44 protein-coding genes and 4 pseudogenes (2 of these 48 running past the window's edge) are annotated in these 57,671 nt (G+C 60.2%); 24 read left to right on the forward strand and 24 right to left on the reverse strand.

Annotation, left to right across the window (positions count from 1 at the left end; all coding sequences use genetic code 11):
* On the reverse strand, positions 1-1,171 hold the 5' portion of the coding sequence (locus ACZZ0K_RS22705) for an ATP-binding protein (protein ID WP_016770645.1). 143 nt of this gene lie to the left of the window's left edge; only the first 1,171 of its 1,314 coding nucleotides appear in the window; it begins with the start codon at positions 1,169-1,171; its stop codon lies off the left edge, out of view.
* 114 nt (positions 1,172-1,285) lie between these two features.
* Positions 1,286-2,026, reverse strand: a complete 741-nt coding sequence (ompR, locus tag ACZZ0K_RS22710) for an osmolarity response regulator transcription factor OmpR (protein ID WP_016772186.1) — start codon at positions 2,024-2,026, stop codon at positions 1,286-1,288.
* Between the two features lie 358 nt (positions 2,027-2,384).
* On the opposite strand from ompR, the gene ACZZ0K_RS22715 reads away from it, so the two are divergent.
* The 7 genes from ACZZ0K_RS22715 (at position 2,385) to tauD (ending at position 10,856) form a co-directional block, all read left to right on the forward strand.
* Positions 2,385-4,709 carry a Tex family protein gene (locus ACZZ0K_RS22715; RefSeq protein WP_258707451.1) on the forward strand — a complete coding sequence of 775 codons (2,325 nt, stop codon included), beginning with the start codon at positions 2,385-2,387 and terminating at the stop codon, positions 4,707-4,709.
* Positions 4,709-5,092: a PaaI family thioesterase gene (locus ACZZ0K_RS22720; RefSeq protein WP_052512482.1), complete on the forward strand. Its 384-nt coding sequence runs from the start codon at positions 4,709-4,711 to the stop codon at positions 5,090-5,092. Before ACZZ0K_RS22715 ends, ACZZ0K_RS22720 begins: the two co-directional genes overlap by 1 nt.
* A gap of 247 nt (positions 5,093-5,339) precedes the next feature.
* Complete coding sequence (gene gshA / locus ACZZ0K_RS22725) at positions 5,340-6,923, forward strand: glutamate--cysteine ligase (protein WP_252879240.1); 1,584 nt, start codon at positions 5,340-5,342, stop codon at positions 6,921-6,923.
* Positions 6,924-7,251: 328 nt separating this feature from the next.
* Complete coding sequence (gene tauA / locus ACZZ0K_RS22730) at positions 7,252-8,229, forward strand: taurine ABC transporter substrate-binding protein (RefSeq protein ID WP_258707450.1); 978 nt, start codon at positions 7,252-7,254, stop codon at positions 8,227-8,229.
* A gap of 15 nt (positions 8,230-8,244) precedes the next feature.
* Positions 8,245-9,039, forward strand: coding sequence for a taurine ABC transporter ATP-binding subunit (gene tauB, locus ACZZ0K_RS22735; RefSeq protein ID WP_041477476.1), 795 nt, complete (start codon positions 8,245-8,247; stop codon positions 9,037-9,039).
* Positions 9,036-9,869: a taurine ABC transporter permease TauC gene (gene tauC / locus ACZZ0K_RS22740; RefSeq protein WP_258707449.1), complete on the forward strand. Its 834-nt coding sequence runs from the start codon at positions 9,036-9,038 to the stop codon at positions 9,867-9,869. The genes tauB and tauC overlap by 4 nt, the downstream gene beginning before the upstream one ends.
* A 144-nt stretch (positions 9,870-10,013) precedes the next feature.
* A complete protein-coding gene (gene tauD, locus ACZZ0K_RS22745; protein WP_150741781.1) occupies positions 10,014-10,856 on the forward strand; it encodes a taurine dioxygenase in 843 nt (280 codons plus the stop codon).
* Between the two features lie 198 nt (positions 10,857-11,054).
* Here the strand turns inward: tauD and mgrA are convergent, their stop codons facing one another.
* The 3 genes from mgrA to ACZZ0K_RS22760 all read right to left on the reverse strand — a co-directional run bounded on the left by mgrA (position 11,055) and on the right by ACZZ0K_RS22760 (position 15,832).
* On the reverse strand, positions 11,055-12,092 hold the full coding sequence (gene mgrA / locus ACZZ0K_RS22750; protein ID WP_258707448.1) for an L-glyceraldehyde 3-phosphate reductase: 1,038 nt from the start codon (positions 12,090-12,092) through the stop codon (positions 11,055-11,057).
* Between the two features lie 193 nt (positions 12,093-12,285).
* Positions 12,286-13,605, reverse strand: a complete 1,320-nt coding sequence (locus ACZZ0K_RS22755) for an LLM class flavin-dependent oxidoreductase (RefSeq protein WP_056787075.1) — start codon at positions 13,603-13,605, stop codon at positions 12,286-12,288.
* 1 nt (position 13,606) lies between these two features.
* A complete protein-coding gene (locus ACZZ0K_RS22760) occupies positions 13,607-15,832 on the reverse strand; it encodes a TonB-dependent receptor (RefSeq protein WP_258707447.1) in 2,226 nt (741 codons plus the stop codon).
* Between the two features lie 203 nt (positions 15,833-16,035).
* Here ACZZ0K_RS22760 and ACZZ0K_RS22765 point away from each other — a divergent pair, with 203 nt between their 5' ends.
* Positions 16,036-17,073 (forward strand): LacI family DNA-binding transcriptional regulator, encoded by a 1,038-nt coding sequence (locus ACZZ0K_RS22765; RefSeq protein WP_252879235.1) that lies wholly within the window; start codon positions 16,036-16,038, stop codon positions 17,071-17,073.
* Between the two features lie 38 nt (positions 17,074-17,111).
* Here ACZZ0K_RS22765 and ACZZ0K_RS22770 read toward each other — a convergent pair whose 3' ends face one another.
* The 4 genes from ACZZ0K_RS22770 to epsC all read right to left on the reverse strand — a co-directional run bounded on the left by ACZZ0K_RS22770 (position 17,112) and on the right by epsC (position 21,121).
* Positions 17,112-17,513, reverse strand: a complete 402-nt coding sequence (locus ACZZ0K_RS22770) for a type II toxin-antitoxin system HicB family antitoxin (protein WP_039756416.1) — start codon at positions 17,511-17,513, stop codon at positions 17,112-17,114.
* Positions 17,488-17,712, reverse strand: a complete 225-nt coding sequence (locus ACZZ0K_RS22775) for a hypothetical protein (RefSeq protein WP_252879234.1) — start codon at positions 17,710-17,712, stop codon at positions 17,488-17,490. Before ACZZ0K_RS22775 ends, ACZZ0K_RS22770 begins: the two co-directional genes overlap by 26 nt.
* A 48-nt stretch (positions 17,713-17,760) precedes the next feature.
* Positions 17,761-19,722 (reverse strand): choline transporter BetT, encoded by a 1,962-nt coding sequence (gene betT, locus ACZZ0K_RS22780; RefSeq protein WP_167333564.1) that lies wholly within the window; start codon positions 19,720-19,722, stop codon positions 17,761-17,763.
* A 472-nt stretch (positions 19,723-20,194) separates the two neighbouring features.
* The gene (gene epsC / locus ACZZ0K_RS22785; protein ID WP_024011175.1) at positions 20,195-21,121 is read right to left on the reverse strand and encodes a serine O-acetyltransferase EpsC; all 927 of its coding nucleotides are present in this window, start codon (positions 21,119-21,121) and stop codon (positions 20,195-20,197) included.
* A 190-nt stretch (positions 21,122-21,311) separates the two neighbouring features.
* Here epsC and ACZZ0K_RS22790 point away from each other — a divergent pair.
* The 11 genes and pseudogenes from ACZZ0K_RS22790 to ACZZ0K_RS22840 all read left to right on the forward strand — a co-directional run bounded on the left by ACZZ0K_RS22790 (position 21,312) and on the right by ACZZ0K_RS22840 (position 32,801).
* Positions 21,312-22,303 (forward strand): annotated as a pseudogene (locus ACZZ0K_RS22790) (D-cysteine desulfhydrase).
* Between the two features lie 282 nt (positions 22,304-22,585).
* The gene (tcyJ, locus tag ACZZ0K_RS22795; RefSeq protein ID WP_016772199.1) at positions 22,586-23,386 is read left to right on the forward strand and encodes a cystine ABC transporter substrate-binding protein; all 801 of its coding nucleotides are present in this window, start codon (positions 22,586-22,588) and stop codon (positions 23,384-23,386) included.
* A complete protein-coding gene (gene tcyL, locus ACZZ0K_RS22800) occupies positions 23,386-24,051 on the forward strand; it encodes a cystine ABC transporter permease (protein WP_016772200.1) in 666 nt (221 codons plus the stop codon). The genes tcyJ and tcyL overlap by 1 nt, the downstream gene beginning before the upstream one ends.
* 4 nt (positions 24,052-24,055) lie before the next feature.
* On the forward strand, positions 24,056-24,805 hold the full coding sequence (gene tcyN / locus ACZZ0K_RS22805; protein WP_076565047.1) for an L-cystine ABC transporter ATP-binding protein TcyN: 750 nt from the start codon (positions 24,056-24,058) through the stop codon (positions 24,803-24,805).
* A 462-nt stretch (positions 24,806-25,267) separates the two neighbouring features.
* Entirely contained in the window at positions 25,268-26,032 is a 765-nt protein-coding gene (locus ACZZ0K_RS22810; protein ID WP_236168232.1) for a hypothetical protein, read from the forward strand.
* A gap of 263 nt (positions 26,033-26,295) precedes the next feature.
* Positions 26,296-27,537 (forward strand): SfnB family sulfur acquisition oxidoreductase, encoded by a 1,242-nt coding sequence (locus ACZZ0K_RS22815; RefSeq protein ID WP_258707445.1) that lies wholly within the window; start codon positions 26,296-26,298, stop codon positions 27,535-27,537.
* 27 nt (positions 27,538-27,564) lie between these two features.
* Positions 27,565-28,758 (forward strand): SfnB family sulfur acquisition oxidoreductase, encoded by a 1,194-nt coding sequence (locus tag ACZZ0K_RS22820; RefSeq protein ID WP_095181110.1) that lies wholly within the window; start codon positions 27,565-27,567, stop codon positions 28,756-28,758.
* Positions 28,758-30,149 (forward strand): LLM class flavin-dependent oxidoreductase, encoded by a 1,392-nt coding sequence (locus ACZZ0K_RS22825; protein ID WP_463559394.1) that lies wholly within the window; start codon positions 28,758-28,760, stop codon positions 30,147-30,149. The genes ACZZ0K_RS22820 and ACZZ0K_RS22825 overlap by 1 nt, the downstream gene beginning before the upstream one ends.
* 85 nt (positions 30,150-30,234) lie before the next feature.
* Entirely contained in the window at positions 30,235-31,044 is an 810-nt protein-coding gene (locus tag ACZZ0K_RS22830; RefSeq protein WP_252882994.1) for a MetQ/NlpA family ABC transporter substrate-binding protein, read from the forward strand.
* Positions 31,045-31,046: 2 nt separating this feature from the next.
* Positions 31,047-32,168 (forward strand): methionine ABC transporter ATP-binding protein, encoded by a 1,122-nt coding sequence (locus ACZZ0K_RS22835; RefSeq protein ID WP_236168237.1) that lies wholly within the window; start codon positions 31,047-31,049, stop codon positions 32,166-32,168.
* Positions 32,158-32,801: pseudogene (locus tag ACZZ0K_RS22840) on the forward strand (methionine ABC transporter permease). Before ACZZ0K_RS22835 ends, ACZZ0K_RS22840 begins: the two are co-directional and overlap by 11 nt.
* Positions 32,802-32,878: 77 nt before the next feature.
* Here the strand turns inward: ACZZ0K_RS22840 and ACZZ0K_RS22845 are convergent.
* Entirely contained in the window at positions 32,879-35,686 is a 2,808-nt protein-coding gene (locus ACZZ0K_RS22845) for an RHS repeat domain-containing protein (protein WP_258707444.1), read from the reverse strand.
* Positions 35,687-36,143: 457 nt separating this feature from the next.
* Here ACZZ0K_RS22845 and ACZZ0K_RS22850 point away from each other — a divergent pair, with 457 nt between their 5' ends.
* A complete protein-coding gene (locus ACZZ0K_RS22850; protein ID WP_041477463.1) occupies positions 36,144-36,500 on the forward strand; it encodes a DUF6124 family protein in 357 nt (118 codons plus the stop codon).
* 105 nt (positions 36,501-36,605) lie between these two features.
* Complete coding sequence (locus ACZZ0K_RS22855; RefSeq protein WP_150741791.1) at positions 36,606-37,235, forward strand: class I SAM-dependent methyltransferase; 630 nt, start codon at positions 36,606-36,608, stop codon at positions 37,233-37,235.
* Between the two features lie 97 nt (positions 37,236-37,332).
* Here ACZZ0K_RS22855 and ACZZ0K_RS22860 read toward each other — a convergent pair whose 3' ends face one another.
* From ACZZ0K_RS22860 to ACZZ0K_RS22870, 3 genes are read right to left on the reverse strand one after another with little or no spacing between them, the layout of a single operon-like run.
* Positions 37,333-40,386, reverse strand: coding sequence for an efflux RND transporter permease subunit (locus ACZZ0K_RS22860; RefSeq protein ID WP_150741792.1), 3,054 nt, complete (start codon positions 40,384-40,386; stop codon positions 37,333-37,335).
* Positions 40,383-41,447 (reverse strand): efflux RND transporter periplasmic adaptor subunit, encoded by a 1,065-nt coding sequence (locus tag ACZZ0K_RS22865; RefSeq protein WP_041477460.1) that lies wholly within the window; start codon positions 41,445-41,447, stop codon positions 40,383-40,385. Before ACZZ0K_RS22865 ends, ACZZ0K_RS22860 begins: the two co-directional genes overlap by 4 nt.
* Complete coding sequence (locus tag ACZZ0K_RS22870) at positions 41,444-42,547, reverse strand: efflux RND transporter periplasmic adaptor subunit (protein ID WP_258707443.1); 1,104 nt, start codon at positions 42,545-42,547, stop codon at positions 41,444-41,446. The genes ACZZ0K_RS22865 and ACZZ0K_RS22870 overlap by 4 nt, the downstream gene beginning before the upstream one ends.
* 146 nt (positions 42,548-42,693) lie before the next feature.
* Between ACZZ0K_RS22870 and ACZZ0K_RS22875 the strand changes: the two are divergent.
* Positions 42,694-43,853: pseudogene (locus ACZZ0K_RS22875) on the forward strand (AAA family ATPase).
* Positions 43,854-43,971: 118 nt separating this feature from the next.
* On the opposite strand, the gene ACZZ0K_RS22880 reads toward ACZZ0K_RS22875, so the two are convergent.
* The 11 genes and pseudogenes from ACZZ0K_RS22880 to ACZZ0K_RS22930 all read right to left on the reverse strand — a co-directional run bounded on the left by ACZZ0K_RS22880 (position 43,972) and on the right by ACZZ0K_RS22930 (position 55,280).
* Positions 43,972-44,841 carry a transporter substrate-binding domain-containing protein gene (locus tag ACZZ0K_RS22880; RefSeq protein WP_258707442.1) on the reverse strand — a complete coding sequence of 290 codons (870 nt, stop codon included), beginning with the start codon at positions 44,839-44,841 and terminating at the stop codon, positions 43,972-43,974.
* The gene (locus ACZZ0K_RS22885) at positions 44,838-45,620 is read right to left on the reverse strand and encodes an amino acid ABC transporter ATP-binding protein (protein ID WP_256811116.1); all 783 of its coding nucleotides are present in this window, start codon (positions 45,618-45,620) and stop codon (positions 44,838-44,840) included. The genes ACZZ0K_RS22880 and ACZZ0K_RS22885 overlap by 4 nt, the downstream gene beginning before the upstream one ends.
* Complete coding sequence (locus ACZZ0K_RS22890; RefSeq protein ID WP_256811114.1) at positions 45,617-46,276, reverse strand: amino acid ABC transporter permease; 660 nt, start codon at positions 46,274-46,276, stop codon at positions 45,617-45,619. The genes ACZZ0K_RS22885 and ACZZ0K_RS22890 overlap by 4 nt, the downstream gene beginning before the upstream one ends.
* Complete coding sequence (locus ACZZ0K_RS22895; protein WP_256811112.1) at positions 46,257-46,922, reverse strand: amino acid ABC transporter permease; 666 nt, start codon at positions 46,920-46,922, stop codon at positions 46,257-46,259. Before ACZZ0K_RS22895 ends, ACZZ0K_RS22890 begins: the two co-directional genes overlap by 20 nt.
* Positions 46,923-47,559: 637 nt before the next feature.
* A complete protein-coding gene (locus ACZZ0K_RS22900; RefSeq protein ID WP_016772222.1) occupies positions 47,560-48,357 on the reverse strand; it encodes a MetQ/NlpA family ABC transporter substrate-binding protein in 798 nt (265 codons plus the stop codon).
* A gap of 255 nt (positions 48,358-48,612) precedes the next feature.
* Positions 48,613-49,531, reverse strand: a pseudogene (locus ACZZ0K_RS22905) (sigma 54-interacting transcriptional regulator).
* A gap of 51 nt (positions 49,532-49,582) precedes the next feature.
* Positions 49,583-50,164: an alpha/beta hydrolase gene (locus ACZZ0K_RS22910; RefSeq protein ID WP_041477456.1), complete on the reverse strand. Its 582-nt coding sequence runs from the start codon at positions 50,162-50,164 to the stop codon at positions 49,583-49,585.
* Between the two features lie 361 nt (positions 50,165-50,525).
* Positions 50,526-50,927 (reverse strand): ExbD/TolR family protein, encoded by a 402-nt coding sequence (locus ACZZ0K_RS22915; protein ID WP_056787038.1) that lies wholly within the window; start codon positions 50,925-50,927, stop codon positions 50,526-50,528.
* A gap of 1 nt (position 50,928) precedes the next feature.
* Entirely contained in the window at positions 50,929-51,654 is a 726-nt protein-coding gene (locus ACZZ0K_RS22920) for a MotA/TolQ/ExbB proton channel family protein (RefSeq protein WP_252882984.1), read from the reverse strand.
* A gap of 45 nt (positions 51,655-51,699) precedes the next feature.
* Positions 51,700-52,509, reverse strand: a complete 810-nt coding sequence (locus ACZZ0K_RS22925) for an energy transducer TonB (RefSeq protein ID WP_252879223.1) — start codon at positions 52,507-52,509, stop codon at positions 51,700-51,702.
* Between the two features lie 410 nt (positions 52,510-52,919).
* The gene (locus ACZZ0K_RS22930) at positions 52,920-55,280 is read right to left on the reverse strand and encodes a TonB-dependent receptor (protein ID WP_236168244.1); all 2,361 of its coding nucleotides are present in this window, start codon (positions 55,278-55,280) and stop codon (positions 52,920-52,922) included.
* A 165-nt stretch (positions 55,281-55,445) separates the two neighbouring features.
* Between ACZZ0K_RS22930 and ACZZ0K_RS22935 the strand changes: the two genes are divergently transcribed.
* Both ACZZ0K_RS22935 and ACZZ0K_RS22940 read left to right on the forward strand, forming a co-directional pair.
* Positions 55,446-56,390 (forward strand): LysR family transcriptional regulator, encoded by a 945-nt coding sequence (locus ACZZ0K_RS22935; protein WP_258707440.1) that lies wholly within the window; start codon positions 55,446-55,448, stop codon positions 56,388-56,390.
* A gap of 214 nt (positions 56,391-56,604) precedes the next feature.
* Positions 56,605-57,671, forward strand: partial view of an alkaline phosphatase family protein gene (locus ACZZ0K_RS22940; RefSeq protein WP_258707439.1) — the 5' portion only. 550 nt of this gene lie beyond the right edge of the window; 1,067 of the gene's 1,617 nt are visible here — the first part of the coding sequence; it begins with the start codon at positions 56,605-56,607; its stop codon lies off the right edge, out of view.

Below are 57,671 nucleotides of genomic sequence, written 5' to 3' on the forward strand. Positions count from 1 at the left end.
CTTTGCCACCGCGAGCCCGATCACCTCGGGTAAACGGGTTGAAGATCGCTTCAAGCTCGGACGGATCAATTCCCGCGCCACGGTCCATCACGCTCAGCACCACATACGGCGCGCTGGTATCTCCCGATACATACGCCGCTACTTCAACGCCGGTACCGGCATGGTTCAAGGCATTGCCGATCAGGTTGTTGAGCAGGCGTTTCATCGACACCCGACGCAGCGGAAACGGCTGGATCGGTTCCAGGCGCAGGCGCACTTTCTCTTCGTTCTGGTTGTATGGCGCGGCGACTTCGCGCACCAGATCGCTGAGGTCGACCTCTTCCACCGACTCGTCACGACCGTCGCGAATGAACGCGAGGAACTGGTCGAGAATCGCGTCCATGTCTTCGATGTCGCGGACCATGTCGTCGGTGAGGTCGGTGTGATCGCCCATCAGTTCCAGCGACAGGCGCAAGCGCGTCAGCGGTGTCCGCAAGTCGTGGGAAACCCCCGCCAGCATCAGCTCGCGCTCACGCCCGGCCTGTTCGACGTCCTCGGCCATCTGGTTGAAGGCGCGATAAACCTCGGTCATTTCGCTCGGCGTATCACTGATCGGCAGACGTACGCTGCGACCCTGGCCGAGTTGCCGCGCGGCATACACCAGGCGCTTCAACGGCTGGTTGAGCTGGCTGACGAAAATCCATGCGGAGGCTGTCGACAACAGGCCGATGGCGAGGAACCAGCCGAGCACGTTCCAGATTTTCTGGCCGCGCAGCGGATGTGGATACAGCGGCACTTTCAGCCAGCCATCGCCCAGACTCGGTGCCCTCACCCACAGCGCCGGCGGCGAATGCATGCGCAAACGCACCTCGGTGTCGGCACCCAGTTCCGCCTGCATCTGACGTTGGTAGATTTCGCTGTACGGCCAGTGCTGTTCACCTTCCGGCACACCGGCGCCGACCACCCGAATCAGGGTCGCGGCATCGGCAATTTTTGCGCGGTTCTCTTCGTCGGCGGCCCAATAGGCGCGTAGCGTCAGAGCGACACCATGGCTGTATTGGCGATCCACCAGCACGTCCTCGTTCATCAACAGATAAACCAGGGTCAGCGCCTTGGAAAACAGCACGACGATCAGCACCAGCCAGAGGGTGCGGGAGAAAAAACTTTGGGGGAACCAGACGGGGGTTTTCATCTTTAACCGCTACACACTTGCAGGAGCGAGCAATGCTCGCATATTGCGGATTGCGAGTCTGTGGCAATGGCCGTGCGACCAGAGCCTTGCAGACCCGCTCCTACAAATCACCGATCACTTGGTGGCGGTGCCATCCGGTACGAACACGTAACCCACGCCCCAGACAGTCTGGATGTAGCGCGGTTTCGACGGATCGGGTTCGATCATGCGGCGCAGACGCGAGATCTGCACGTCGATGGAACGCTCCAGCGCATCCCATTCACGGCCACGGGCGAGGTTCATCAGCTTGTCGCGGGTCAGCGGCTGACGCGCGTTCATCACCAGCGCCTTGAGTACCGCGAACTCACCGGTGGTGAGCATGTGCACTTCATCGCCACGCTTGAGCTCGCGGGTCGCCAGCGACAACACGTAATCACCGAAGGTGACGTTTTCGTCCTCACTGCCCGGTGCGCCCGGCACCGGTGCGGCCTGACGGCGCAATACCGCTTTGACCCGAGCCATCAGCTCGTCCGGGTTGAACGGCTTGGCCAGGTAATCGTCGGCACCCAGTTCAAGGCCCTTGATACGGCTCAGCTCATCGCCCTTGGCGGTGAGCATGATGATCGGAATCTGGTTGTTCGCGCTGCGCAGACGGCGGCACGCGGTCAGGCCGTCTTCGCCCGGCAGCATCAGGTCGAGAACGACCAGATTGAACACTTCACGCGCCAGCAGACGGTCCATCTGCTCGGTGTTCGGAACGGTACGGGCACGGTAGCCCTTGCTGACGAAGAAACGCTCCAGCAGGCTGCTCAGCCCCGGATCGTCATCAACGATAAGAATTTTTTCGCCTTCAGCCGTTTGTGCAGTGCTGCTCATTGGATGCTCCTTTTAGCTCGGCGCGCATTATGGCGTAGCTGCCGTTATACGCACCGTGTGCATTGTTAGCAGATTTTTCCTTCACTGCCAGAAAACCGGGGTTTATGCCTACAGCCTGCAACGCCCCCGAATGACAGAACGCTGGTTATAATGCGCGGCGTTTTGCGCCAGGCAACGTCTGAATCGTTACCGTAAGTGGCCGGTATTTTTTCCGGCCCTGTGCAGTAACTGTTCGATTTCACGGGTCAATGGGCAGCTTCTTGATCCAGGCAGCGGCAATTTTCCAGCCGCTCAATCAGCCTCCAGGCCATTATCTGCGTGCCTGCGAGCCTGCTTTCATACTATGTCAGGTGGTTTTATGGACAGCATCAACAGCCGCATCGCCGAGGAACTCGGCGTACGCCCACAACAGGTCGAAGCGGCCGTCGCGCTACTCGATGAAGGTTCTACCGTCCCCTTCATCGCCCGTTACCGGAAAGAAGTCACCGGCAGCCTCGATGACACCCAGTTGCGTCATCTGGAAGAGCGCCTGCGCTACCTGCGAGAACTCGACGAACGGCGCATCAGCATCCTCGCCAGCATCGAAGAGCAAGGCAAGCTCACCCCTGCCCTGGAACGCGACATCAAGCTCGCCGACACCAAAACCCGTCTCGAGGACTTGTACCTGCCGTACAAGCAGAAGCGCCGCACCAAGGGCCAGATCGCCCTCGAAGCCGGCCTCGGCGAACTGGCCGACGGCTTGTTCAACGACCCGAACCTGTCGCCGGAAGCCGAAGCCGCACGCTTCGTCGATGCCGAAAAAGGTGTGGCCGACGTCAAGGCTGCGCTGGAAGGCGCCAAGTACATCCTCATGGAGCGCTTCGCCGAAGACGCCAGCCTGCTGGAAAAGCTGCGTAATTTCCTCAAACAGGAAGCGATCCTCAGTGCCCGCGTCATCGCCGGCAAGGAAGAGGAAGGCGCCAAGTTCCGTGATTACTTCGAACACGACGAGCCTCTGAAGAGCATGCCATCGCACCGTGCCCTGGCGATTTTCCGTGGCCGCAACGAAGGCATTCTCAGCTCCGCGCTGAAAGTCGGCGATGAGCTGCCCGGCACGATGCACCCGTGCGAAGGCATGATCGGCCAGCAGTTCGGCATCCAGAACCAGAACCGCCCGGCGGACAAATGGCTCGGTGAAGTGGTGCGCTGGACTTGGAAGGTCAAGCTCTACACCCACCTGGAAACCGACCTGCTCGGCGAGTTGCGCGACGGTGCCGAAACCGAAGCGATCAACGTTTTCGCGCACAACCTGCACGACCTGCTGTTGGCCGCTCCGGCCGGCCCGCGCGCGACGCTGGGCCTCGACCCGGGCCTGCGTACCGGCTGCAAGGTGGCCGTGGTCGATTCGACCGGCAAGCTGCTCGACCACGCCACGGTTTACCCGCACGTGCCACACAACAAATGGGATCAGACCATCGCCATCCTCGCCGCGCTATGCGCCAAGCATTCGGTGGACCTGATCGCCATCGGCAACGGCACTGCCAGCCGCGAGACCGACAAGCTGGCGATCGAGCTGATCAAAAAATATCCAGCTATGAAAATGACCAAGGTCATGGTTTCCGAAGCCGGCGCCTCGGTGTACTCGGCGTCGGAACTGGCGGCCAAGGAATTCCCGGACCTCGATGTGTCGATCCGTGGCGCCGTGTCGATCGCCCGTCGCCTGCAGGATCCGTTGGCCGAGCTGGTGAAAATCGATCCGAAATCCATTGGCGTCGGCCAATACCAGCACGACGTCTCGCAGCTGAAACTGGCGCGCGGTCTGGACGCCGTGGTCGAGGACTGCGTAAACGCCGTGGGCGTGGATGTGAATACCGCCTCCGTGGCCTTGCTGGCACGGATTTCCGGCCTCAATGCGACGCTGGCGCAGAACATCGTTGCTCACCGTGACGAACACGGCGCGTTCAAGACCCGTGCAGCGCTGAAGAAAGTCGCGCGACTGGGCGAGAAAACCTTCGAACAGGCCGCCGGTTTCTTGCGCGTGATGAACGGCGACAACCCGCTGGATTCGTCGGCGGTGCACCCGGAAGCCTATCCACTGGTGCAGCGCATTGCCGCTGAAACCGACCGCGACATTCGCTCGCTGATCGGCGATGCCGCGTTCCTCAAGCGTCTGGACCCGAAGAAATTCACCGACGAAACCTTCGGTCTGCCGACCGTCACCGACATCCTGCAAGAACTGGAAAAACCCGGTCGCGATCCACGTCCGGAGTTCAAGACTGCCGAGTTCCAGGAAGGCGTCGAAGACCTCAAGGATCTGCAACTGGGGATGATCCTTGAAGGCGTGGTGACCAACGTGACGGCGTTTGGTGCATTCGTCGACATCGGCGTGCATCAGGATGGTCTGGTGCACATCTCGGCGCTGTCGGAGAAGTTCATCAAGGACCCGCGCGAAGCGGTCAAGGCCGGTGACGTGGTGAAAGTGAAGGTCATGGAAGTCGATATCCCGCGCAAACGCGTCGGTCTGTCGATGCGCATGAGTGACACTCCCGGCGAGAAAATCGATGGCGCCCGTGGCTCGCGTCCGGGCTCGGCACCGCGCCAGTCTTCGGGCAACGCGCCGCGCAAGGAAACCGCCACCGCCGCGCCGGTGAACAATGCGATGGCCTCGCTGTTCGCCAACGCCAAGCAGTTGAAGAAACGCTAATGGAAATGCCGGCCGGGCTCGTCGAGAGCGCGTTTTTCAAGCTGTTGGGCTGTCGCCTGCACAGTCTCGAAACCGGGGTGGCGCAAGTCGCCCTGGCGCTTGAGCCCGAACTGCGCAACCGCGGCGGCAAACTGCACGGCGGCGCGCTGTTCAGTCTGGTCGACATCGCCATGGGCCTGGCTTGTTCCAGCAGCCATGGCTTCGATCAGCAGAGTGCGACCATCGAATGCAAGATCAACTACATCCGCGCCGTTTCCGACGGCGAGGTGCTGTGCACGGCGCGGGTGATCCACCCGGGCCGGCGCACGCTGGTGGTCGAAGCCGAGGTGATGCAGGGCGACAAACTGGTCGCAAAAGCGCAAGGCACCTTCGCTGTCCTGTAGATGTTGCTCATCATTTTGAGTTAATTTCGGCGCAACGAATCCTGTGGGAGCTGCCGAAGGCTGCGATCTTTTGATTTTGTTTTTCAACAGCAAGATCAAAAGATCGCAGCCTTCGGCAGCTTCTACGGGTTCATGTGTGCGGCTGACAGGCTAGAAAACCAGGCGATAACGCCAGTTTCAACTTCACCCTTGTAGACCGTCTTGCCCACCCCCATATTGGGGCGACTGACGCGTGAAGGAATCCAAATTGAGCGAACTTCTCAACCGCCGCCTGGCTCTGCTCGGCGAGCGCGCTAACCTCTCTCTGCTCAAGCAGTGCCTGCACGGTATCGAACGTGAATGCCTGCGCGTGACCAGTGAAGGTCGCCTGGCGCAAACGCCGCACCCCGAAGCCCTGGGTTCCGCGCTGACCAACGAACAGATCACCACCGACTACTCCGAGTCGCTGCTGGAATTCATTACGCCTGCCCTGCCGGATCCTGCCGACACGCTGGCGAGCCTGGACAAGATTCATCGTTTTGCCTACAGCAAACTCGGCAACGAGTACCTGTGGAGTCCATCGATGCCGTGCCCGTTGCCGGCCGAGGAAGATATTCCGATCGCCTATTACGGCACCTCCAACATCGGTCAGCTCAAGTACGTTTATCGCAAGGGCCTGGCCCTGCGTTACGGCAAGACCATGCAATGCATTGCCGGGATTCACTACAACTTTTCCCTGCCGGAACAGCTCTGGCCATTGCTGCGCGAGGCCGAAGGTTTCGTCGGCACCGATCGCGATTTCCAATCGGTTTCCTACATCGCGTTGATTCGCAACTTCCGTCGCTACAGCTGGCTGCTGATGTACCTGTTCGGTGCCTCGCCGGCGCTGGACGCCGGCTTCCTGCGCGGGCGTTCGCATCAGCTCGAGCAGCTCGATCCGGACACGCTGTATCTGCCGTACGCCACCAGCCTGCGCATGAGCGATCTCGGTTATCAGAGCAATGCCCAGGCCGGCCTGACACCGTGCTACAACGACCTGGCGAGCTACACCGACAGCCTGCGCGAAGCCGTGGCCACGCCCTACGCGCCATACGTGGAAGTCGGCACGCACAAGGATGGCGAGTGGGTGCAGCTCAACACCAACATCCTGCAGATCGAAAACGAGTACTACTCCAACATCCGCCCGAAACGCGTGACCTACACCGGCGAGCGGCCGATCCAGGCGCTGATGGCGCGCGGCATCCAGTACGTCGAAGTGCGCTGCCTGGACATCAACCCGTTCCTGCCGATGGGCATCGACCTCACCGAATCGCGCTTCATCGACGCCTTCCTGCTGTACTGCGCGCTGAACGACAGCCCGCTGCTGACCAACATTTCGTGCAGCAACGCCACCTCGAACTTCCTCAGCGTGGTCAAGGAAGGTCGCCGTCCGGGCCTGCAATTGCAGCGTGACGGTCAACCGGTCGAGATGAAGCAATGGGCGGCCGAACTGCTGGAACAGATTGCTCCGCTGGCGGCGATGCTCGACCAGAGCGTCGGCGGCGATGCCCACAGCAAGGCCCTGGATGCGCAACTGGCCAAGGTCAACGACCCGTCCCTGACCCCATCGGCGCAGGTGCTGGCGGCCATGGCCGAGCACAAGGAAAGCTTTGCGCAGTTCTCCCTGCGCCAGAGCCAGACCCACGCCGAGTTCTTCCGCAGCGAGCCGTTGGCGGCTGACGAGCAAGCGAAGTTTGAAGAGCTGGCGCGCGCGTCGCTGGCACAGCAGACCGAGCTTGAGCAGAACGAGGTTGGCGATTTCGATGTGTTTGTCGGCGCGTATCAGGCGAGCATCCTCGCCATCAGCAATTAAAAGCCCCTCACCCTAACCCTCTCCCAAAGGGAGAGGGGACTGACCGCGTTGTTCTTGCGAGCTACACCGACCTGAAATACCGGGCCGAACTCAGGCCTTGAAAAGCATGAAGATCAGCTCCCTTTCCCCCTCGCCCCCTTGGGGAGAGGGCTGGGGTGAGGGGGCAAAGTTCTGACGTCGAACGAATCATCCGAAATCCCCACACCCTCTCCTATCCTTAGATTTTTCCGCTCATATGCTCATTCGAAAAAGTTATTTATTTATCGATTCTTAGATCATTTAGTCTCCATTCACGCCGACATTCGGTCGCCTGATCTGGAGCTCTCAATTGAAACTGAATTTCCCGCTTCGCCTGCTCGCCGCCGCCTCGCTGGCCGCTGCAAGCTTCCTGGCCCAGGCGGCCGATCTCACCGTCGCCTACCAGACTACCGTCGACCCGGCCAAAGTCGCGCAGGCCGACGGCGCCTACGAGAAAGCCACCAATGCCGATATCAGCTGGCGCAAATTCGATAACGGTGCCGACATCATTGCCGCCATCGCGTCCGGCGATGTGCAGATCGGCTATCTCGGTTCGAGCCCGTTGACCGCTGCGATCACGCGCAAAGTGCCGGTGGAAACCTTCCTCATCGCCACCCAAATCGGCGCCGCTGAAGCATTGGTCGCGCGTGACGGTTCCGGCATCAAGACTCCGCAGGATCTGATCGGCAAGAAAATCGCCGTGCCATTCGTGTCCACCGGGCACTACAGCCTGCTCGCGGCGCTCAAGCACTGGAACATCGACCCGTCGAAAGTCACCGTGCTCAACCTCGCGCCGCCAGCCATCATCGCGGCGTGGAAACGGGGCGATATCGACGCCACTTACGTTTGGGATCCGGCACTGGGCGTCGCCAAGGAAAACGGCAAAGTGCTGATCACCTCCGGCGAACTGGCCAAGTTCGGCGCGCCGACCTTCGACGCTTGGATCGTGCGCAAGGACTTCGCCGAGAAGCACCCGGAAATCGTCACCGCGTTCGCCAAGGTCACCCTCGACGCCTACGCCGCTTACCGCAAGGATCCGCAGGCCTGGCTGGCCAATCAGAGCAACGTCGACAAACTGGTCAAACTCTCCGGCGCCAAGGCCAGCGACATTCCATTGCTGTTGCAGGGCAACGTCTACCCGCTGGCGGCAGATCAGGTCAGTGACCTCGGCGCGCCGACCACCAAAGCCATCACCGACACCGCCGCGTTCCTCAAGGAGCAAGGCAAGGTCGAAGCCGTCCTGCCGGACTACGCGCCGTACGTCAGCGCCAAATACATCACCAACTGATCGGGAGGTACAGCGATGGCCTTGCTACAGCTGGAGCGCATCAGCGCACAGTACCCGGGCAGCCCGGAGCCGGTGCTGGCGGATATTTCTCTGACCCTGGGGCCGCAGCAATTGCTGGTCGCCCTCGGCCCGTCCGGCAGTGGCAAGACTTCGCTGTTGAACCTGATTGCCGGCTTCGTCGAGCCGAGTGCCGGGCGCATCACCCTTGACGGCGTGCCGGTCAAAGGCCCGAGCGCCGAACGTGGCGTGGTGTTTCAGGACGACGCTTTATTGCCTTGGCAGGACGTACTGGCCAACGTCGCCTTCGGCCTCGAACTGGCCGGTGTCGGCAAGGACAAGAGGGAAAAAATCGCCCGTGAAATGCTCGCGCTGGTCGATCTTGCCGGCTTCGAAGACCGGCGCATCTGGCAATTGTCCGGTGGCCAGAAACAACGCGTCGGCCTCGCCCGCGCCCTCGCCGCCGATCCGCGCGTGCTGCTGATGGATGAGCCGTTCGGTGCGCTTGATGCGTTCACTCGCGAGCAGATGCAGGAGCTGTTGCTGCAAGTCTGGCAGCGCACTGCCAAACCGGTTTTCCTGATTACCCACGACATTGAAGAAGCGGTGTTCCTCGCCACGGACCTGATTCTGCTGGCACCGAATCCGGGGCAGATCGTCGAGCGCCTGCAATTGGATTTTGGTCAGCGTTATGCCGCTGGCGAGTCGGCCCGCGCGATCAAGTCCGATCCGCGTTTTATCGAAACCCGCGAGCACGTGCTGAGCAAAGTCTTCTCGCAACGCAGCGCCGTACCCCGGCAGGAGCGCGCATGAGCAGTTACGAGGTTTCCGCTGCGGCGGTGAAAACACCTTCGGTGAGCATCCCGGTGCGCCGCAGCCTCAGCACTCGCTGGATCAGCCTGCTGACCCTGTTCGGCCTGTTGGCGGTCTGGTGGGCGGTGACCGCGACCGGCCTGATCGAACCGCTGTTCCTGCCGCCACCCTCCGCCGTCCTGCAAAAGGGCTGGTTGCTGGCGACCTCGGGGTACATGGATTCAACGTTATGGCAGCACCTGGGCGCGAGCCTGAGCCGCATCGGCCTTGGTCTGGTTTTTGCCATTCTGACCGCCGTGCCGGTGGGCATTGCCATTGGCGCCAACCGCATCGCCCGTGGCGTGCTCGATCCACTGATCGAGTTCTACCGTCCTATTCCGCCGTTGGCCTATCTGCCGCTGATCGTGATCTGGTGCGGCATTGGCGAGTTGTCGAAAGTGCTGCTGATCTATCTGGCGATTTTTGCGCCGATTGCGATTGCCACCGCGACGGGTGTGCGCACGGTTGATCCAGCAAAACTGCGCGCGGCGCAGTCCTTGGGCGCGACGCGCGCGCAGTTGATTCGCCATGTGATTTTGCCCAGCGCTCTGCCGGACATTCTCACCGGCGTGCGCATTGGCCTGGGGGTTGGCTGGTCGACGCTGGTTGCGGCCGAACTGATTGCTGCCACCAGCGGCTTGGGTTTCATGGTGCAGTCGGCCGCGCAATTCCTGGTCACCGATGTCGTGGTGCTGGGAATTCTGGTCATCGCCCTGATCGCCTTCGCCATGGAAATGGGCCTGCGCGCATTGCAGCGCAGACTGGTGCCGTGGCACGGCCAGGCGCACTAAATCGCCTTGTGAAAATTCCCCTGTGGGAGCGAGCCTGCTCGCGAAAGCGTCAGATCATTCACTGCACTGTCGCCTGACACTCTGCATTCGCGAGCAGGCTCGCTCCCACAAAAGCATGACACTCCGAATTCGAAGAGAACGACCATGAGCACCCTCAACATCACCCCGTTAAGCTCGGCCCTCGGCGCGCAGATCAGTGGCGTCGACATCAGCCAGCCGCTGAGCCTGGAACACCGCGACGTCATCGAACAGGCGCTGCTCAAATATCAGGTGCTGTTCTTCCGCAACCAGCCGATCGAGCCGGCACAGCAGGCACGCTTCGCGCATTATTTCGGCGACCTGCACATTCATCCGATCTACCCGAACGTGCCGGAACAACCGGAAGTACTCATCCTTGACACCGCCGTCACCGACGTGCGCGATAACGCGATCTGGCATACCGACGTAACCTTCCTGCCGACGCCGGCAATGGGCGCAGTGCTCAGCGCCAAGTTGCTGCCGGAGTTCGGTGGCGACACGTTGTGGGCCAGCGGCATCGCGGCATATGAAGCGTTGTCGGCGCCGATGAAAAACCTGCTCGAAGGTCTGACGGCCACCCACGATTTCATTCGTTCGTTTCCGCTCGAGCGCTACGGCAACACGCCTGAGGCGCTGGCGCAGTGGGAAGAAGCGCGGCGCAAGAATCCGCCGCTGTCGCACCCGGTGATTCGCACCCACCCAGTGAGCGGGCGGCGCTCGCTATTCGTCAATGAAGGATTTACCTCAAAGATCAACGAATTGTCGGAAACCGAGAGCGAGGCGATCCTGAAATTTCTGTTTGCCCACGCGACCCGGCCGGAATTCACCATTCGCTGGCGCTGGCAGAAGGACGACATCGCTTTCTGGGACAACCGCGTGACGCAGCATTACGCGGTGGATGATTACCGCCCGGCGCGGCGGGTGATGCAGCGGGCGACGGTGTTGGGGGATGTGCCGTTTTTTCGCTGAGCCCTTTTAAAGGCAAAAGCCCCTCACCCTAACCCTCTCCCGGAGGGAGAGGGGACTGATTGGGGATGCTGTAGAAGTACGCCGACCTGAACGTACTTTGCTGAATCCATAATCGACTCGGTATTCCGGTCGATGTAAGACGCAAGACACCTCGGTCGGCTCCCTCTCCCTCTGGGAGAGGGCTGGGGTGAGGGTGGCTCACTCCGCCGTCGAAGGCTTCTCCCAAAGATTGATCCCGCCCTCCTGGGCAAACCGGTCAATCTCCGCCAGCTCTTCAGCACTGAAATTCAGATTCTTCAGCGCCCCGACGTTCTCGATGATCTGCTCCGGCCGGCTCGCGCCGATCAGTGCCGAGGTCACCCGTGGATCACGCAGCGTCCACGCCAGTGCCAGTTGCGCCAGACTCTGGCCGCGACGCTGGGCGATTTCGTTCAACGCTCGCACGTGAGCAATGTTGGCCTCGGACAAGTGCGAAGCCTGCAGCGAGCCGCCGCCCGGGCGATTGACTCGCGCATCGGCCGGCACGCCGTTGAGGTATTTGTCGGTGAGCAAGCCCTGCGCCAGCGGCGTGAACGCGATGACGCCCGTGCCGAGTTCATCGGTGGTGTCGAGCAGATCCTTTTCCACCCAACGATTGAGCAGGTTGTACGCCGGCTGATGAATCAGCAGCGGCACTTTCCACTCTTTCAGCAGCGCGGCCATTTCTCGGGTCTTCACCCCTGAGTAGGACGAGATGCCGATGTAAAGCGCCTTGCCCTGCTGCACGGCGGTGGCAAGGGCGCTGGCGGTTTCTTCCAGCGGGGTGTCCGGGTCGAAGCGGTGCGAATAGAAGATGTCCACATAGTCCAGACCGAGGCGTTGCAGGCTCTGGTCGAGGCTCGCCAGCACGTATTTGCGCGAACCGCCGCCCTGACCATACGGGCCGGGCCACATGTCCCAACCGGCCTTGCTGGAGATGATCAGCTCGTCGCGATACTGCTTGAAGTCTTCGCGCAGCAGGCGACCGAAATTGATCTCGGCGCTGCCGTATGGCGGGCCGTAGTTGTTGGCCAGATCGAAATGGTTGATGCCCATATCGAACGCTGTGCGCAGCAAGGCGCGCTGGGTCTCGATCGGCGTGCTGTCGCCAAAGTTGTGCCACAGGCCCAGCGACAAGGCCGGCAGCACCAGACCGCTGCGGCCGACGCGGCGGTAGGGAATGGAGTCGTAGCGATTTTCGGCAGCGGTGTAAGTCATCGAATCCTCTCTTGTCTGTCTTTTAGTCATCTGCAACCGGACACCTTTGTGGCGAGGGGATTTATCCCCGATGGATGGCGAAGCCGCCCCAAAACCTGAAACCTCGGCGAATCTGGTGTACCGAATGCGCTGGTTTTACGACTGCTTCGCAGCCGAACGGGGATGAATCCCCTCGCCACAAAAGCCCCATCAATCATGCAAAGCGATTTGCAGGTCGAACCAGCCCCAGGTTCTGCCGCAGCGTGCGGCCTTCATATTCAGTTCTGAACAAGCCACGCCGTTGCAGTTCCGGCACCACGCCATTGGCGAAATCTTCCAGCCCGCCCGGCAGGTGCGGCACCAGCACATTGAAGCCGTCCGCCGCGCCTTGTTCGAACCACTCCTGCAGGCAATCGGCAATCTGTGCCGGCGTGCCGACCAGGCTGTGATGCCCCCGCCCGCCAGCGATCCTGCGACCAAGCTCGGCGAGGGTCAGGCTCTCCCGCCCGGCCAGCTCGGTCAGCAATTTCTGTCGGCTCTGCTGACCGCTGTCAGTCAGCGGCAATGGCGGCAGCGGCCCGTCCAGCGGGTACTTCGATAAATCGAAGTTGCCCAGCATACGCCCAAGCAGCGCGACGCCCACCTCCGGTTCGACCAATTGCTGAAACGTTTCAAACTTTTCCTGCGCTTCAGCTTCGGTAGCAGCGACCACCACGAACACACCGGGCATGATTTTCAGCGAATCGGTGCTGCGCCCGAACTTGGCCAAGCGTCCCTTGATATCAGTGTAAAACGCCTGTGCGGCGGCCAGCGAAGTCTGCGCGGTGAACACCACTTCCGCCGTTTGCGCCGCCAGTTCGCGCCCGGCTTCGGAAGAACCAGCCTGGACGATCACCGGTTGCCCCTGCGGCGAGCGCGCGACGTTCAGCGGGCCTTTGACCCGGAAATGTTCACCGACATGATCGAGCACGTGCAGCTTCTGCGGGTGGTAATAGGCGCCGCTGGCCTTGTCGCGGTGGAAGGCATCGTCTTCCCAACTGTCCCAGAGCCCGGTGACCACCTGATGAAACTCACGGGCGCGGCTGTAGCGTTCGGCGTGGCCGATGTGTGCGTCGCGGCCGAAATTCAGCGCCTCGGCCGCATTGTCCGAAGTCACCAGATTCCATCCCGCCCGTCCGCCCGACAAATGATCGAGCGAAGCGAACTTGCGCGCGACGTGGTATGGCTCGTTGTAACTGGTGGTGGCCGTGGCGATCAGGCCGATGTGCTCGGTCACCGCGCTCAGTGCCGAGAGCAAGGTCAGCGGCTCGAAGTGATCGGAGCGCGCCATGCGGCTGGCGATGTTTTCGGTCGGTGCGGCGACGCTGTCGGCGACAAACAGCGCATCGAACTTTGCCGCTTCGGCGATCTGCGCCAGACGTTTGTAATGGGCGAAATCCAGCCCAGCATCCGCCGGCACGTCCGGGTGCCGCCAGGCCGCTACGTGATGCCCGGTGGCCATGAAAAACGCACCGAGTTTCATCTGTCTGCTCATCTCAGAAATCCTTGCGCAGTTGCACGCCGAAATAGCGCTCGTCATCCCGTGGCACGGCGCGATAGATGTAGCTGCCGCCACTGGCCAGCAATGACGAATAGGATTTGTCGGCGAGGTTCTTGCCGAGCAGGGCGACACGCCAGCCATTGCTGTAATCGGCCAAGGCGACGCTGGCGTTCCACAGCCCGTAGGCGCCCTGTTTGGTATCGGGGTTCTGGCTGATGTCGTACTGCACTTCGCTCTGCCAGCTGTAGTCAGTGCCCAGTTCGATATCGAGACCGTTGTCCAGCGGAATTGTGTAGTCGGCGCGCACGTAGCTTTTCCAGTCCGGGCTGAACGGCAATGGTTTGCCGTTGACGTTGCACGACGCCGCCGCGCCGGCCGGGCAGGCGAGTTCGTCGATGCGTGCGCGGGTGTAGGCCAGTGAGCCGGAGAACTTCAGTTGCTGGGTGGCTTGCAGGGCGTAATCGAGTTCGATGCCTTCACTGGTGACGCTGCCGGCGTTGATCAAACGCGTCACCACCTGCCCGGCGACGGTGTCGAAAAAGTTCGCCTGATAGTTGTCGTACTCGCTGTGGAAGATCGCCAGGTTGGTGGTCAGGCGGTTGTTCCAGGAGGTGGCTTTGATCCCCACTTCCCAGGTGTTGGAGGTCTCCGGTTTCAGCGCTTCGGTGTCGCGCGGCTGCATGTTGAAAAACACGTTGTACGCCGGGCCTTTGTAACCGCGCGAATAGGTCAGGTAACTGGTAACGGTATCGCTCAGGTCATATTGCAGACCGAGGCGACCGGACCAGCCGTCCTCGTCCACCGAGCCAGAGCTACTGGTCGCCGGTTGAATGCCGCTGACGGTGGTCGCTGATGTTGAAACGCGACGGTGATCGTATTTCAGATCATCGTGGGTATAGCGCAGACCGGCGATGCCGCGAAAGTTCGAAGTGAAGTTCAGCGTGCTCTCACCAAACACCGCGTAGCTGTCGCTGGTGGTGCTGTAATCGGCAACGCCACGGTCGGTGCGTGTGGTGGTCGTGAGGGTGCGCTGATAGGTCTCGTCGTCCTTGCCGTGCATGTAGAACAGGCCGCCGACGTACTCGAGAAACTCGCCCTTCGGTGAGGCCAGACGCAGCTCTTGCGAATACTGGTCGAAAGCCAGATCGCCTTTATCTGCCGTGCCGGGGAACGCCGCCGTCACGGTGCCGAGGCGATCACCATCCTGATACTGGGTATTGTCCCAGCCGCGCCATGCGGTGATCGATGTCAGCGTGTAATCGCCCAGTTGCCAGTCGAGCTGGCCGGACAGGCCTTTGTTGATGTCCTCGATGTGAGAGCGGGTGTCGGTGTTGATGTCGCGGTTGTGGCTGCTCGCGCTCACCGGACTCAGCGCGTTGGCGAAGGCCGGCGTCAGCGCTTGGCTGACGACACCATTGGGCGCGTCGTCGTGGGACTGCATGTAGTCCGCGATCAGGGTGAAAGTAATGTCGTCGTTCGGGGTGAATTCGAGTTTGCCGCGCACACCGCGGTGGTTGTAACCGTTGACCTCGTGGCCGTTGTGTTGATTGTCGATGTTACCGTCGTACGTGCCGAACAAGGTGCTGATCGAGCCCTTCAGCGTGTCCGGAATCAGACTGCCGCCAAGGCCGAAACGGCTGCGGCTTTCGTTGCCGCTGTAGAACGCCTGATCGATATAGCCGTGTGTTTCGGCGGTCGGTGCCTTGCTGGAGATGTTGAGTACACCGGCCGAGGCGTTCTTGCCGAACAGCGTGCCTTGTGGGCCACGCAACACTTCGACGCGCTCCAGATCGAGCAGATCCAGCGTGGCCTGACCGGGCCGCGCGTACACCACGCCGTCGATCACTGTCGCCACGGTCGGCTCGACGCCGGGCGAGGTGGAAATCGTGCCGACGCCGCGCACGAATAACGAGGTGTCCTTGTTCGAGGCGCCGGTACGGAAATTCAGCGACGGCACTTGCTGAACGATGCTCGCCAAGCTATTGCGGTTATCGCGTTCGAGCTGTTCGCCGTCGAGCACGGAAACCGCCACCGGCACTTTCTGCAGGGACTCTTCGCGGCGAGTCGCGGTCACCGTGACGGATTTCAGCGTCGGTTCCTGATCGCTGCTGTCAGCGGCAAACGCCATGGGCAGCGGCAGCGCCGCCAGCCCGGTGAAAATCCAGCCCGCCGCGTGTATCGACTGCGTCAGTGTGTGTAATGCCCCAGGAAAATTACGCATAGGTGTTCGCTCGAAAATGGCCCTGAACCGCTGCCGTTCTGCGACGACAGCGCCTGAATCTGTCTTGGGCATTCGCTCGAGCGAGTAGCAGACAACGCGCCTTGTTAGCGCTAACATCGGCAATATTGGCCATCGGCGAATAGAGCGTCCAATACTGAAAAATTACTTTTATATGCGATTTGGTTTTTAGAAAGGATCGAGTCTTGAACGTAGAAAAACCGCGTAAACGTCGTGGCGCCGGCCGTGTAACGTTGAATGCCGTGGCGCGTGCGGCCGGGGTGTCGGCGATTACCGTGTCGCGGTATTTCAATCAGCCCGAACAGGTTTCGCCCGAGCGGCGCGAGCGTATTGCAGCGGTGGTTGCCGAGCTCGGTTATGTGCCGAATCTGGTGGCGGGTGGTCTGGCCTCGGCGCGGGGGAAAATCGTCGGCATGGTCATTCCGAACATCTCCGGGCCGATTTTTGCCAACACGATCCAGGGCTTCAGCGACACCCTTAGCCGTCACGGTTATCAACTGTTGCTGGCGTCGAGTTATTTCGATATCAAGCAGGAAGAAAATGCCGTGCGCGCGTTTCTCGGCTGGTCGCCGGCAGCGCTGGTGCTGACCAGCCACTTTCACAGCGCAGGCACCGAGAAAATGCTCGCCGAGGCGGATATTCCAGTGATCGAAACCTGGGATTACCAGCCGGAACGCGGGCCGATGCAGATTGGCTTTTCGCATTTCGAAGTGGGCGTGACAGCGGCAAGGCATCTGCTGGACAAAGGCTATCAACGCATTGCTTTCGTACAGAACAGTGCGCCGGGCGACTTCAGTGCACTGGAGCGCCGCGATGGTTATGCCGCCACTGTGCGTGAAGCAGGACGTGAGCCATGGATCTTCGCCCCGGACGCCGACCGCGCACCGTTCGAGGCCGGCAAGCAAGCGATGGACGCCCTGATGAACGCCTCACCACGCCCCGACGCGATCATCTTCGCCAACGACAATCTCGCCGCCGGCGGCCTCCTCGCCGGACAACGCGCGGGTATCAAAATCCCCGCAGACTGCGCCGTGCTCGGCTTCGGTGATTACCCGTTTGCCGAGATGTTATTGCCCAGTCTGAGCACGATCAAACCGCCAGCGCTGGAGATTGGCGTGCTGGCGGCAACGCGAGTGCTGGAAAGCCTTGGCGTACTGCCCAACGAAGCAGTGCAACGGCTGAACCTGCTGCGATGCCAAGTGATCGAGCGCGAAAGCTCCTGACTGCGGGAGTGAGCAGGATCGCTCCCACAGAATTTCTGTCATACCGACAATTCGCGCAGCGCAGCCGCCGCCAGAAATCCGGAGCGGGAACGGTAGCGCCGGTCTCGCCGGACGGTCTGGTCAATACGTTCCAGCAACTGCTCGGGCAATGTGGCATTGAAGCGCACTGATTTGCCGAAGTAAGGCGTGATGTCAAAGTCGACCACGCCCCAGATACCGCCCGCGTAATCCGGGTTATCAAGATGAGCATCAATGTCGCGCACTTGCGGCAGTGGGGCGCCATCGGCGACCAGCCCCTCGTAGTGCAGCGCCAGCGCTTCCTGCGTGTTTTCGAAAGCTTCGGCTACCGTGGCGCCTGCGGAATAACACCCCGGTACGTCCGGAATGATCACGCCGTAGTCCGAGTCGGCATCCTTATGCAGAACGACCGGGAATTTCATAAAGGTTTCCTTCGCCCTTTCCGACGTCAAGAATTACAACTCTAGGGCATAAAGCGCGCAGCGATACACACCATACACACTTGGATAAATAATAGTCTGTTTCGTGATCATCACAGAGGGACGGATCGCCGGCGGGGCCCAAGATTGCGATGGGCAGTGCGGTGTTTGGCGTGCCGGTGGCGGCGATGGTGTTGTTCATGGTGCTGAGCGCCGAGGCGTAAAAACCTCTCGGCGCTCAGCCGCTGGATCAACGCACCAGATGCAGGAACTGCATGTGCCGTTCGTACTGGTCGAGGATGTCGTTGATGATCTGCTCTTTGGTGTAGCCGACCAGATCGTAGTCCTGACTGCCCTCGCTCAAGTGCACTTCGGCGCGGTAGTAGCGGCGATTGTTGAGTTGCTTGGAACCCATGCCGCCACGCGCGAACGATGGCGTGAAGTAGCCGCGCATCTGCACCTGATAGATGAACGGATGCTGCTCGCCATGGCCGATTTCCAGGCTGACGTTGTCATGCGCCGGATCCGGCTGGGTAACCACGTGCAGGCCTTTTTCGACGAACACGGCGGTCACTTCTTCGATCGCCGGGCGGACGGTGCTTTCCATGAAGCGGTACACCTCGTCGCGGGACGGGAAGTGCACGGCCTGACTCAGGCGCTGACGCCAGCCACCGGTGCCACGCCTTGAACCGGAGACCGGCGCCAGCGAATGCAGCTGCGCGATCTGCTTCTGCGACTCCAGATAGAACGCCTTGTGCAGGCCCCACATCATCAGCAGCAGAATCAACGAGAACGGCAATGAGGTCAGCACCACCGCCGACTTCAACGCATCGATGCTGCCGGAAAACAGCAGTGCGCTGGTGATCAGCGCGGTCATCGCACCCCAGAACACCCGCAGCCATTTCGGCCCGTCTTCATCCGGGTTGCCGCCTTTCGCCGACAGGGTGGAGAGCACCACGGTGCCGGAATCCGCAGACGTCACGAAGAACACGAAGCTGATGAACACCGTCACGGCGATGACAGTCTTGCTCCACGGATAGGTTTCCAGCAGCAGATAAATGCTCATCGACGGATTGTCGATGGCCGACATGCCCAGCGCACTCATGCCGTGATTGAGCACCTGGTCCAAGGCGCTGTTGCCGAAGATCGACATCCACGCCAAGGTGAAACCCAGCGGAATCAACAGCACGCCGAAGACGAATTCACGGATGGTGCGGCCACGGGAAATCCGCGCGATGAACAGGCCCACGAACGGCGACCATGCGATCCACCAGGCCCAGTAGAACACGGTCCAGCCGCCCAGCCAGTCGCTCGGTTTGTCATAGGCGTAGAGGTCAAAGCTCTTCATCGGCAAAGCGCCGAGGTAGTCGCCGACGTTCTGGATCAGGGTGTTGAGCAGGTGCTGAGTCGGCCCGGCAAACAATACGAACAGCAGCAGCCCGCAGGCCAGCAGCATGTTGATGTCCGACATCACCCGCACGCCTTTGTCGACGCCGGAGACGGCCACAATGATCGCCGCACCCATCATCAGCGTGATCAGGCCGACCTGAATCCACTGCGTGTGGGCGATGCCGAACAGGTAGTCCAGCCCGGAGTTCAGATGCAGCACGCCGAAGCCCATGTCGGCACCAAGGCCGAACACCGTGGCGATGATGCCGAAGCCGTCCACCGCATAGCCGATCGGGCCGTTGATGCGTTTGCCGATCAGCGGATACAGCGCCGAACGCAGGGCCAGCGGCAGGTTGTGCCGATAGGCGAAATAGGCCAGCGCCATGCCGACGAAGGCAAACACGCCCCAGCCATGCAGGCCCCAATGCAGGAACAGGATCTGCATCGCCTGGCGCGCCGCGTCCGCCGTGCCCGCGTCGCCTTGCGGTGGCTGGAGCATGTGGGTCAGCGGTTCGGAGACGCAGAAGAAGAACAGCGTGATGCTGATCCCGGCGGCGAACAGCATGCCGGCCCAGGACAGGTAACTGAATTCGGGTTCGTCGTGGTCGGCACCGAGTTTTATCTTGCCGTAGCCGGATAAAGCGGTGACCACCACGAAGACCAGATACAGGGTCATCGCGAGCATGTAGTACCAGCCGACCGTGTTGGCCGCCCAGTTTTGCGCTTCCAGCAACCAGGCGCCGGCCTGCTCGGGGATGGCGATGACGACAAGACCAAACAGCAGAATGACCGTCGCGGCGAAGTAGAACACCGGCGGATTCATGCGCACCAGACCGCTGGCGGGGGTAGACGATGCACTCATGAAAGGTGCACCTCGAAGGGTTGAAACGTGGCTGAAATGATCGGACTCAGCAAAGGCAAGCCTCCTGTTGTGAGCGGGCAGCGAACCACCGGTTTAACTTGAATGAACGTTCAAGTTAAACATGAATGGGGCGGTAAGGACTAATCGCAGGGCTGGGCGGTAGGTTTCCTACAGCGCCCGAGGAGGTTTATGACGCGGGTTTTGTGAGATTCGTTCACTGCGCCAAGCAAGAATCAAAAGCCCCTCACCCTAACCCTCTCCCAGAGGGAGAGGGGACTGATTGGGGGATGTTCAGAATGTGCGCCAACCTGAGGAAACCGTGCCGAATCCATAATCGACCCGGTATTTCAGGTCGATGTATGACGCAAAACACCTCGGTCGGCCCCCTCTCCCTCCGGGAGAGGGCTGGGGTGAGGGAAAAGGATTCCACGGCCTACTTCTGCGTCCCGTCATCATGCTGCAGATTTGCCTGCGTCAGATTCGCCCCCGCCGGCACACTGCGCGTCAGCCAGACGTTGCCGCCAATGGTCGAGCCCTTGCCGATGGTGATCCGTCCTAGAATCGTCGCCCCGGCATAAATCACAACGTCATCCTCAACGATCGGATGGCGCGGGTGGCCCTTCTGCAATTGGCCGTCCTCATCCGCCGGAAAGCGCTTGGCACCCAAAGTCACCGCCTGATAAATGCGCACCCGTTCGCCAATGATCGCGGTTTCGCCAATCACTACGCCTGTGCCGTGATCGATAAAGAAACTGCGGCCGATCTGCGCGCCCGGGTGGATATCGATGCCCGTCGCCGAGTGCGCGATTTCCGCGCTGATCCGCGCCAGCAGCGGCAGCCCGGCACGGTATAAATGGTGCGCCAGGCGATGGTGAATCACCGCAAGAATGCCCGGATAGCACAGCAGCACTTCGTCAACGCTGCGTGCCGCCGGGTCGCCGTGATAAGCCGCCAGCACATCGGTGTCGAGCAGCGTGCGCAGGCCCGGCAAGGCCAAGGCGAAATCCTGCACGATCTGAATGGCGCGGGTCTCGACTTCACTGTCGTCCTGCGCGCTGTGGCGGGCAACGTAACGCAGCTCCAGGCGCGTCTGCGCCAGCAATGCATTGAGCGCTACATCAAGCGTGTGGCCGACGTAGAAGTCTTCACTTTCTTCACGCAGATCGACCGGCCCCAGACGCATCGGGAACAGCGCGCCACACAGCGCCTCGAGGATTTCCGCCATCGCCGCTCGCGATGGCAATTCGCGGCCGCCCTGCTCCCCTGAAGCCCGGCCATTCTGTGCGCGCCACTGATCCCGCGCGCTGCGCAGCTGGCTGACGATGGTCTGCAATTGCCAATGGCTGGAACGCTCGCTCACGGTAAAGACTCCTCACGGGCGGCCGGACTGTCTGGCCGCGTCAACGGCGCCTACTTTACGGCATGCCTTTGCCGACGAATTAAGAACCGATAGTGCTGGCCTCAGTCCATTTGGCTATAAGTGATTGGCGGTTGCCCGGGCAAAATCGCGTGCCTATAGTCCTTTCATTCTTCTGCGCCAGTACGGACTCATGATCAAACAACAGCTGCAACGCTTCCCCCGTCTCGAACTGCTGAGCCACCCTACTCCGCTGGAAAAACTCGAACGCCTGTCCACTTGGCTTGGTCGCGAGGTGTACATCAAGCGCGATGACCTGACGCCGCTGGCGATGGGCGGCAACAAGCTGCGCAAACTGGAATACCTGGCCGCCGACGCGCTCGCGCAAGGTGCTGACACGCTGATCACGGCCGGTGCGTTGCAATCGAACCACGTGCGCCAGACCGCCGCGCTGGCCGCGAAACTCGGCCTCGGTTGTGTGGCGCTGCTGGAAAACCCGCTCGGCACTGATGACGGAAATTACACCGGCAACGGCAACCGCTTACTGCTGGATCTTTTCGACACCAAAGTCGAGCTGGTCGACAACCTCGACAATGCCGACGAACAACTGGCCGCCCTCGCCGTGCGCCTGCGCAGCAACGGCAAGAAGCCGTATCTGGTGCCGATCGGCGGCTCCAACGCCCTTGGTGCTCTGGGTTATGTGCGCGCCGGGCTGGAGCTGGCTGAGCAGATCAAGGACAGCGGCCTCGATTTCGCCGCAGTGCTGCTGGCGTCGGGCAGTGCCGGTACTCACAGTGGCCTCGGACTGGCGCTGAGTGAGGCGCTGCCGCAACTGCCGGTGATTGGCGTGACCGTTTCGCGCAGTGAAGAAGATCAACGCTCGAAGGTGCAGGGGTTGGCCGAACGCACGGCAGAGCTGCTGGGCGTCGAGTTGCCGGCCAGCTTCAAGGTCGAGCTGTGGGACGAATATTTCGGCCCACGTTATGGCGAACCGAATGCCGGGACTTTGGCGGCGGTGAAACTGTTGGCGGCTCAGGAAGGTCTGTTGCTTGACCCGGTGTACACCGGCAAGGCCATGGCCGGCCTGTTAGACGGGATTGGCCGGCAGCGATTCGATGACGGCCCGGTCATCTTCCTGCACACCGGGGCGCGCCAGCGTTGTTTGCCTACAAGGATTTTCTGTAAGAGCAGATCAAGAAATCGCAGCCTTCGGCAGCTCCTACATGAGATCACCTGCAGCAGCTGCCGAAGGCTGCGATCTTCAAGCAGTCACGCATATTCCTGAAATGAATAACAATTTTAGTATTAAGTATTTTCAAGTCTAAAACAGACATCTTATAGTCTCGCCGCAGGCGAATTTCGGGCGAGACGCTTAAGCTGCTTTAAGGCAGGATAGCGCTGTCGTTCAAATCACCAATTTGCCTACATTCCTTAAGCGTCTTCCATAAGAAAACACAGGGGCTTGTCATGAATTTTTCCGCACTACGTCGCACTCTGCTGGTCGGTTCGCTGGGTCTGGCACTGAGCGCCGGCCTGATCGGTCAGGCAGTGGCCGGTGAGCAGTTGCAACAGATCAAGGACAAGGGCGTTCTCAACGTCGGCCTGGAAGGCACTTACCCACCGTTCAGCTACGTCGACGAGAACGGCAAGCTGTCGGGTTTTGAAGTGGAGCTGTCCGAAGCCCTGGCGCAAAAACTCGGCGTCAAGGCCAAGATTCAGCCGACCAAATGGGACGGCATCCTCGCCGCACTCGAATCCAAGCGTCTGGATCTGGTGGTCAACCAAGTGACCATCTCCGACGAGCGCAAGAAGAAGTATGACTTCTCCGAACCGTACACCGTCTCCGGCATCCAGGCCCTCGTGCTGAAAAGCAAAGAGTCGGCGCTGAACATCAAGACTGCCGCTGACCTGTCCGGCAAGAAAGTCGGTGTCGGCCTGGGTACCAACTACGAGCAGTGGGTCCGCGCCAACGTGCCGGGTGCTGACGTGCGCACCTACGATGATGATCCGACCAAATTCGCCGACCTCAACAACGGTCGTACCGATGCCATCCTGATCGACCGTCTGGCTGCCCTCGAATACGCCAAGAAAGCCCCGAAAACCGTAGCTGCCGGTGAGGCCTTCTCGCGTCAGGAATCCGGTATCGCCCTGCGCAAAGGCGAGCCTGAACTGCTGGCTGCGGTGAACAAGGCGCTCGACGAACTGCGTGCTGACGGCACTCTTGAGAAACTGTCGAAGAAATACTTCAACGCAGACGTCACTAAATAATGGAAGAGGCTTTCCAACTCGCGCTGGATTCCGCGCCCTTTTTGTTGAAGGGCGCGTACTACACGGTAGTCCTCAGCCTCGGCGGGATGTTCTTCGGTCTGCTGCTGGGCTTCGGCCTCGCGCTGATGCGCCTGTCGCGCTTCAAATCGGTCAGCTGGCTGGCCCGCATCTACGTGTCGTTCTTTCGCGGCACGCCGTTGCTGGTGCAGCTGTTCGTGATCTATTACGGCTTGCCGCAACTGGGCATGGAGCTTGATCCGCTGCCAGCAGCGCTGATCGGTTTCTCGCTGAACATGGCCGCCTACGCATGTGAAATCCTCCGTGCCGCGATCGGTTCGATCGAACGCGGTCAGTGGGAAGCCGCTGCGAGTATCGGCATGACCCGCGCGCAGACCCTGCGCCGGGCCATCCTGCCGCAAGCGATGCGCACGGCATTGCCGCCGCTGGGCAACAGCTTCATTTCGCTGGTCAAGGACACGGCGCTGGCCGCGACCATTCAGGTGCCGGAGCTGTTCCGTCAGGCGCAGCTGATTACCGCCCGGACTTTTGAAGTCTTCACCATGTATCTTGCCGCCGCGCTGATCTACTGGATTCTGGCCACGGTGCTTTCGCACTTGCAGAACAAGTTGGAAGAGCGGGTCAATCGGCACGACCAGGAGTCCTGACGCGATGATTGTCGTGGAAAAACTGACCAAGCAATTCAAGGGACAGGTCGTGCTCAACGGCATCGACCTTGAGGTAAAGGAAGGCGAAGTCGTCGCGATCATCGGTCCCAGTGGTTCGGGGAAAACGACGTTCCTGCGATGCCTGAATTTCCTCGAAGAACCCACCAGCGGCCGGATCAAGGTCGGCGATATCGAAATCGATACCAGCCGCCCGCTGAACCAGCAGCAAAGCCTGGTGCGCAACCTGCGCCAGCACGTCGGCTTCGTGTTCCAGAACTTCAACCTGTTCCCCCATCGCACCGCTTTGGAAAACGTCATCGAAGGCCCGATCGTGGTCAAGAAGATGCCGCGCGACCAGGCAGTTGCTCTGGGTAAAAAGCTGCTGACCAAAGTGGGGCTTGCCGGCAAGGAGGACGCGTATCCGCGCCGGCTTTCCGGTGGCCAGCAACAGCGCGTGGCAATTGCCCGGGCGCTGGCGATGGAGCCGGAAGTCATTCTGTTCGACGAACCGACCTCCGCCCTCGACCCGGAACTGGTCGGCGAAGTGCTGGCGACCATTCGCGGTCTTGCCGAAGAAAATCGCACCATGGTGATTGTCACCCATGAAATGGGTTTTGCCCGTGACGTGGCCAATCGCGTGGTGTTTTTCGACAAGGGCGTAATTGTTGAACAAGGTGAAGCCAAGGCACTGTTTGCCAACCCGAAAGAAGAACGCACCAAACAGTTTCTCAGCAAGTTTCTGAATCACGCCTGAGAACTTTCTCTGCCACAGCCCTCAACTTCCACGGACGGAAGTTATCCCTCCCCCGGCATTTCATTCTTCTAAACATTTATTACTTGTGCGCGCAGATAAACATTGCGCAACGATGACGCACATCCTCGATTCGTCATATTTCCACACGTTTGCCGGTGAACGAACCCGCACAAAACGCCGCGAAACCGCTGTTTATCTGTAGCTGATTTCGCGCTTACGCCTAGGCTTATTGCCTCGATGACGTAGGAGCTTTCTGATTAACTTGTAATTTACGCATTAACTAATCCCCTCTATTGACACCCCTCTCCGCAGACTTTTATCTAGTCGGCAACCGGCGCCCCTTAGTTCAAACAACCCGCACTAATACCGAGCAAATACTTGTCGCTTTTATTGCCAGTTGATTCGCGCCTTTTTTGTTTTCCAGAAACGGATTTCGCTGCAAGACTTCAAGGAGAGAAACCGATGACCCGCACTTCGCACACACCCGAACTTGCAGCGCCAACGCTGGCATGCGCACAAAAAACCGGCATTAACCTGGCAACAGCAGCCCACCTGCTCATCGACGTGCCGCCCTACTGCGGCATGGACGATGGCGATCTGATCGAACTGTTCTGGAACAAATGTTATGTCGCTTCGAAAGTCCTCAGCGCGGCCGATGTGGGCGAGTCGGTCAGCCTGCGGGTGCCGGAGAGTTTCATTGCCAATGGCACCGCGCGCATTCACTACCGCGTGATGCAGGTCGGCCAGGGCCCCGCGCTTTCGGCAACGACGCGGATACAGGTCAAACTCGATTGCCCGGGTGGCCAGCCCGCTGCGCACTGCGAAGATGAAAACCAGCAACTGGCACCGGTGATCATCCCCGAAGCGATTCGCCGCCAGGGCGTCAACCCCAGCCAGATCAAACGCGGCGTGCCGCTGACTATCGAGCCTTATCTGAACATGGCCGAAGACGACGCCATCACATTGCGCTGGGGTGATGTGCGCATGGATCTGGCGGCGCTCACTGCGGCCGACGTCGGGCTGCCGATTCAGGTCTGGGTGCCACCGGCGGTCATTGTCGAAGCGGGCGAAGACCTGCGGCTGGACGTGACCTACTGCATCCTCGACCGGGTCGGTAACAACTCGCGCTGGGCACCGCCGCGCACACTCAAAATCGGTTGCGTGAATCCGTACGTGAAAGTCCCGTTGAAGCCCGAATTCAAGGCCGCTGAATCACGTACCAAGTGAGACCTGCTCAAGGTGGGAGGTCAGTTATCTCTCACCTGAACCTCGTTAACCAAGCCGAACATCCACCCTTCTATGCATATTCCTAAAAGTTAGTTCATTTAATTTTTATACACGCTTAGGGTATATGCACCGGACCACCGGACATTCTTTCAATCGTCGCACTCCGCGGCGTTTTTCATGAGATGTGAGGTAGGTATGGTCCGGAACACAATCACCCCAGTGCAGATCGCCAGGGCATTGCGTGCAGCCAGGGAGCGGCACTGATGTCCAGTCTGGCAGATGCGAATCTGCAGTCCGATCTGGACATCGCCCCACTGTTATTGCCCGCGCAAGTACTGCGCAACGACGCTCAAGCCATCAAGGCCGCCCACGAGCTGGCGCAGGCCGCCCGCGTGCAGGCGGCCAAACGCGACCGTCAGCGCAAGCTGCCATGGTCGGAAATTGAACAGTTCACCCGCAGCGGTCTGGGCAGCATTGCCATCCCGCGCGAATACGGTGGCCCGCAGGTTTCCTTCGTCACATTGGCTGAAGTATTCGCGATCATTTCCGCCGCCGACCCAGCGCTCGGGCAGATCCCGCAAAACCAGTTCGGCATCATCCATCTGGTGCTCGGCACCGCCACCCAAGCGCAGAAAAAGCAGCTGTTCCAGAGTGTTCTGGAAGGCTGGCGCATCGGCAATGCCGGCCCGGAACGCGGCACGAAAAACACCTTGGAACTGAAGGCGCGAATCAGTGCAGATGGCGACGACTACGTGATCAACGGCCAGAAGTTCTACTCCACCGGCGCCCTGTTCGCCCACTGGGTCGCGGTGAAAACGCTCAACGATGACGGCAAGCAAGTGCTGGCCTTCGTCCGTCGCGGCACGCCAGGTTTGCGCATCGTCGATGACTGGTCGGGTTTCGGCCAGCGCACCACCGCCAGCGGCACGATCCTGCTGAACAACGTGCGCGTCGAGTCGAGCCTGGTCATCGACAACTGGAAGATCAACGACAAGCCGAACACCCAAGGGGCAGTGTCGCAGCTGATTCAAGCGGCCATCGACGCCGGCATCGCACGCGGCGCTATCGACGACGCCATCGACTTCGTCAAAAGCCGCGCGCGGCCATGGATCGACGCCAAGGTCGAGCGCGCCAGCGATGACCTCTACGTGATCGCCGATATCGGCAAACTGAAAATCGAACTGCACGCCGCCGAAGCGCTGCTGCGCAAGGCCGGACAAGTGCTTGATCAGGTTCACGCGGCGCCACTCACTGCTGAGTCCGCTGCTCGCGCTTCGATCGCCGTGGCTGAAGCAAAAGTACTGACCACCGAGATCTCGCTGCTGGCCAGCGAAAAGCTCTTCGAACTGGCCGGCAGCCGCGCGACCCTCGCCGAATTCAACCTCGACCGCCACTGGCGCAACGCCCGCGTGCACACCCTGCACGACCCGGTGCGCTGGAAATATCACGCAGTCGGCGCCTATCGCCTGAACGGCACTTTGCCGGCTCGCCATTCCTGGATCTGAGACGACCAGTCATCTGGAGAACCCCCTATGACGCTTTCCCATCACGTCGCGCTCATCACCAGCGATGAGCAAGCCCTGATCGTCGCCAGCGACCTGGCCGAAGATTTCAAACGCGACAGCGCGATCCGCGACCGCGAACGCCGCCTGCCATTGGCCGAGCTCGAAGTGTTTTCCCGCTCTGGCCTGTGGGGCATCAGCGTGCCAAAAGACTATGGCGGCGCGGGCGTATCCAACGTCACCCTGGCCAAAGTCATCGCCCTGATTGCGCAGGCCGACGGTTCACTCGGGCAAATTCCGCAGAACCATTTCTACGCACTGGAAGTGCTGCGCGTGAATGGCAGCGATGAACAGAAACAGCGCCTGTACGCCGAGGTCCTCGCCGGCCAACGCTTTGGCAATGCCTTGGCAGAACTGGGCACCAAAACCGCTCACGACCGCGTCACCAGCCTCGAACGCGACGGCGCTGGTTATCGCATCAACGGTCGCAAGTTCTACTCGACCGGGGCGATTTACGCGCAGCGCATTCCGACGTCGGTGGTCGATGAAAACGGCGTACAGCAACTGGCCTTCGTCCCGCGCGAGAGCAAGGGCCTGACGGTGATCGACGACTGGAGCGGCTTCGGCCAGCGCACCACTGGCAGTGGCTCGGTGGTGTTCGAAGATGTCTATGTAGCGGCTGAAGATGTGCTGCCGTTTCAGAGCGCTTTCGAGCGCCCGACCACGGTCGGCCCGCTGGCGCAGATTCTCCACGCCGCCATCGACACCGGCATTGCCCGCGCCGCTTTCGAAGATGCCTTGCATTTCGTGCGCAGCAAAACCCGTCCGTGGATCGATTCCGGCAACGACAAGGCCACCGAAGATCCGCTGACATTGAAGAGCTTCGGCCACTTGAGCATTCGGTTGCACGCCACCGAAGCCTTGCTCGAACGTGCCGGCGAAATCCTCGATGCCGCGCAAGCCGAAACCAACGCCGAAACCGTCGCCGCCGCATCGATCGCGGTTGCCGAAGCGCGGGCGATCAGCACGGAAATTTCCCTCGCCGCCGGCAGCACCCTGTTCGAACTGGCCGGCAGCCAGGCGACGCTGAGTGAACACGGCCTCGACCGCCACTGGCGCAACGCCCGAGTGCATACCCTGCATGACCCAGTGCGCTGGAAATATCACGCAGTTGGCAATTATTACCTCAACGACGAAAACCCTCCGCTGCGAGGGACGATCTGATGAGCGCTGCGAAAAAGAAAATTCTGCTCAACGCGTTCAACATGAACTGCATCGGCCATATCAATCACGGCCTGTGGACGCATCCGCGCGACACTTCGACCCGCTACAACACGATCGAATACTGGACCGAACTGGCGCAGTTGCTTGAGCGTGGATTGTTCGATGGTTTGTTCATCGCTGACATCGTCGGCGTCTACGACGTCTACCAGAACTCGGTGGACGTCACGCTGAAAGAGTCGATCCAGTTGCCGGTCAACGATCCGCTGCTACTGGTTTCAGCGATGGCAGCCGTCACCAGAAACCTCGGCTTCGGCCTGACCGCCAATCTCACTTACGAGCCGCCGTATCTGTTCGCCCGACGCATGTCGACGCTAGATCATTTGAGTCGCGGCCGGGTCGGCTGGAACATCGTCACCGGTTATCTGGACAGCGCCGCCAAAGCCATGGGCCTGCGCGAACAGGTCGAACATGACCGCCGCTACGACCAGGCCGAAGAGTATCTGCAGGTCTTGTACAAGCTCTGGGAAGGCAGTTGGGAGAACGGCGCGGTGCTCAACGACCGCGAGCAGCGCATCTACGCCAACCCGGACAAAGTGCACAAGATCGAGCACAAGGGTGAGTTCTATCAGGTCGAGGGTTATCACCTCTGCGAGCCGTCACCGCAGCGCACGCCAGTGCTGTTTCAGGCCGGTAGCTCCGATCGCGGCTTGCTCTTCGCCGGGCGTCATGCCGAGTGCGTATTCATCAGCGGCCAGAACAAACCATCGACCAAAGTGCAGGTCGACAAGGTCCGTGCCAGCGCGGTCGAAGCCGGGCGCAATCCTCAAGACATCAAGGTGTTCATGGGCCTCAATGTGATCGTCGGCGCCACCGAAGAAGCGGCGTGGGCCAAGCATGCCGAGTACCTGAGTTACGCCAGTGCCGAGGCCGGCGTGGCGCATTTTTCCGCCTCCACCGGCATCGACTTTGCCCAGTACGAAATCGACGAACCGATCCAGTACGTGAAGAGCAACGCGATTCAGTCGGCGACGAAAAACCTGCAAAACAACGACTGGACCCGGCGCAAATTGCTCGACCAGCACGCCCTCGGTGGTCGTTACATCACCGTGGTCGGCTCGCCCGAGCAAGTGGCGGATGAACTGGAATCGTGGATCGCCGAAACCGGTCTGGACGGCTTCAACCTGACCCGCATCGTCACCCCGGAAAGCTATGTCGATTTCATCGAACTGGTGATTCCCGAGCTGCAGCGGCGCGGCTCGTACAAGACTGCGTATGACAGCGGCAGCTTGCGCGAGAAATTGTTTCACGGTGAGGCTCAGTTGCCTGAGCAACACAGCGGATCTTCGTACAGGCATCAGAAGCTTCGCGAGCAGGCTCGCTCCCACATTTGAAATGCGTGCCCCTGTGGGAGCGAGCCTGCTCGCGAAGAGGCCCTCCCCGACAGCAAAAATTCATGCACTGACTGGAAAAACCACCATGACCAAAAAAACCCTGTCCCACCCAGTCAAAGCACTGGCCCTGGCCTTCGGCCTGTTCAGCTCGGCGGTGTTTGCTGCCGATGCGCCGCTGAAAATCGGCACCACCGCCGCTTTTGCCATCCCGCTGGAAGCCGCCGTCGAGGAAGCCTCCAAACAGGGCCTGCAAGTCGAACTGGTGGAATTCACCGACTGGATCGCGCCCAACGTCAGCCTCGCCGCTGGCGACATCGATGTGAATTACTTCCAGCACATTCCGTTCCTGGAAAACGCCAAAGCCGCGTCCGGTTTCGATCTGGTGCCATTCGCTCCTGGGATCATTAACAACGTCGGTCTGTATTCGAAGCGATACAAAAGCTTCGATGAGCTGCCCGAAGGCGCCAGCGTCGCCATCGCCAACGACCCGATCAACAGCGGACGCGGTTTGCAATTGCTCGCCAAGGCCGGGTTGATCAGCCTGAAACCGGGCGTCGGCTACAAAGCCACCGAAGACGACATCGTCGCCAATCCGAAGAAGATCAGGATTCTTCAGGTCGAAGCCGTGCAACTGGTGCGCGCGTACGACGACGCCGACCTGGTCCAGGGTTATCCAGCCTATATCCGCTTGGCGAAGACCTTCGATGCCGGCTCGGCGCTGCTGTTCGACGGTCTCGATCACAAGGAATACGTGATCCAGTTCGTCATCCAGCCGAAGAGCAAAACCGACCCGCGCCTGATCAAGTTCGTCGACATCTATCAGCATTCGCCGGCCGTTCGCGCGGCACTGGACAAGGCCCACGGCAAGCTCTATCAGGCCGGCTGGGAAAGCTGAACATGACCGCAGCGATCCAACGGCGACTGGAGCTTCCAGAGCCACACAATGCTGAAAAAACCGAGCTGCACCCCGAGTTGAATCGCGCCCACGTACGCTTTATTGGCGTGGGCAAAACCTACGACGGCCGGCAAGGTCCGGTCGCGGCCTTGCAGGGCATCGACCTGGCGATTCAGCGTGGTGAAGTGTTCGGCATCATCGGCCGCAGCGGCGCCGGCAAGTCGTCGCTGATCCGCACGATCAATCGCCTGGAACAGCCAACGTCGGGGCGGGTGCTGATCGATCAGGTCGATATCGGCGAGTTCGATGAAGACCGCCTCGTCGCTCTGCGCCGGCGTATCGGCATGATCTTCCAGCACTTCAATCTGATGTCGGCCAAGACCGTCTGGCAGAACGTCGAGTTGCCACTGAAAGTCGCCGGCGTGCCGAAGGAACAGCGCGACAACAAGGTGCGCGAACTGCTCGAACTGGTCGGCCTGCAAAGCAAGCACAAGGCCTACCCGGCACAACTCTCCGGCGGGCAGAAGCAGCGTGTCGGCATCGCCCGCGCGCTGGTGCATGACCCGGACATTCTGCTCTGCGATGAAGCGACATCGGCACTCGATCCGGAGACCACGCAGTCGATCCTCGGCCTGTTGCGCGAGATCAACAAACGCCTCGGCCTGACCATTGTGCTGATCACTCACGAAATGGCAGTGATCCGCGACATCTGCGATCGCGTCGTCGTGCTTGAGCATGGCCATGCGGTCGAGCAAGGCCCGGTGTGGCAAGTGTTCGGCAATCCGCAACACGAGGTCAGCCAGACCTTGCTCGCGCCGCTGCAACACGCCTTGCCGGAAGAATTGCAAAGCCGTTTGCAGGCGCAATCCACGGCTTCTGATGCAGCGGTGGTGTTGCGTTTGCAGTTCACCGGCAGTGCCGCTGATGAGCCGGATCTGGCCGCGTTGTTTGCGGCGTTGGGTGGCCAAGTGAAGCTGCTTCAGGGCGGCGTGGAAAGGATTCAGGGTCATGCGCTGGGGCAGCTTTTACTGGCCGTCAGCGGCTCGGCGTTCAGCGCCGGGCAATTGCGCGAACGCGCCGGGCAATGGGCGCAACGAGTGGAGGTATTGGGCTATGTGGTTTGATCGCTTGCTGCAGGGTTTTATCGACACTTTCCTGATGGTCGGCGTGTCGTCGCTGATCGCGCTGCTGGTGGGGATTCCCATGGCGGTGATTCTGGTCACCAGTGACAAGGGCGGGATCTATGAGGCGCCGCTGTTGAACCGTGCGCTGGGCGCCTTCGTCAATCTGTTCCGCTCGATCCCGTTCCTGATTCTGATGGTTGCGCTGATTCCGTTTACCCGCCTGATCGTCGGCACCACCTATGGCGTGTGGGCCGCTGTGGTACCGCTGACAATCGCCGCAACGCCCTTCTTCGCGCGGATCGCCGAAGTGAGTCTGCGCGAGGTCGATCATGGTCTGATCGAAGCCGCGCAGGCCATGGGTTGCCGGCGCTGGCATATCGTCTGGCATGTGCTGCTGCCCGAGGCGCTGCCGGGGATTGTCGGCGGTTTCACCATCACCCTGGTGACGATGATCAATTCGTCGGCCATGGCTGGGGCAATTGGTGCTGGTGGGCTGGGGGATATCGCTTACCGCTACGGTTATCAGCGCTTCGACAGCCAGATCATGTTGACGGTGATTGTCTTGCTGGTGGCGTTGGTGGCGGTGATTCAGTTGGGTGGGGATCGGTTGGCTCGGGGTTGAACAAGCGGTGAAGCAGACTCTTTGCTTCCGATGGCTGGGACGCCAGCGCCCACCATCGGATGCGAACTGGTGGCGCTACTGTGAGTGTTCACCCGACATAACCTGGAGTAATCGAATTTTTTTTCAGAAAAGCCCGGGTATTTCCCTGATCAAGCGTGTTTTCCATGTTTTCTCTTGTCTGAAAAATCAGACTCGTCATGTCTTTCCACTTCACGCTGTTATGAGATTGCCACTCCACATACTCATCAGGCGAAGCCAGACCCGTTTCGACACCCGACATAATCCTTGTCAATACTTGCCACGTTTTGGATTGCATTTGGTGAAACACTGGATACAGATTTCCAAATGAAGCCAGATTATTGATTGAAGGCTTCAGATCAAAGCTGTCGACTCCGGTCAACGTCATATATTTACGTGACTCATCCTTCAGATGGAAGGCAGCAGCCCCATAGGCTGAAGCGCCACCCGCGCTGGCCAGACCGGAAGAGAGTTTCAAAGCCCCATAAAAAGGCCTGAAATCCCCATTGAATTTCGGATGATCTAGCGAGCCATACTCTTTTATTATTCTGGAAGGGGAATGAGCATAGTCAAACATGCCCATTTCGAAACCATCCCGGATCTCCGTTGCAAAACCTGGTTTAACCCCTTGATGCCACATATTCATGAGGCCATCACCTTCTAGATCAGGGATGCTTTCCGGATTGATATTGAAAGTCAGTTTCGCCCTGGATATGACATCAACAGCGGCTTCCAGCAATTCATCCGCAGCCACATCGCTCTGGATGCGCGCCAGCTTTTTAATTTTGCCAATGGCAGAACTCTTATCCGTGTCCTTTCTAGCCATGATGCTGGGGAGCAAATGCAATTTGAAATGGGCCCTGCGCGCATGCTCCGCGTCACTTTCGCCGCTCAAAACGCTACTCAAACCTCTGACCGTCCCCTGTTCATCAACGAAAATCAGCGGACTATTTCCTAGCATTGCGTAAAGATTGATTCCATCGATATCTCGGCCAGGATCGGGACTTGTCCAGCGTTGTAACCACGGCGCGTAATAACGATATCCATAATAGTAAAGACCGGTCGCATCCCGCTCTTTGCCTGAGTAGCGAATCGTTTTGTTTTTCACCGCCAATGCATTTTTACCCGCCCAGCACGCCGTGCCACCAAACGGGTAATAGTGCTCCTGAGTCAAAATCCCCGCACCATCATCCAATTCCAGCGTGCTGGAACCAAGATGATCACTGAGGCTGTAACGCAGTTGGTCGCCTTCCACCCCGCTTGGCCAGTGCAGCAGTCGTACCCGATTGCGCCCGGTGTCGACATTGACGACATGTCGCTCGACACCATCGACTTCGCGATGAATCTCAAGCCCCGGCAGATAACGAACTTCTACCGTCAGCTTCTGACCGGACGCTTGGCTGACAGTCGTTTTACGCAACCGATGCCCCGGCTCGTCGTAGCCATAACATTCGTAGTCATCGCTTTCATTCGGACGTTTCAGCAACACAACCCGGCTCAACTCATTGCGTACGTTCCAGCACATGGCCTGACCACGTTGCAACTCCAACTGATTACCCGCCGCATCAAATCCCAGCGCTATCTCCGCTTCTCCGGGCAAGGAACCATCGTCGCGCTGCGCCAGGCTTCGGTTGCTGCGATGGGAGGTGTACATCGAAAAACCCGGCGCACCGCTGTGATGGCGAGTGATGAGGTTGCCCGCTGCGTCGTAGTCGAATTTCTGCGTGTAGTTGCGCCGTTGATTAGGATCCAGCGGCGTTGGCAGCAGCTCCGGCAAGGCCGGGCCATGACTGGGCTGGCTGACTTCCCAGCCGCTGGCCTCGACCAGTTGATAAAGGCTGTCGTAGCGATACCGACTGACCGGATCGATGCGCTGATTGTTGAGCCAGGACACGGCTTGAGTCTTGTCTTCCAGGCTGACGATGTTGCCCACCGGATCGTAGACGTAATTCAGATCCTGCAACGGAGGATGCGTGCCGACACTGGCGAGCAGTCTCAGCAACCGGCCGTCATCGCGGCTGTATTCGGCGCGGGCGATGACGCCGTTGCCGGCCGTTTCGCTTTCGATCTGACCCTGCGCGTTGTAGCGAATCGCGCTGACCAGGCACTTCGGCTGCCTGCCCTCGCCGGCCTGCAACAGCCAGGTCGCGCAAGCTTGCCCGGCGATGTTGTAATGCTGCGTTCTGAGGTTTCCAACCGCGTCGGTGTGATGCTGCAACTCGCCGGTTGGAATGAACGTCTGCCGGGTGACGTAGGTTGTTTCCTCGAGATAGTCATCCCGCCGGTCGGGTTCGAGCGGCCAGTCAGGCGTCTCGAGCTCGATCAAAAAGCGTCGCGACTCCACCACCACTGCGCCACCGAGGCCGTAGCCATCGAAATGCCGATTGCCGGCCGGGTCGTCGTGGCGGATTGGTCGACCGCACTGGTTGTGCTGTGCGTGATCATCGGTGGCTTTTGCATAGGTCCAGCGCTCGACCACGTGAGGCTGCCCGTCGTGCGCCTGCTCGGTGAGGGCTAGCGGTCGCAGCAGATCATCGTATTGGCGGTGACTCTGACTGCCCCGGGCATCCCAGCCAGAACACATCGAGCCCGCTTCATTCAACAGCCGCACCTGCCAACCGGAGTCGACGCTGTCTGCGAGTAAGTCTTGACCGCTCAATGCGTAGAGTGTGGCCAGATTCGGCTTGGGCGCAACGCCGTACAAACGCGGATCCCACGACGCTACCTGACGCCCCGCCTCATCAAAGATCTGCCGGGTGATGCGCGATTCGATGTCGGCTTTATCCGGGTGTCGGCAATAGGCAACGCTGCGAACCACCAGTGCGCGCGGGTCAATGACCGACAAGGTCGGAGTGGCGGTGTCATGGCGGGTATTCACGGCTACGCGAGTCCCTGATGTCTATACGCCGAGACTGAACCAGTTTTCTCCATCCCGATACTGTAAGAACTACCAGTTGCATTCAGGTTTGCGCACCCATGCGGTCATTCAGACAGGCTGGCGCGAGGACTGAATAAGCGCTAAGGTCGATGGCGGCAGGTGGCCATCAATCAGGCCCTTGTGATCGCGATATCTTAGGCAACGCCCTTCGCAAAAATCAGATGCTTCCTACACCACTTTTGTCGTTTCGCCAGCCCGAACCACGGGGGTTTGCAGGACGATTCCTAGAATATTTTGCCCGCTTGTACCCGAAATATCCTGTAGCTAATCTCCGGTCGTCACTGTTTTGCGGTGACTGGATTCAGTTGTCCGGCCGGCGACTGATCCGCGTGCAGCCGCCGTCCTGCTCGTTTAGTCGCGAAATGGTTGGCTCCCACTTGAAGTCAGGAGTTTACCCATGGAAAAAAATCTTGCCGATCCGCCACTCAGCCTTACCTCAAGCAAGCGGTTCACCGAGGATTTGCTCAAGGATCGCTCTGCACTGTGCCGCGCCGTCGACTCGCATCTGGCCGGCAATCAGGTCACGTTGGCGGGACAGAAACGCGTTTACAGCATCAGCGAAGATGTGACGCTGGAGGACGCCCAACTGTATGTTGCCGATCTGCTGCGCTGCGCCTCGGTGACCGTCCATCAATGCGGTGACCAGCTCGGGGGCGCGGATCGGGCCATGGTGTTTTCGGTCTGGCATCTGCTGGAAATGGCCAAGGCGATGATGGACCGCTCGATCGATTGTCTGGGAGCGAAGCAGCACTGAAGCCTGGCACCCATTGCCGCCTGCACTGGCCCCAGCGCAGGCGGCGTTTTTTTGCCGGTGAAAAGGCTTATAGTCCGCCCTCACGCCGCCAATACAGCATTGATCATGAAGCAAACGCCCAGCGACCTCGAACAGATCACCGCCACCACCCTTGGTCACTACAACTCGGTGGCCGAGGATTTCCGTGAAGGCACTCGCGACCACGATGTCAGCCAGAACATCGAGGCCTTGCTGCGCCACATTCACGGTGAAGCACCCTTCACGATTCTCGATTTCGGCTGCGGGCCGGGGCGGGATTTGCAAACCTTCACGCGCATGGGCCACGTCGCGATCGGCCTTGATGGCTCACAGGAATTCGCGCGCATGGCCCGCGAAGACAGCGGTTGCGAAGTCTGGCAGCAGGACTTTCTCAAGCTTGATCTGCCGGCCGAGCGCTTCGACGGCATTTTCGCCAACGCCGTGCTGTTTCATGTGCCGCTGCAGGTGTTGCCGCAAGTGCTACGGCAACTGCACGGCACCTTGAAACCGGGTGGAGTGCTGTTCAGTTCCAATCCGCGTGGCGACAACCAAGAGGGCTGGAACGGGCCGCGCTACGGCTCGTATCACGATCTCGAGGCCTGGCGCGGGTTGCTGACGGCGGCGGGGTTTGTCGAGCTGGAGCATTATTACCGCCCCGCCGGGTTGCCGCGTGAGCAGCAGCCTTGGCTGGCGAGCGTGTGGCATAAATCTTCATAAACCGTTCTGACGCCATCGCGAGCAGGCTCACTCCTACAGGGGACGCATTTCAACTGTAGGAGTGAGCCTGCTCGCGATGAGTGCGCAGCACGCGCTTTTAAGCCTCGTCCTTCTGCGGCTCGCGAATCTTGTACCAGGCCACATACAGCGCCGGCAGGAACAGCAGCGTCAGCAGCGTCGCCACGACAATCCCGCCGATCATTGCGTAGGCCATCGGCCCCCAGAACACTTCGCGGGCGATCGGGATCATGCCCATGCTCGCTGCCGCTGCGGTGAGCAGGATCGGCCGGCGCCGGTGTTCGGTGGCTTCGACCACCGCGTCCCACGGCGCATAGCCTTTCTGCTCGAACTCATCGATCTGCGTCACCAGAATCACCGAGTTGCGGATGATGATGCCGATCAGCGCGAGAATCCCGAGGATCGCCACGAAGCCCATCGGCGTGCCGGTCGGCACCAGCGCCAGGACCACGCCGATCAACCCCAGCGGCGCCACACTGGCGACCAGGAACATCTTCTGCACGCTGTGCAACTGAATCATCAGGAACGTCGCCATGAGGAACAGCATCAGCGGCAACACCTTGGCAATCGGCCCTTGGGCCTTGCCGCTTTCCTCGACCGTGCCGCCGGTGGCGACCTTGTAGCCGACCGGCAGTTTCGAGGCAAAAGCATCGATCGACGGCTTGAGCAGTTTCACCAGATCGGTCGGCTGAATCTCGTCGCGCACCGAGGCCTTGATGGTAATGGTCGGCAAGCGGTCGCGACGCCAGACCAACGGCTGCTCCAGTTCATAGCGCACGGTGGCAAACGCCAGCAGCGGAATCGAGGTGCCGCTCGGCGTGACGATCTGCAGGTTCTGCAGGGTTTCCGGGGTACCGCGCTCGGAATCCACGGCGCGACCGACCACGTTGATCAGGTAGATATCGTCATCGACCTGGGTCAACGGTGAGCCGCTGACAATGCTGTTCATCAGGTTGGCCACATCTTCGGACGACAGCCCGAGTTGCCGCGCCTTGTCCTGGGCAATATCGATGCGCAGGACTTTGCCGGGCTCGTTCCAGTCGTAAATGATCTCGCCGATGTGCGGGTTCTTGTCCAGTTCGGTGGCCAGGTCGATGGCGTGTTTGCGCACCTGATCGACGTCTTTGCCGCTGACTCGATACTGAATCGGACGCCCCACCGGCGGGCCCATTTCCAGAGCCTGCACGTAGCTGCCGATGCCGACGAAGTCTTTGTGCAGGCGCTCACGCAAGCGCTGGCTGAGTGCCTCGCGGGCTTCGAAATCCTTGCTGACGATCACCAGCTGCGCGTAGTACGGGTTCTGCAATTGCTGATCCAGCGGCAGGTAGAAACGGATCGCGCCCTGACCGATGTAAGTGCTCCAGCGCACGATGTCCGGGTCGCCCTTGAGCGTCGCTTCGAGCTTGTCCACCGCTTTGCGGGTTTCGTCGATCGAGGCGTTTTGCGGCAGGTTCAGGTCGACCAGAATTTCCGGGCGGTCGGAAGCGGGGAAGAACTGGTTCTGCACGAAACGCATGCAGAACACCGCCAGCACGAACAACAGCACGGTGACGCCGATCGCCCACCAACGATTGCGCATGGCCCACAACAGACCACCGTTGAAGGCGCGACCGACGCGACCCGGCTCGGCATCGTGGGCCTTCACCTTGTCGCTGAGGATGTGCACGCCAATCACTGGTGCGAAGAACACCGCCACCACCCACGAGACGATCATCGCCACGGCAATCACCGCAAACAGCGTGAACGTATATTCACCCGCCGAACTGGCGTTGAGACCAATGGGCACGAAACCGGCGACGGTCACCAGCGTACCGGTGAGCATCGGGAATGCCGTCGAGGTGTAGGCGAACGTCGCCGCCTGCTCCTTGCTCTCGCCCATTTCCAGGCGTGTAACCATCATTTCCACGGTGATCATCGCGTCGTCCACCAGCAGACCGAGGGCGATGATCAGCGCGCCGAGGGAAATCCGCTGCATGGTGATGCCGCTGTATTCCATGAACACAAACACCATCGCCAGCACCAGCGGAATCGAGCAGGCCACCACCAGACCGGCGCGCACGCCGAGGCTGATGAAGCTCACCACCAGCACGATGATGACCGCTTCGAACAGCGCGCTGGTGAAACCGCCGACGGCCTCTTCCACCACCACCGCCTGATCGGAAACGGTGTGCACGCCGACGCCGACCGGCAAATCTGCGGTGAGCTGGTCGATGCGCTCATGCAGCGCCTTACCGAATTCCTGAACGTTGCCACCCTTCTGCATGGCAATCGCCAGGCCGATCGCCGGTTTGCCGTCGAAGCGGAATTCCGGTGTCGCCGGGTCGACGTAGCCACGGCTGATCTCGGCGATGTCGGCCAGACGATAGAAGCGATCGTTGAGCTTGAGATTGACCTCGGCCAGATCTTTCTCCGACTCGAACTGGCCCGAGGTGCGCACGGAAATCCGCTCCGGCCCCGCCTCGATCACCCCGGCCGGAGTCACCGCGTTCTGCGATTGCAGGCTCTGCACCACCTGGCGCTGGTCGATACCTAACGCGGCAAGTTTGCGCGTGGAGAAGTTCAGGTAAATCGTTTCGTCCTGCTGGCCGACCATTTCGATCTTGCCCAGCCCCGGCACGTTGCGGATCTCGGCCCGCGCCTGTTCCACGTAATCGCGCAACTGGCGCATGGTCAGGCCGTCGGCGGTGAAGGCGTAGACCGAGCCGTACACGTCACCGAACTCATCGTTGAACCCCGGCCCCTGAATGCCCTGGGGAAACTGGCCGCGAATGTCGTCGATCTTCTTGCGCACCTGGTACCAGATTTGCGGAATGTCCTCAGCGCTGGTGGTGTCGCGCAGGTACACGTACACCGTCGACTCGCCGGGGCGGGTGTAGCTTTTCACGTAATCGAGGGAATCGAGCTCTTCGAGTTTTTTCTCGATGCGGTCGGTGACCTGCTTGAGGGTTTCTTCCTGGGTCGCGCCCGGCCATTTGGTCTGGATCACCATGGTCTTGATGGTGAATGACGGGTCTTCTTCGCGGCCGAGATTGAAGTAGGAGAACACCCCCATCAGCAGCCCGACGAACATCAGGTACCAGACGAATGACTGGTGCTTCAAGGCCCATTCGGAGAGGTTGAAAGAGCCTTTCATTGACTGTCCTCGTCAAGTTTTACCGATTGTCCGGGTTTGAGACTGTTGACGCCGGCGCTGACCACGCGCTCGCCGTTTTGCACGCCACCGGCCAGCACCACGCTGTTGTCGCCACGGCTGACCACGCTGACGTCGCGCGGGTTGACGGTTTTGTTCTGCGTGTCGATGACCCAGATCCGGGTTTTACCGTCGGCTTCCTGCAACGCCGTCACCGGCAGTTCGATGCGCGGCTTGATCGCCGAGCTGAGGGTCACGCTGATCGCGGTGCCGAGGCGGAAACCGTCCGGCGTATCCGACAGGGTCAGGCGCGCGCGGCGGGTGCGCGTGGCGCTTTGCGCCTGGGGTTCGATCTCGCGGATGATCGCCGTGGTGTTGATGCTCGGGTCGAGTTGCGCGGCCACCGAGAACACCACGTCGCTGGGCAACTGATCGACCAGCGTATCGGGCAGATCGATCACCGCTTCCTTGATGTCCGGCTGCGCCAGCGTCACCACCTGTTGGCCGGCAGTTACCACTTGCCCGGCTTCGGCGTTCCACGCGGTGACCACGGCTTTGTGATCGGAGCGCAGCTCGGTGTAGCTCAGTTGATCCTTGCTCTGGCTGACCGCCGCGCGGGCCTGATCGAGCGAGGCCTGAGTGGTTTTCAGATCGGTGTTGGCGACGTCCAGTTGCGCCTGCGCACCGACGCCGCGATCGAACAGCGCTTGCTGACGACGTGCATTGGCCTGCGCGTTGATCAGCTGCGCCTGGATCCTCGCCAGATCGCCTTGAGCCGAGCGCAACTGGTTTTGCTGATCGGACGGATCAAGGGTGGCGAGCAAGGTGCCCTTCTGCACCTCGGCGCCGACATCGACGTTGCGGCTGGCGATGCGTCCACCGACGCGGAAACCGGTGTTGCTCTCGTAACGCGCCTGAATGCTGCCGGCAAAGCGTCCGAGGCTTTCTTCGTTGAGCGCTTTGACCGTGACCGACAGCACCGGACGTACCGGTTCCGGCGGGGTTTCCTTTTCCGAGCAGGCGCCCAGCAGCAGCGCCATGCACAACAGTCCGAGGCGCTTCATGGCTGCGCTCCCGGTTGCAGATCCTTGTAGGTGTTTTCGGCAATCTCGACTTTCATGCCGGGGTGCAGCAACTGGCCGCCGGCGACAATGACTTTCTCGCCGCCCTTGAGACCTTCGCTGATGATCACTTTGCCGGTCAGGTAGCGACCGACCGTGACCGTGTGCAACTGCGCTTCGCCTTTGTCATCGACCAGCCACACCGCCGGGTCGCTGATGTTTTTTGTCAGCGCCGACCAAGGCAGTTCCACAGCTGATTTGCCGGTGCCTTTGGCGGTGGCGCTGACCACAGAACCGAGTTGCATGCCCGGCGGCAGCTTGTCGAGGCTGACCTTGACCTGCACGGTGCCCGATTGCGCCGACACCGACGGCGTGATCTCACGCACGGTGCCGGTGGTTTTGATCTCGGGATTGTCGAGCAGGCTGACCACGATCGAACGATCGGACGGACGCTCGGCCAGCAGCGATTCGTAGACATTGAATACCGCGTCGCGGTCGCCATCGCGGGCGAGGCTGAAAATCGGCGCGGTGGCCTGCACCACCTGGCCGACTTCGGCCTGGCGCTCGGTGATCACCCCGGGTGCATCGGCGATCAGCGCGGTGTAGCCGAGCTGGTCCTTGGCGTTCGCCAGTTGCGCCTGCGCCGCGCTCAATGCGCTCTGACTGCTGCGCAGCGCGGCTTGTGCCGAATCGTATTCGCTCTGGCTGGTGTAGCCCTTGGGCAGGAGTTTTTGCTGACGCACGAAAGCGGCCGCCGTTTGCTTAACGCGGGCCTGTTCGGCGACGACCTGGGCCTGAGCGGAATCGACGTTGGTCTGCAGATCCTTCGGATCGAGTTTGGCCAGCACCTGTTTGGCCGTGACGCGGTCGCCGACATCGACCATGCGCTGGATGATCTTGCCGCCGACGCGAAATGACAGCTGGGTCTGCACCCGCGCCTGCACATCACCGGTGAGGGTCACCGCTGCGGCGTAGTTGGCCGGTTCGACCTCTTGCACAAAGACCCGTGGCAAGTATTCCTCAGCAGGCTTCTTGTCGCCGCAAGCGGTGAGCAACGCCATGGCGCTCACGGCCATCAGCACTTTCAATCCGGGACCCGCCATGCACACTCCTTGGCCTTAAATGCTGCTGTCGAGACGATACGACTTCAGAGCTTAGAACAGGGTTCCACGGTTGCGGACGCCAACACCAGATTTATCTCATTAAAGGTATGCTGCCCGCGTATCGCAGTGACCCGGAGAAGGATTTCATGCTCAACACCCTGGCGGTGGCCAATTACCGCTCGATCAACAAACTGGTGATTCCGCTCGGGCGCCTGAACCTGATTACCGGGCCAAACGGCAGCGGCAAGTCCAACCTCTACCGCGCCTTGCGCCTGCTGGCGGAAACCGCCCAGGGCGGTGTGGTCAATGCACTGGCGCGTGAGGGCGGGCTGGAATCGACGTTCTGGGCCGGGCCGGAAACCATCAGCCGGCGCATGCGCAACGGTGAGGTGGCGATCGAGCCGACGGTGCGCCAAGGCGTGAAAAGGTTGCGCTTGGGATTCGCCGGCGAGGATTTCAGTTACGCCATCGGCCTGGGCCTGCCGGAGCCGAGCACTTCATGCTTTTCCTCGACCCGGAAATCAAGCGTGAGTGCATCTGGGCCGGCCCGGTGTTTCGCCCGGCAAGCCTGCTGGTCGACCGCAACGGCCCGATGATCCGCGCCCGCGAAGGTCGCGCCTGGGATGTGCTGGCGCAACACACGCCGAACTTCGACAGCCTGTTCGATCAGGTCGGCAATCTGCGCAGCTCGCCGGAAGTGTTTCAGATGCGCGAATTCATCCGGCGCTGGCGCTTTTATGATCACTTTCGCAGCGATGCCGACGCACCGGTGCGTCAGCCGCAACTGGGCACTCGCACGCCCGTGCTGCACCACGACGGCCGCGATCTGGCGGCGGCCTTGCAGACAATTATCGAGATTGGCGATCCGCAAGCACTGAGCGCGGCGATCAGCGATGCGTTTCCCGGCGCGCGGCTGAATATCGCATTGTTGGCCGGTGGCCGTTTCGCTATCGAGTTTTATCAGGAAGGCTTGTTGCGACCGCTGTCAGCGGCAGAACTGTCGGACGGCACTTTGCGTTATCTGCTGCTGATCGCCGCCCTGCTGACCCCACGACCGCCATCGCTGATGGTGCTCAACGAACCGGAAACCAGCCTGCACCCGGACCTGCTGCCGGCGCTGGCGCGGCTGATCATTCGCGCTTCGGAGCAGTGTCAGGTGTGGGTCGTATCCCATGCACGGCGTTTGATCTCGGCGTTGCAGGAGGACCCGGAATGCAATTGCATCGTGCTGGAGAAGACGCTGGGGCAAACCGGGATCGTCGGGCAGCGGGTGCTGGATGAGCCGGCGTGGCAGTGGCCAGACTAGCCCATTCGATCGTTCCCACGCTCTGCGTGGGAATGCAGCCCGTGACGCTCTGCGTCACTGGACGCGGAGCGTCCCTGGAGGCATTCCCACGCAGAGCGTGGGAACGATCAACAGGCAATCACCCCTGCCACTGGCCCCCTTCAACAATCACACTCTCGGGTCGGGTGTCATCACTCAGTTCTTTGCGCACATATTGGTCATACAGCTTGAGCAGGTACTTCTCCTCGCCCAATTTGGCCAATTCGCTGTTGACCCAATCACGCAACTCGAGATTGCCCTTTTTCACTGCCGGCGCAATCGGCGCCTCGGCTCCGAGCTTTTCCTCAAGCACGCGATACCCCGGGTTCTGCTTGGCCCAGCTGAACAGCACGAGATTGTCCTGCGCATAGGCATCGCCACGACCATTGGCCAGGGCTTGCAGCGACTCGGAGTTTTTCTCGAACTTGAGCAGTTTCCAGTCCGGGTGGTTCTTGGTCAGCCAGATATCCGCGGTGGTGCCAGTGGTGACAATCGTGGTGCGCGTCGCCAGATCATCCAGTTTTTTCACTGAACTGCCCTGCGGCACCAGCGCCTGCACGGCGACCTTGAGGTTCGGGTTGGTGAATTCCACCGCTTCCTTGCGCTCCGGGGTGACGGTCATGTTGGCGAGGATCAGGTCGACCTTGTCGCTCTGCAAAAACGGAATGCGACTGGCCGGCTCGACGGCGACGAACTCGACCTTGTTTTCGTCGCCGAGCAGATCTTTGGCGAAGCGCCGGCCAATGTCGGTGTCGAAGCCGACGTAACGCCCGGCCTCATCGACGAAACCGAACGGGGGCTTGTCGGTAAATACACCAACGATCAATTTGTCGCGGGCCTTGATCTTGTCCAGATAACCCGAGGGCGCGGCGCTTTCGCTGGCTTTCGGCTTTGGTGGCTCTTCCGTCTTACCGCAACCGGCAAGCAGGGCGAGGCTGAGCAGGGGCAGTAACAAAGCGGCAGTTTTCATAGCAGTTCCAGTTCCTTTTTCGGATTCGATTCTGGCGATGTGGCAACGAAGGAGAACTTCTCCAGAAACTGCTTCGCGCGTGCGGTTTGCGGGTTCGTAAAGAAAATCTCGGGCGGGTTCTGTTCGAGGATGCGCCCGGCATCCATGAACACGATGCGGTCGGCCACCGCGCGGGCGAAGGCCATTTCGTGGGTGACGATCAACAGGGTCATGCCTTCGCGGGCCAGGCCCTGAATGACTTGAAGTACTTCCTTGACCATTTCCGGATCGAGGGCGGCGGTGACTTCGTCGAAGAGCATGACCCGCGGGTTCATGCACAGCGAGCGGACAATGGCGATGCGTTGCTGCTGGCCGCCGGAGAGCTGACGCGGGAAAGCATCGCGCTTGTCCAGCAGGCCGACACGCTCAAGCAAGGCTTCGGCCTGCTGCTGCGCTTCGCGACGCTGGCGCTTCTGCACCTTGAGCGGGCCGAGCAGCAGATTGTCGAGCACGCTCATGTGCGGGAACAGGTGATAACTCTGGAACACCATGCCGATCTGCTGACGGATTTCGCGCCAGTCAGTGGTCTTGTCCAACAGCTCGCGGTCAAGGAATTTCAGGCTGCCGCTGTGGGCCTCTTCCAGACCATTGAGGCAACGCAGCAAGGTGCTTTTGCCGCAACCGCTGGGACCAAGAATGACGAGCACTTCGCCGCTCTGCACTTGCAGGTCGATGCCATCGAGCACCTGCTGCGCGCCATAGAATTTGTTGAACCCGTGAAACTCGATCAGTGCGCTCATGCTTGCGTCCAGCGCCGCTCCAGCACGCGCGAAGCGGCCGAGAGCGGGTAGCAGATGAAAAAGAAAAACAGGAACAATGCGCCGTAGATCAGTACCGATTCGTAGGTGCGCTCGATGATCTGCTGGCCGACCTTGATCACATCCACCACGCCGATCAGCACCGCCAGGGAACTGGTCTTGATGATCCGCGTGTAGACGTTGATGGTCGGCGGCGTCATGCGCTTGAGCGCTTGCGGCAGCAGCACGTAGCCATAGAGTTGAGCTGCATTGAGGCCGATCGACACCCCAGCTTCACGCTGTCCGCGCGGCAACGAATGCAGCGCACCGCGCGCTACCTCGCCAACTTCGCTGGCGCCCCACAGTGACAGCACCAGCACCGCGCACCAGAAGCTCGGCAGGCTCAGGCCGAAGAAAATCGGCAGACCGAAGAACAGCAGATACAACCAGACCAGCACCGGAATTGCCCGGAACAGCTCCAGATAGATGCACAGAATCGCGTTCAGCCACGTGACGTTCAACGTGCGCAACACACCGTAGAACACACCGCCGATCGTGCTGATGGCGATGCTCAGAAACGAGATCGACAACGTTTGCCCGGCGCCTTTTGCCAGTTGCGGCAACGATATCCACAGCAACTCAAGACCCGAACTGGCCATGCTGGAGCCTCCTTTCCAGACGGCTGAGCAACAGCGACATCGGCAAGAACAGCAGCACGCAGATCAGCGTCAGAACGGCGAGCATTTCGTAGGTTTTGTAATAGAGCGCGATGTAGCTTTTGGTGGTGTAGAGGATTTCCGGCACCGCTACCGCCGAGACCACAGTGGTTTCCTTGAGCAAGAAGATGAAATTGGCGAACAGTGACGGCAGGCTGAGGATCCCCGCCTGCGGCAGGATCACATAGCGCAGCAACTGGCCGTGGGACAGGCCAATCGACTGCCCGGATTCCAGTTGTGCCTGGGGCACCGCATCGACGCCGGCGCGCAGCACTTCGGTGAGATAGGCGCCGCCAAGGAAAGTCATGGTGATGATTGCCGCAGTGAAACCGGAAACCTGGATCCCCACTGTCGGCAACGCGAAGTAGACGAAGAACAGTTGAATCAGCAACGGCGTGTTGCGCGCCAGCTCTACGTAGAGGCCGACCAGTTTTTGCAGGTATGGCGTGCGAAACACCAGAATCGTCGCGTTGAGCAGCGCCACCAGCAGCGAAGTGGCGATCGCAATCAAACCGACCTGCAGAGTCACGCCGACTGCTTTGAGAAAAGCCGGCAGAGTGCTGAGGATAAAGGCGTAGTCGAAAGTCATGAAGCGTCCTGACGCTGCTTGGTAAGCGGCGATGATGCAATCCATGGACGGCGGATGGCCGTCCGGCAGGCACTGACTTTATAGGTATAAAAACCATAATTTAAATACCTTTAAAGCATATTGATATCACCCAAAAAACTATCTATGGGTTTGCCGGGAAGGAATAAGACGGCTATTTTTCCTTGCGCTGTAGGACGGATCTTTTTTTCAGGAAAGACCTCCAAGGAACCACAGCTTTTGGCCAGACTCTCCGGCCCATTCACCACAAGGAAGAAAGACATGGACGTAAAAGTGCCGCAGCGGCTGGATCCGCAGGACATTGTGAAATTGCTCAGGGCGTTGCGCCGGGCGTTGAAGACTACAGCGTAAGTCGAAAGCCCCTCACCCCAACCCTCTCCCGAAGGGAGAGGGGGCCGACCGTGGTGTCTTTCGTCGTACATCGACCTGACGAACCGAGTCGATTATGGATTCAGCGACGCACGAACAGGTCGGCGGGCCTCTACAGCATCCCCCAATCGGTCCCCTCTCCCTCTGGGAGAGGGCTAGGGTGAGGGGCTTTTCAAGACACACAAAAACGCCGATGACCATCACTGGCCATCGGCGTTTTCACGTCTGAAGCGGATTCACTCAAGTCAGATCAGAACGCCGGCAATACCGCGCCGCTGTACTTCTTCTCGATGAAGGCTTTGACTTCCGGGCTGGTCAGCGCCTTGGCCAGTTTCTGGATCGCGTCGCTGTTCTTGTTGTCCTCACGGGCCACCAGGAAGTTCACGTACGGCGAGTCAGCGCCCTCGATCACCAGCGCATCTTTCTGCGGGTTGAGCTTGGCTTCCAGCGCGTAGTTGGTATTGATCATGTCCAGATCAACTTCTTTCAGCACGCGCGGCAGCAGCGCCGATTCCAGTTCCTTGAACTTGAAGTTGTGCGGGTTCTTGGCGATGTCTTTCGGCGTTGCCAGAGCGTTTTTCGGATCTTTCAGTTCGATCAGACCGGCCTTCTGCAGCAGGATCAGCGCACGGCCGCTGTTGCTGCCTTCGTTCGGGATGGCGATGGTGGCGCCATCCGGCAGTTCAGCCAAGGTTTTGTACTTGCTCGAGTAACCACCGAACGGTTCAACGTGGACGCCCTGCACGGTCACCAGGTACTTGGACTTGTCGTCCTTGTATTTGCCCTGGTTGAAGCTGTTCAGGTACGGCAGGGTCTGGAAGTAGTTGGCGTCCAGACGCTTCTCGCCAACCTGTACGTTCGGCTGCACGTAGTCGGTGAAGACCTTGATTTCCAGATCGACGCCTTCTTTGGCCAGGGTCGGTTTGATCAGTTCAAGGATTTCAGCGTGGGGCACCGGCGTTGCGGCAACCACCAGTTTCTCGCCGGCGTTGGCGAAAGAAGCCGTCAGCGCAGCCGCCAATGCGGTAAACAACAGAACCTTTTTCATGCAGTGTCCTTATCGAAAATCACGGTCGTCATCGACGACGGCATTTAATACGTGTGCCAGTGAAGTGATATCGCTGGCGTGAGGCGGACAATACCCGGATTTTTTATTCCCGGACAATAACGTTTATTCAGCTTCATATTCCATTTTGTTCATACAGCTCTACCTCAACTGTAGGAGCTGCCGAAGGCTGCGATCTTTTGATTTTCAAGGCTTTGAGACAGCTGAAGATCAAAAGATCGCAGCGTGCCGCAGCTCCTACAGAAGTTTGATGTTCGCCAGCAATTGCTTGAGCGCGGCTTGGTCAGCGGGGAGCCGGTGGTCAGGATCTGTTTGATCTGGCTTTCGATCTGCGTCAGCACCGGCGGCAGATTCAGATGTTCCGGCAGAATCTCGTCGCCGGTGCTGACCAGCAGGGCAAAGTGAATGACGTTTTCCAGTTCGCGAGTGTTGCCCGGCCAACTGTGTTGTTCGAGCACATGTTGCGCCGCTTCGCTGATCAGCGGTACGGGCAGGTCAAGACGCTGGCTGTAGATGCCAAGGAAATACTCGGCGAGCGAGAGAATGTCGCCGGTCCGCGCGCGCAACGCCGGCAGCTCCAGATGACCCTCGCTGAGATAGTGATAGAGACGCTCGTGGAATTTTCCCGCGTCCACGGCCTGGGCCAGATCGATGCTGGTCGCCGCCACCAGGCGCACATCCACCGGGCTCGGCTGATGCGCACCGACGCGGGTGACTTCGTGGTTTTCCAATGCCGCGAGCAACTTGACCTGGATAGGCAGCGGCAGGTCGCCGATCTCATCCAGGTACAAGGTGCCGCCGTTGGCCGAACCGAACCAGCCGGCGCGGCTGCTGGCCGAACCGCTGTAGCTGCCGGCGGCGTAGCCGAACAGTTCGGCGTCGGCGTAGGTCGGGCTGATCGCGCCGCAGTTCACCGAAACGAACAGACCGCTGCGGTCACTGGCGCGATGGATATGCCGGGCGAGCAGCTCTTTACCGGTGCCAGTCTCACCGCGAATCAACACTGAAATCGAACGCGGAGCCAACTGCTCCAACTCCTCGCGCAATTGCCGTGAGCGTGGGTCGACGAACACCAGGGCCTTGGCGCGAATGCTCAGAGGGCTTTTTCCGCATCGGGAAAGGTCAGCAAGGGCTGACCGAAGGTTTCAAAACTCATGGCAGGCTCCCGCCCAAAACCGCCAGCCGACGGGGGCGTTGAAAAATTAGATCAGGCGCGACGGCGGGCGTGGTCTTCCAGGCGGTTTTGCAGGCGATAGAGATAGGCGAAACCCTGCTCCCAACGCTGATGCCCGGACTTGACGTTGATGTGCCCGGCACCGGCAAGAATCCCCGCCTCCGCCCCCCAGTTGCGTGCCAGTTCGAGCGCGCGCGGGGCACTGACGGCGGCGTCGTTGTCGGAGCTGACGACCTGACTGGGGAATGGCAACAGATCGGTCGGAATCGGTGCGAAGTTGCGCAGTGCCGGCGCACATGCAGGACGCTCGACATCGGCCGGCGCAACCAGCAACGCCCCGCGCACCTGACGCAGGTATTGCAACGGCGCTGTCGCCGCCCAGTGGGCAACGGTGATGCAACCGAGGCTGTGAGCGATGAGGATCACTGGCGTGCTGTCGGCGGCAATCGCTTCAGCCAGCGCGGCGACCCAGTCCTCACGGCGCGGCGTCAGCCAATCGGCCTGTTCCACCCGTGCGCTGTTCGGCAGGCTGTTCTGCCAATGGCTTTGCCAATGATCTTCTGGCGATCCTTGCCAGCCCGGCACAATCAGGTAGCGGATTGATTCGTTGCGCATGGGGAAGCTCTCCTGCGTCGTGTCTGTTCCGGGTCGAGTATAGGGAGAGGAGTTATATTCGTTAAGGAATAAGAAGCTATTTATTAAGACCTGTATCGAATATGTGATCTGTGTAGGGCGTGAGATTCTTCCCCTCACCCCAGCCCTCTCCCCCAAGGAGCGAGGGGGAAAGGGGCTGATCTTCAGGCTCTTCAAATCTTGAGTTCGACTGGATTTCTCATATCGGTGTATAGCCGCCAGACAACCCGGTCAGTCCCCTCTCCCTCCGGGAGAGGGCTAGGGTGAGGGGCTTTTCAAAAACTGAACGCAAAAAAAGGGCCGCACCCTGCCAAGGAGACGGCCCCGGAAAAACGAAAATCTGTCACCGCGCGGTGATCACCGACAACTTGGTAATCCCCGCCCGTTCGATCGAAGCCATGGCACGCGCCACTTCGCCGTAATTCACCCCGTCATCGGCCTGCAATTGCACGCGCACCTCAGGGTCCTTGGCTTTGGCCGACTTGAGGTTGAATTCGAGCAAGTCGGGCTGAATCTCGTCCTTGTTGATAAACAGTTTGCCGACGCCGTCGATGCTCACCACCAGCGGATCCTTCTGCTCGACCGGTGCCACCGCTTCGGTCTTCGGCAGGTTGATCGGGATCGCGTTGGTCAGCAGCGGCGCGGTGACGATAAACACCACCAGCAGCACCAGCATCACGTCTACCAGCGGCGTCACGTTGATTTCGCTGAGCACCTCATCCGTGTCTTGCGTGGAGAAGGCCATATCAGGACGCCTCCTTCACTTTTGCCGCGTTGCCCGACGTTGCCACTTTGTGTGCGGTCGGGTGGATCAGCACGCGGAACGCGCTCTTCTGCGCCAGGCTGTAGAAGTCGTGGGCGAAGTCATCCAGATCCGCGGCGGTCAGTTTCAGCCTTCGCAAAAAATAGTTGTAAACCAGCACCGCCGGCACCGCGACGGCGATCCCCACGCCGGTCGCGACGAGTGCCGCACCGATCGGGCCGGCCACCGTTTCCAGGCTCGCCGAACCGGCGGCGCTGATGCCTTTCAAGGCCTCCATGATTCCCCACACCGTGCCAAACAGACCAATGAACGGCGAGGTGCTGCCAATACTCGCGACCACTGCCAGACCGGTTTCCAGCGAGCGCCGCTCGCGGACGATCTGCTGGCGCAAGGCGCGCTCGAGGCGATCCTGATGGTTGATCGCCTGGCTCAGATCACTCGCCTGCGGCGCCTCGCCCACCTGGATTGCTGCGTAACCGGCCTGCGCAACTCGCGCTGCGGCGCCGGGCTGGGTTTCGCTCAGCTCGGCGGCGGCATCCAGACTCGACGCCGCCCAGAAACGTTTGTGAAAGCGCCGGTCCTGCGCCTTCAGACGACCGAACTGCACGGCCTTAAGCAATGCCAGGCCCCAGGTGGCGACGGAAAAAACCACCAGCAGCCAGATCACCGCGCTTTCGATGGATTCCAGTGGAGATGCCAGTAACGTCATGATGTGTTCCCTCGTGTAAACATTTCGCGCGAATTTGGTTGCGGTTTAATGAATCTTGAAATCGATGGGCACGCTGACCCAGCCGTCCTGGGCGACATCACCCTGCTTGGCCGGAACGAAACTCCAGCGCTTCACAGCATTCAGCGCAGCGTCGTCAAGCTGCTGGCGGCCGCTGCTTTTGGCAATCTGGATCTCGCCCGGCTTGCCGCTGGCCAACACATGCACCCGTAACAACACCGTGCCTTCCCAACCGCGCCGCTGGGCCAGCGACGGGTATTCCGGCGCCGGATTTTTCAGATACGCAGCGTTGGCTGAAGCCGGAGTAACAGGCGCCGGTGCCGGTGGCGCAGGAGGCGCTGGAGCGGCGACCGGGGCTGCGGGTTTCGCTGGCGCTGGCGGTTGCTCTACTGCCTTCGGCGCCGGTTTGGGCGGCGGTTTCACCACCGGTTTGGGTTTGGCGATCGGCTTGGGCGGCGGCGGTTTCACCGCCAACTCGTCCTCCACTGGCGGTGGCGGCTCGACCACGGGCGCCGGTGGTGGCGCCACCACAACCGGCGGCGCGGGCGGAGCCGGGCGTGAAAACTCGATGGTCATCGGCGGAATTTCCGGCGGTACCACCGGCAGCACCGGCGTCGGTTTCTGGCTGACCCAATAAATCACCGCACCGTGCACAATCAACGCGAGCACACCGAGCAGAAGGGTTTCGCGCCGACTCAAAATGCCCTTGGGCGCACGCTGCAAACGCAACTGCCCCAACGGCACCCGGTGCGGCCGGCCAAGATCGACCAGTTCGCCACTCGGCGTGTGCCGCCAGAGCAATTCCCCTGCGCTGGCGGCGGTCTGGACATTGCCCATTGTTCAACTCCCTGCGGTCTCTTTCCGTTCTACGAGCCAAAGCGATCGACCCGCCATTCTTGAAGCCCCCACGGCGTAGTCGATGGGGCAATCATTGGCTGTGGACGCTTATCACCGAAAGTAATCTTTAACGTTATCCATAGGCCTTCAAGGAATATACAAATCGTCCGTTTTTACCGAAGCCGCGCACTACAAGGGCTGCAGCGATCTGCCATAAACGCCATGCTTTTACGGCATGAAAAGTATTCGGCTACGGCATCCGTTAACGCCTTAAAAGGCTGGTTTTGGTTCGCTGAATGCCGATGTTAGGCGCGATTGCCGCCGTCGCTGTCGATCAGCTGCGTCTGCTTGCCGGCGCCGCTGAGGATTGGTTGAACGGCCATGTCCAGGTCAGCGCCTTGAAAGCTCAATTAAAAGTCGTAGCGACCGGTAACGCCGAGGGTTCGCGGGGTGCCGAGCAGGCCTTCATAGCCGCCGTTGCCGCCGGTCCACAGAGTCGTGTAGTAGGTTTTGTCGAAGGCGTTTTTCAGCCACAGCGAGACATCCCACTGGCCCTGATTGAAATCACCGCGCAGGCCGGTGGAAAGGTTGACCACCGCGTAACTGGGTATCTGCCCGTAATCGGAATCCTCGACCGTGCCCACCGCTTTGGAGCGAAACGCATAGCTGCCGGTGACGTAGGGTTCGAAGCCGTTATCCAGATTCCATTTGTATTCGCCGTTGGCGTTGCCGATCCATTTCGACGCGCCGACCACTTGATGGCCGCTGAGATCGCAGGAGGCCGGCGCACCCGGGGCCTGGCTGACTTCCGGCGGGCATGGCGCATCCTTGTACGAAAGGTAGCTGACGTCGTTATAGGAGCCGTTGAAATTCAGGGTCAGGCCACGCAGCGGCACCAAGGTGCTTTCGAACTCGATGCCGCGCGAGCGCACCGAGCCTGCGTTGGTCAGGTATTGCACGCGGTTGGCGGCGTCGTAGGCGTTGGTCTGGTAAGCGTTGACCTGGGTCCAGAACACGTTGGCGTTGAGTTGCAGGCGGCGATCCCACAGGGTGCTTTTGAAGCCGAGTTCGGCGTTGTTGGCGCGCTCGGTGCCGATCAATAACGAGTCGGCGCCAGCGGTAGGTGCGGAGCCGACCGCAAGGTTGACCCCGCCGGATTTCTCGCCGTGGGACAGCGTGGCGTAACCGAGCACATCGTCGGTGATGCGATAGCTCAGGTTGAGCAGTCCCGAGGGGCTGGAGCTGTACTGATTCAAGTCTCCGGAATCGTAGACGCCGGCACGGCCGCGACGCGCATTGGCTGCCGCACCGGCCACAGCTACACCGCCGACCGGCGCGTTGCGGCCGACCGAGGCGTTTTTCTCCTCGTAGGTGCCACGCACCCCGGCGGTGAAATCCAGCCGCTCGCTCAGGTGCCAGGTGCCTTGGGCAAACAGGGCGAAACTGTCGGTCTTGATATGGCCGTTGCCGACGCTGCTGACGTTGGCCAGGGCGCCTGCCGGCGTGCCGTTCCAGATATCCGCTTGCGGGCCGTAATAGGCGAAGGATTTGTTGTCCAGGTCCGAGCCGAAATAGTAGGCGCCGACCACGTAATCGAAGAACTCGCCCTTGGGCGAGGCCAGGCGAAATTCCTGCGAGTACTGTTTGTCTTCCACCGACACACCGGCGTTGTAACTGGCCGGCACATTGAGGCCGTCATCGTTGCGCGGGGTGAAATTCCAGAAACGATAAGAGCTGACCGACGTCAGGGTGAAGTCGCTCGGCAACGTCCAGTTGGCTTCCACTGAAGTGCCGCCCTGATGCACGGTGACGTGCTGGTCATTGTCGAGATTGACCTTGCGATGCCGGCCGTTGACCAGCGTCGCCCCGGCCGCGCTGGCCCGCGATTCATACAGATTGACGCCGTTGATGGTCGGCCCGGTGTTGTACAGCACGCGGGTGCCGGCACTGGAATCTTCTTCGTTGTAATCGCCGATCCAGCGCAGATTGAAATTTTCATTGGGCTTGAACAACAGCTGCGCGCGGAAGCCCTCGCGGGAGCCGCCGTTGAGGTCGTGGCCGTCATATTCGTTCTTGATGTCGCCGTCACTGCGCGTGCGATAGGCGGAAAAACGTCCGGCCAACTCATCATTGAGCGGCCCGGAAATCGTGCCCTTGGTCTGGAAATAACCGTCCTCGCCGACCGATGTTTCGATGCTGCGCTCAGGCGTGAAACTGGGCGCGCGGGTGCTGATATTGATGACCCCGGCGGTGGTGTTCTTGCCGAACAGCGTGCCCTGCGGCCCGCGCAAGACCTCAAGCTGCTCGATATCCATCAAGTCGAACACTGCCATACCCGGACGGCCCAGATAAACGTTGTCGATGTACAGGCCAACGCTGCCTTCCAGGCCATCACTGGCCGGGTTGTTACCGAGGCCACGGATCGACACGCTGGACTGCCGCGCATGCATGTAAGCGACGTTGACGCTGGGCACCAGTTGCTGCAAATCCTGAATCCGGTAAACCCGCTGCGTCTCCAGATTCTGCCCGCTGACCACGCTCATTGGCGTCGGCACGTCTTGCGAACTTTCTTCGCGGCGGCGCGTGGTGACGGTCACGGTTTCCAGCTGCGAACCGTTGGCCGCCGCTGTGTCTGCGGGGACGGGCGGAGGGGTTTCGGCTTCGGCGGCATAGCCGTGAGTCCAGCTGGCGCTGCCTGCCAGCAACAGCGCCAAAGGCAGGCGTTTGAGCCGTCGGGGAGATGGGGGTAACGCGAGATTCAACGGACTCATGGCGCGGCTCCTGGTCAAAAAACACACAGACATCTTCAGTGCTGCATATTCTTTTAAGTTATTTATTTATGGATTTACAAATATTTACTGCATAAGAGATTGCCTTTATAAGGAGTCGACCTAATGCATATCCAATGCATTTCCCGGATATTTTTTATGTGAAAAATGCATATCGACTTGCGCCAATTGCGTCACTTCATCGCTCTGGTTGAGCAACGCAGCTTTGTCGCTGGCGCGCAGGCGGTGAACCTGTCGCAGTCGGCATTCAGCCGCAGCATCCAAGCACTGGAACACAGCGTCGGCTGCCAGTTGGTCGACCGTGGGCGCAAGGAATTGCCGCCGACCAAACAGGGCCAGGTGCTGCTCGAACATGCGCGGCGACTGGTCAGCGGTGCACAGCAGATGGCCAATGAGATCAGCCAGTTCAATGGCCTCGAGGCCGGGGAATTGCGCTTTGGTTGCGGGCCGGCGCCAGCCGCCGGATTGATCCCGCGCGCGATCGGCGCATTCATTGGTCGCTACCCGAAAGCGCGGGTGCAGTTTCTGGTCGATGACTGGCAGAGCCTGAGCAAACGCCTGCTCAGCGAAGAGTTCGAATTTTTCGTCGCCGATACCCGGCAATTCGAGGCCGACCCGGATTACCAGACCCACCGCCTGCGGGCGCGCAAATGGTATTTCTGCTGCCGCGCCGGGCATCCACTGACGGCGTTCGAGCGCATCACCGCCGAGCAGTTGCTGAGTTATCCACTGGCCGTAAGCATTCGCCCGCCGAACCTGCGCAAGGTCATCGTCGACCTCAGCGGCCGCCCTGATTTCACCCCGAATGTGGAATGCGAAAACGGTTCGACGCTGTTGAGCGTGGTGCTGCGTTCGGAGGCGATCGGAATTGTCGGCGCGTATTCCGATGCGCTGCATCTGGCCAAGGGTGAGCTGGTCTGTTTGAAGATCGAAGGCCTGGCGGATGATCTGGAGGAGCTGTACACCCGCTATGGGATTGTCAGCCGCGCCGGGTATCGGTTGTCACCGTTAGCCGAAGCGATGATCGAGCAGATCAAAGAGATTGATCAGCATGATGAGGAGGTTTGTTCGCTGCAGAATCTCGCTGTCTGATCCACCGCTATCGCTGGCAAGCCAGCTCCCACATGGTTCACGCCGAGCACAAATAATGTGAACCCCCCATTACCTGTGGGAGCTGGCTTGCCGGCGATAGCGGCAGCGCAGGCACCAATGCATACCCTGCATAAAACTCATTCCCCAAATGCACTTGCCGAACACCCTCACCGACAGCGAAAACCCTCACCTGTCCCACTGACCGGTGAACTCCATGCCCACCCCATCCAACCCCGTGCGCAACGTGCTGTACATCATGTGCGATCAACTGCGCCGCGATTACCTGTCCTGCTACGGACACCCGTATCTGCACACACCGAACATCGATCGCCTCGCTGCCGAAGGCGTTCGTTTCAGCCGTGCCTACACCCAAGGTACGATCTGCGGCCCGTCGCGGATGTCGGCCTACACCGGGCGCTATGTCAGCAGCCATCAAGTGGCCTGGAACTCGGTGCCGTTGCCGCTGGATGAATTGACGATCGGCGATTACCTGCGACCTCACGGCATCCGCACCGCGCTGGTCGGCAAGACCCATGCGACGGCCAATGTCGACGCCTTGCAGCGGCTGGCGATCAACCCGCAAAGCGCGCAAGCCGAGTTGCTCAATGAGGTCGGCTTCGAACCGTACCTGCGCCACGACGGCATCTACCCCGACGATCCGTCATTCGACGACAAGCGCGAATCCGCGCCCTATACCCAATACCTGCGCGCGCAGGGCTTCGATGGCAAGAATCCCTGGCACGACTGGGCGAATGCCGCCGAAGGCGAGAACGGTGAAATCCTCAGCGGCTGGAAAATGCGTCATGCGAATTTGCCAGCACGAATTCCCGAGCAACACTCAGAGACTGTCTACACTACAACTCGGGCCATCGACTTCATCGCTGAGCAAGGCGAAAAATCCTGGTGTTTACACCTCTCGTACATCAAACCGCACTGGCCCTATATCGTACCGGCGCCATACCACGCCTTGTACAGTACGAAATCGATTCTGCAACCGATCCGCGCGACGCTCTCCGAAGCCAGCAAACACCCCGTATACACTGCCTTTCGCCAACATGAGGAAAGCCGCAACTTCTCCCGCGATTCAGTACGATTGAATGTAATCCCCACCTACATGGGCCTGATCAAGCAAGTGGATGATCAGTTGGGGAGACTGTTCGATTTTCTACAGAGAAACGGGCGCTGGGATGACACGTTGATCGTGTTCACCAGCGATCACGGCGATTTCCTCGGCGATCATTGGCTCGGCGAGAAGGAGTTTTTGCTCGAGCAGGCGGTGGG

This window comes from Pseudomonas sp. AC255, from assembly GCF_979258175.1.

Bases quoted from the DNA above. Each gene is read 5' to 3' on its own strand.
- ACZZ0K_RS22715 (WP_258707451.1), top strand. From the start codon at position 2,385: ATGGACAGCATCAACAGCCGCATCGCCGAGGAACTCGGCGTACGCCCA.
- ACZZ0K_RS22865 (WP_041477460.1), bottom strand. From the start codon at position 41,447: ATGAAGCGCCTCGGACTGTTGTGCATGGCGCTGCTGCTGGGCGCCTGC.
- ACZZ0K_RS22925 (WP_252879223.1), bottom strand. From the start codon at position 52,509: ATGGGCAATGTCCAGACCGCCGCCAGCGCAGGGGAATTGCTCTGGCGG.
- tcyJ (WP_016772199.1), top strand. From the start codon at position 22,586: ATGAATTTTTCCGCACTACGTCGCACTCTGCTGGTCGGTTCGCTGGGT.
- ACZZ0K_RS22810 (WP_236168232.1), top strand. From the start codon at position 25,268: ATGACCCGCACTTCGCACACACCCGAACTTGCAGCGCCAACGCTGGCA.
- ACZZ0K_RS22835 (WP_236168237.1), top strand. From the start codon at position 31,047: ATGACCGCAGCGATCCAACGGCGACTGGAGCTTCCAGAGCCACACAAT.
- ACZZ0K_RS22915 (WP_056787038.1), bottom strand. From the start codon at position 50,927: ATGGCCTTCTCCACGCAAGACACGGATGAGGTGCTCAGCGAAATCAAC.
- ACZZ0K_RS22910 (WP_041477456.1), bottom strand. From the start codon at position 50,164: ATGCGCAACGAATCAATCCGCTACCTGATTGTGCCGGGCTGGCAAGGA.
- ACZZ0K_RS22820 (WP_095181110.1), top strand. From the start codon at position 27,565: ATGACGCTTTCCCATCACGTCGCGCTCATCACCAGCGATGAGCAAGCC.
- ACZZ0K_RS22880 (WP_258707442.1), bottom strand. From the start codon at position 44,841: ATGAAAACTGCCGCTTTGTTACTGCCCCTGCTCAGCCTCGCCCTGCTT.
- ACZZ0K_RS22900 (WP_016772222.1), bottom strand. From the start codon at position 48,357: ATGAAAAAGGTTCTGTTGTTTACCGCATTGGCGGCTGCGCTGACGGCT.
- tcyL (WP_016772200.1), top strand. From the start codon at position 23,386: ATGGAAGAGGCTTTCCAACTCGCGCTGGATTCCGCGCCCTTTTTGTTG.
- ACZZ0K_RS22815 (WP_258707445.1), top strand. From the start codon at position 26,296: ATGTCCAGTCTGGCAGATGCGAATCTGCAGTCCGATCTGGACATCGCC.
- ACZZ0K_RS22855 (WP_150741791.1), top strand. From the start codon at position 36,606: ATGAAGCAAACGCCCAGCGACCTCGAACAGATCACCGCCACCACCCTT.
- tauB (WP_041477476.1), top strand. From the start codon at position 8,245: ATGGCCTTGCTACAGCTGGAGCGCATCAGCGCACAGTACCCGGGCAGC.
- ACZZ0K_RS22755 (WP_056787075.1), bottom strand. From the start codon at position 13,605: ATGAGCAGACAGATGAAACTCGGTGCGTTTTTCATGGCCACCGGGCAT.
- mgrA (WP_258707448.1), bottom strand. From the start codon at position 12,092: ATGACTTACACCGCTGCCGAAAATCGCTACGACTCCATTCCCTACCGC.
- ACZZ0K_RS22935 (WP_258707440.1), top strand. From the start codon at position 55,446: ATGCATATCGACTTGCGCCAATTGCGTCACTTCATCGCTCTGGTTGAG.
- ACZZ0K_RS22920 (WP_252882984.1), bottom strand. From the start codon at position 51,654: ATGACGTTACTGGCATCTCCACTGGAATCCATCGAAAGCGCGGTGATC.
- tcyN (WP_076565047.1), top strand. From the start codon at position 24,056: ATGATTGTCGTGGAAAAACTGACCAAGCAATTCAAGGGACAGGTCGTG.
- ACZZ0K_RS22720 (WP_052512482.1), top strand. From the start codon at position 4,709: ATGGAAATGCCGGCCGGGCTCGTCGAGAGCGCGTTTTTCAAGCTGTTG.
- ACZZ0K_RS22930 (WP_236168244.1), bottom strand. From the start codon at position 55,280: ATGAGTCCGTTGAATCTCGCGTTACCCCCATCTCCCCGACGGCTCAAA.
- ACZZ0K_RS22775 (WP_252879234.1), bottom strand. From the start codon at position 17,712: ATGAACAACACCATCGCCGCCACCGGCACGCCAAACACCGCACTGCCC.
- ACZZ0K_RS22860 (WP_150741792.1), bottom strand. From the start codon at position 40,386: ATGAAAGGCTCTTTCAACCTCTCCGAATGGGCCTTGAAGCACCAGTCA.
- ACZZ0K_RS22890 (WP_256811114.1), bottom strand. From the start codon at position 46,276: ATGGCCAGTTCGGGTCTTGAGTTGCTGTGGATATCGTTGCCGCAACTG.
- ACZZ0K_RS22770 (WP_039756416.1), bottom strand. From the start codon at position 17,513: ATGAAATTCCCGGTCGTTCTGCATAAGGATGCCGACTCGGACTACGGC.
- ACZZ0K_RS22885 (WP_256811116.1), bottom strand. From the start codon at position 45,620: ATGAGCGCACTGATCGAGTTTCACGGGTTCAACAAATTCTATGGCGCG.
- tauD (WP_150741781.1), top strand. From the start codon at position 10,014: ATGAGCACCCTCAACATCACCCCGTTAAGCTCGGCCCTCGGCGCGCAG.
- tauC (WP_258707449.1), top strand. From the start codon at position 9,036: ATGAGCAGTTACGAGGTTTCCGCTGCGGCGGTGAAAACACCTTCGGTG.
- ompR (WP_016772186.1), bottom strand. From the start codon at position 2,026: ATGAGCAGCACTGCACAAACGGCTGAAGGCGAAAAAATTCTTATCGTT.
- ACZZ0K_RS22850 (WP_041477463.1), top strand. From the start codon at position 36,144: ATGGAAAAAAATCTTGCCGATCCGCCACTCAGCCTTACCTCAAGCAAG.
- ACZZ0K_RS22830 (WP_252882994.1), top strand. From the start codon at position 30,235: ATGACCAAAAAAACCCTGTCCCACCCAGTCAAAGCACTGGCCCTGGCC.
- betT (WP_167333564.1), bottom strand. From the start codon at position 19,722: ATGAATCCGCCGGTGTTCTACTTCGCCGCGACGGTCATTCTGCTGTTT.
- ACZZ0K_RS22870 (WP_258707443.1), bottom strand. From the start codon at position 42,547: ATGGCGGGTCCCGGATTGAAAGTGCTGATGGCCGTGAGCGCCATGGCG.
- ACZZ0K_RS22760 (WP_258707447.1), bottom strand. From the start codon at position 15,832: ATGCGTAATTTTCCTGGGGCATTACACACACTGACGCAGTCGATACAC.
- ACZZ0K_RS22825 (WP_463559394.1), top strand. From the start codon at position 28,758: ATGAGCGCTGCGAAAAAGAAAATTCTGCTCAACGCGTTCAACATGAAC.
- ACZZ0K_RS22895 (WP_256811112.1), bottom strand. From the start codon at position 46,922: ATGACTTTCGACTACGCCTTTATCCTCAGCACTCTGCCGGCTTTTCTC.